The 41,143-nt window shown below is 65.4% G+C and carries 33 protein-coding genes and 2 pseudogenes; 16 read left to right on the top strand and 19 right to left on the bottom strand.

Annotated elements, in window-relative coordinates:
* The 5 genes from BI49514_RS14510 to BI49514_RS14490 all read right to left on the bottom strand — a co-directional run.
* Positions 1-367: IS110 family transposase (locus tag BI49514_RS14510; RefSeq protein WP_145996232.1), on the bottom strand; the 367-nt coding region annotated here is incomplete at its 3' end.
* A gap of 329 nt (positions 368-696) precedes the next feature.
* Positions 697-2,523: a dipeptide ABC transporter ATP-binding protein gene (locus BI49514_RS14505; protein WP_101547181.1), complete on the bottom strand. Its 1,827-nt coding sequence runs from the start codon at positions 2,521-2,523 to the stop codon at positions 697-699.
* Positions 2,520-3,581 carry an ABC transporter permease gene (locus BI49514_RS14500; RefSeq protein ID WP_244195243.1) on the bottom strand — a complete coding sequence of 354 codons (1,062 nt, stop codon included), beginning with the start codon at positions 3,579-3,581 and terminating at the stop codon, positions 2,520-2,522. The genes BI49514_RS14505 and BI49514_RS14500 overlap by 4 nt, the downstream gene beginning before the upstream one ends.
* Complete coding sequence (locus BI49514_RS14495) at positions 3,581-4,672, bottom strand: ABC transporter permease (RefSeq protein ID WP_101547180.1); 1,092 nt, start codon at positions 4,670-4,672, stop codon at positions 3,581-3,583. Before BI49514_RS14495 ends, BI49514_RS14500 begins: the two co-directional genes overlap by 1 nt.
* Before the next feature lie 141 nt (positions 4,673-4,813).
* Complete coding sequence (locus BI49514_RS14490) at positions 4,814-6,448, bottom strand: ABC transporter substrate-binding protein (protein ID WP_101547179.1); 1,635 nt, start codon at positions 6,446-6,448, stop codon at positions 4,814-4,816.
* A 475-nt stretch (positions 6,449-6,923) separates the two neighbouring features.
* Between BI49514_RS14490 and BI49514_RS14485 the strand changes: the two genes are divergently transcribed.
* Positions 6,924-8,462: an alanine/glycine:cation symporter family protein gene (locus BI49514_RS14485; RefSeq protein WP_101547178.1), complete on the top strand. Its 1,539-nt coding sequence runs from the start codon at positions 6,924-6,926 to the stop codon at positions 8,460-8,462.
* A 291-nt stretch (positions 8,463-8,753) separates the two neighbouring features.
* Here BI49514_RS14485 and fbaA read toward each other — a convergent pair whose 3' ends face one another.
* Complete coding sequence (gene fbaA / locus BI49514_RS14480) at positions 8,754-9,779, bottom strand: class II fructose-bisphosphate aldolase (protein ID WP_101547177.1); 1,026 nt, start codon at positions 9,777-9,779, stop codon at positions 8,754-8,756.
* A gap of 199 nt (positions 9,780-9,978) precedes the next feature.
* The gene (locus BI49514_RS14475; protein ID WP_101547176.1) at positions 9,979-11,943 is read right to left on the bottom strand and encodes a BCCT family transporter; all 1,965 of its coding nucleotides are present in this window, start codon (positions 11,941-11,943) and stop codon (positions 9,979-9,981) included.
* A 138-nt stretch (positions 11,944-12,081) separates the two neighbouring features.
* Between BI49514_RS14475 and BI49514_RS14470 the strand changes: the two genes are divergently transcribed.
* The 3 genes from BI49514_RS14470 to BI49514_RS14460 all read left to right on the top strand — a co-directional run bounded on the left by BI49514_RS14470 (position 12,082) and on the right by BI49514_RS14460 (position 16,099).
* Positions 12,082-13,401 carry an MFS transporter gene (locus tag BI49514_RS14470; RefSeq protein WP_101547175.1) on the top strand — a complete coding sequence of 440 codons (1,320 nt, stop codon included), beginning with the start codon at positions 12,082-12,084 and terminating at the stop codon, positions 13,399-13,401.
* Between the two features lie 320 nt (positions 13,402-13,721).
* On the top strand, positions 13,722-14,915 hold the full coding sequence (locus tag BI49514_RS14465) for an acyl-CoA dehydrogenase family protein (protein ID WP_101547174.1): 1,194 nt from the start codon (positions 13,722-13,724) through the stop codon (positions 14,913-14,915).
* Between the two features lie 38 nt (positions 14,916-14,953).
* The gene (locus BI49514_RS14460; protein WP_101547173.1) at positions 14,954-16,099 is read left to right on the top strand and encodes an acyl-CoA dehydrogenase family protein; all 1,146 of its coding nucleotides are present in this window, start codon (positions 14,954-14,956) and stop codon (positions 16,097-16,099) included.
* Positions 16,100-16,506: 407 nt separating this feature from the next.
* On the opposite strand, the gene BI49514_RS14455 is transcribed toward BI49514_RS14460, so the two are convergent.
* From BI49514_RS14455 to pyrE, 4 genes are all read right to left on the bottom strand, one after another.
* Complete coding sequence (locus BI49514_RS14455) at positions 16,507-17,136, bottom strand: TrmH family RNA methyltransferase (RefSeq protein WP_101547172.1); 630 nt, start codon at positions 17,134-17,136, stop codon at positions 16,507-16,509.
* On the bottom strand, positions 17,133-18,728 hold the full coding sequence (locus BI49514_RS14450; RefSeq protein WP_167443984.1) for an ABC transporter permease: 1,596 nt from the start codon (positions 18,726-18,728) through the stop codon (positions 17,133-17,135). Before BI49514_RS14450 ends, BI49514_RS14455 begins: the two co-directional genes overlap by 4 nt.
* Positions 18,728-19,609: an ABC transporter ATP-binding protein gene (locus BI49514_RS14445; protein ID WP_101547171.1), complete on the bottom strand. Its 882-nt coding sequence runs from the start codon at positions 19,607-19,609 to the stop codon at positions 18,728-18,730. Before BI49514_RS14445 ends, BI49514_RS14450 begins: the two co-directional genes overlap by 1 nt.
* A gap of 208 nt (positions 19,610-19,817) precedes the next feature.
* Complete coding sequence (pyrE, locus tag BI49514_RS14440; RefSeq protein ID WP_062862586.1) at positions 19,818-20,384, bottom strand: orotate phosphoribosyltransferase; 567 nt, start codon at positions 20,382-20,384, stop codon at positions 19,818-19,820.
* A gap of 240 nt (positions 20,385-20,624) precedes the next feature.
* On the opposite strand from pyrE, the gene BI49514_RS14435 reads away from it, so the two are divergent.
* Positions 20,625-20,897 (top strand): GlsB/YeaQ/YmgE family stress response membrane protein, encoded by a 273-nt coding sequence (locus BI49514_RS14435; RefSeq protein WP_101547170.1) that lies wholly within the window; start codon positions 20,625-20,627, stop codon positions 20,895-20,897.
* Positions 20,898-21,172: 275 nt separating this feature from the next.
* Entirely contained in the window at positions 21,173-21,703 is a 531-nt protein-coding gene (locus BI49514_RS16600) for a hypothetical protein (protein WP_167443985.1), read from the top strand.
* A 302-nt stretch (positions 21,704-22,005) separates the two neighbouring features.
* Here BI49514_RS16600 and BI49514_RS14420 read toward each other — a convergent pair whose 3' ends face one another.
* Together BI49514_RS14420 and BI49514_RS14415 are read right to left on the bottom strand one after the other, a co-directional pair.
* The gene (locus tag BI49514_RS14420) at positions 22,006-22,782 is read right to left on the bottom strand and encodes an SDR family NAD(P)-dependent oxidoreductase (protein WP_101547167.1); all 777 of its coding nucleotides are present in this window, start codon (positions 22,780-22,782) and stop codon (positions 22,006-22,008) included.
* Positions 22,779-23,603: a thioesterase family protein gene (locus tag BI49514_RS14415; protein ID WP_101547166.1), complete on the bottom strand. Its 825-nt coding sequence runs from the start codon at positions 23,601-23,603 to the stop codon at positions 22,779-22,781. The genes BI49514_RS14420 and BI49514_RS14415 overlap by 4 nt, the downstream gene beginning before the upstream one ends.
* Before the next feature lie 154 nt (positions 23,604-23,757).
* Between BI49514_RS14415 and BI49514_RS14410 the strand changes: the two genes are divergently transcribed.
* The 8 genes and pseudogenes from BI49514_RS14410 (at position 23,758) to BI49514_RS14380 (ending at position 31,284) form a co-directional block, all read left to right on the top strand.
* A complete protein-coding gene (locus BI49514_RS14410; protein WP_101547165.1) occupies positions 23,758-24,552 on the top strand; it encodes an exodeoxyribonuclease III in 795 nt (264 codons plus the stop codon).
* A gap of 131 nt (positions 24,553-24,683) precedes the next feature.
* Entirely contained in the window at positions 24,684-25,598 is a 915-nt protein-coding gene (locus BI49514_RS14405) for a GTP pyrophosphokinase (protein ID WP_101547164.1), read from the top strand.
* Between the two features lie 124 nt (positions 25,599-25,722).
* Positions 25,723-26,601, top strand: a complete 879-nt coding sequence (locus tag BI49514_RS14400) for a DUF5926 family protein (protein ID WP_101547163.1) — start codon at positions 25,723-25,725, stop codon at positions 26,599-26,601.
* 78 nt (positions 26,602-26,679) lie between these two features.
* A complete protein-coding gene (locus BI49514_RS14395) occupies positions 26,680-27,525 on the top strand; it encodes a glycosyltransferase family 2 protein (RefSeq protein WP_101547162.1) in 846 nt (281 codons plus the stop codon).
* Entirely contained in the window at positions 27,522-28,460 is a 939-nt protein-coding gene (pheA, locus tag BI49514_RS14390) for a prephenate dehydratase (RefSeq protein WP_101547161.1), read from the top strand. Before BI49514_RS14395 ends, pheA begins: the two co-directional genes overlap by 4 nt.
* Before the next feature lie 249 nt (positions 28,461-28,709).
* The gene (locus tag BI49514_RS14385; RefSeq protein WP_101547183.1) at positions 28,710-30,449 is read left to right on the top strand and encodes an FAD-binding dehydrogenase; all 1,740 of its coding nucleotides are present in this window, start codon (positions 28,710-28,712) and stop codon (positions 30,447-30,449) included.
* Positions 30,446-30,529: pseudogene (locus BI49514_RS17340) on the top strand (hypothetical protein); the annotation flags it as partial. The gene BI49514_RS14385 and the pseudogene BI49514_RS17340, both read left to right, overlap by 4 nt.
* An 11-nt stretch (positions 30,530-30,540) precedes the next feature.
* Positions 30,541-31,284 (top strand): SDR family NAD(P)-dependent oxidoreductase, encoded by a 744-nt coding sequence (locus tag BI49514_RS14380; protein ID WP_420836301.1) that lies wholly within the window; start codon positions 30,541-30,543, stop codon positions 31,282-31,284.
* A gap of 83 nt (positions 31,285-31,367) precedes the next feature.
* Here BI49514_RS14380 and BI49514_RS14375 read toward each other — a convergent pair whose 3' ends face one another.
* The gene (locus BI49514_RS14375; protein WP_101547160.1) at positions 31,368-32,300 is read right to left on the bottom strand and encodes an NAD-dependent epimerase/dehydratase family protein; all 933 of its coding nucleotides are present in this window, start codon (positions 32,298-32,300) and stop codon (positions 31,368-31,370) included.
* Between the two features lie 33 nt (positions 32,301-32,333).
* Positions 32,334-33,113 carry an enoyl-CoA hydratase gene (locus BI49514_RS14370; RefSeq protein ID WP_101547159.1) on the bottom strand — a complete coding sequence of 260 codons (780 nt, stop codon included), beginning with the start codon at positions 33,111-33,113 and terminating at the stop codon, positions 32,334-32,336.
* Between the two features lie 106 nt (positions 33,114-33,219).
* On the opposite strand from BI49514_RS14370, the gene BI49514_RS14365 reads away from it, so the two are divergent.
* Both BI49514_RS14365 and clpB read left to right on the top strand, forming a co-directional pair.
* Positions 33,220-34,797 carry a Na+/H+ antiporter gene (locus BI49514_RS14365; RefSeq protein WP_167443987.1) on the top strand — a complete coding sequence of 526 codons (1,578 nt, stop codon included), beginning with the start codon at positions 33,220-33,222 and terminating at the stop codon, positions 34,795-34,797.
* Between the two features lie 189 nt (positions 34,798-34,986).
* Positions 34,987-37,593 carry an ATP-dependent chaperone ClpB gene (clpB, locus tag BI49514_RS14360; RefSeq protein ID WP_101547157.1) on the top strand — a complete coding sequence of 869 codons (2,607 nt, stop codon included), beginning with the start codon at positions 34,987-34,989 and terminating at the stop codon, positions 37,591-37,593.
* A gap of 226 nt (positions 37,594-37,819) precedes the next feature.
* Here clpB and BI49514_RS14355 read toward each other — a convergent pair whose 3' ends face one another.
* From BI49514_RS14355 to BI49514_RS14340, 4 genes and pseudogenes are all read right to left on the bottom strand, one after another.
* Positions 37,820-39,148, bottom strand: coding sequence for an HTTM domain-containing protein (locus tag BI49514_RS14355; protein ID WP_244195244.1), 1,329 nt, complete (start codon positions 39,146-39,148; stop codon positions 37,820-37,822).
* A complete protein-coding gene (locus tag BI49514_RS14350; protein ID WP_244195245.1) occupies positions 39,138-39,881 on the bottom strand; it encodes a DUF5819 family protein in 744 nt (247 codons plus the stop codon). The genes BI49514_RS14355 and BI49514_RS14350 overlap by 11 nt, the downstream gene beginning before the upstream one ends.
* Positions 39,882-40,141: 260 nt before the next feature.
* A pseudogene (locus BI49514_RS14345) lies at positions 40,142-40,930 on the bottom strand (CaiB/BaiF CoA transferase family protein); the annotation flags it as partial.
* A gap of 12 nt (positions 40,931-40,942) precedes the next feature.
* On the bottom strand, positions 40,943-41,143 hold a 201-nt coding region (locus tag BI49514_RS14340; protein ID WP_145996179.1), incomplete at its 5' end, for a transposase.

Here is a 41,143-nt window from a genome sequence, read left to right as displayed (position 1 = left end):
GGTCGGTGTGTAGCGCCAGCACGGACTTCGCGATCCGGTAGGAGTCGAGCTCATCGCTCTTACCCACGCCGTACCGGGCTTTGGCATCCATGCGTCCAGCTTCGACCACGGGGTATTCGGTCGTGGCGATATGACCGGTCAGCACCGCACCATAGGAGGCTGTTCCTTCCACGACCCACAGAGTGTCGAGGTCACCTTTCGTCCACCGGCCGGCCCAGGTCAGGGCCCGTTTGATGCCGGCCCGAGATGTCGGGAAGCTGCCGGTAGCCACGAGGATGCCGGTGTTGGTAATGATCGTGTAGACGTGTTTTCTGGCGTGTGTATCGACGCCGATGAAGAAGTTGTATAAGTGCGCGACAATGGACATGGCGGTTCGAAGCTCCCTGTTTGACCGATAGGTTGTGCGGCCGCTTGCGGCCGGTACCGGTCCGGGATGAGGTCACTTCGGAACAACACTGTGATGAGTCATGCCCCCGGCAAAGGGGCAGACAGCCTTCTGATCAAGTTACCGAGGTGGGCCGAGTCGGTGCCGGCCGCACCACCCATGTGATCGGACAAATCGGCCCGAAGACACCACCAAAAGGGGGTGGGTCACCGCCAGGTTGAGTCACGATCACGGGATGGAGAGGCCAACACCTACTCTGCCAGCCGGTCCCAGACCAGCCACTACCAAGACTCACAGCCGTCAGGTAGCAATTAGGGAGTGGTGCGGAGGGTTCTTGCCAGCTCGCGGCGTTCCGCCTGCTCGGCCGGGTCCGGGACCGGCAGGGAGGCGATGAGGCGCTTCGTGTAGTCGTTGTCCGGTGACCCGAGCACCTGCTCGCCCGTGCCCTCTTCGACCAGCTCGCCGTGGAAGAGCACCCCGATGCGGTCGGAGAGCATGTCGACAACGGCGAGGTCGTGGCTGATGAACAGCGCCGCGAAGTCGAAGCGGTTCTGCAGCTCGACGAAGAGCTCGAGCACCTTCGCCTGCACGGACACGTCGAGCGCGGAGGTCGGCTCATCGGCGATGAGCAGCTCCGGATCGAGCGCCAGACCGCGCGCCAGCGACGCCCTCTGCCGCTGGCCGCCGGAGAGCTCATGCGGATATCGTGCCGCATAAGCCTTCGGCAGCTGCACGGAGTCGAGGAGTTCGAGCACTCGCTGCGACCGGTCGGACGGACTCATCTCCCGCCGGTGGATCGCGAACGGTTCGGCGATGCACTCCCCGATCGACAGATGGGGGTTGAATGAGGCCGCCGGGTCCTGGAACACGAATCCGATCCGTCGCCGGATCTTCGAGAACTCACGCTCCTTGAACCCGACCATCTCGTGCCCGAGCACTTCGAGACTGCCGCCGCTGGCCCTGGTCAGGCCCGCGATCGCGCGTCCGATCGTGGTCTTGCCCGATCCCGATTCACCGACGAGTCCGTAGACCTCGCCGGCCTTGATGTCGAAGCTGACCTTCTTCACGGCGTGGAAACCCGACTTGCCGAACCCTCCCGGGTAGACGATGTCGAGCCCGCGCGCGGTCACGATCGATTCGCGCGCGTCCCTTTTCTTCGCCGAGGCGGTCCCCGCCGAGGTCTCCCTCGCTGAGTCGGTGCGTGGCGAGTCAGTGCCGGCCGCCTCGGGGTCCGTCGTCGACGGATCCCCCGTGGCCGCACCGGTCTGTGCTCCCGCCTCGGCGGCGGCCGCCTTGCGGCTGCCGGCCACGGTCGACCCGATCCGCGGCACAGCGGCGAGCAGTTCGCGTGTGTACTGTTCCTGCGGATCATTGAAGAGCTGCTCGACGGACGAGACCTCGACGAGGTCGCCGCGCAGCATCACGGCCACTCGATCGGCGAGGTCGGCGACGACGCCCATGTTGTGGGTGATGAGCACGATGGCCGTGCCTGTATCGTCGCGCAGTTCGCGCAGCAGGTCGAGGATCTCGGCCTGCACGGTGACGTCGAGGGCGGTGGTCGGCTCGTCGGCGACGATGAGCCTCGCCCCGAGAGCCAGGGCCATGGCGATGACGATGCGCTGCTTCTGCCCGCCCGAGAACTGGTGCGGGTAGTAGTCGAAACGGCTTTCGGCATCGAGGATCCCGACCTGCCGCATGGCCTTGACGACGCGCGCCTTGAGGTCGGCCTTGCTCGCCTTCCTATCGTGCGCGCGCAGACCTTCGGCGATCTGCCACCCGACCGTGAAGACGGGGTTGAGTGCCGTCGACGGCTCCTGGAAGACCATCGCCACATCCCGGCCGCGCATGGCTCGCAGCTCATCGGCGGAGACGTTGAGTACGTTCTGCCCGGAGATGACGATGGCCCCGGTTCGCTGCGCCGTCTCGGGCAGCAGACCGAGGATGGATCGGGCTGTCACGGTCTTGCCGGACCCTGACTCGCCCACGATCGCCAGCACCTCACCGGGCGAGACGCTCAGCGACACGTCCTTGACGGCGTGGACGTCCCCGCCGTCGGTGGAGAAGGTGACGTCGAGACTGTCGACATCGAGGATGCTGCCCGTCGCCGAGGCGGTCCGCTCGAGTTTCTGCTTGCTCATGCCGTGACCTCCGCGGGCTTGACGTTCTTGACCTTGGCTTTGCGTCGCACGCGCAGACGCGGGTCGTTGAGGTCGTTCATCGACTCACCGACCAGGGTGATTCCCAAGACCGTGAGCACGATGGCCACGCCCGGGAACACCGCCGTCCACCACACGCCGGAGGTGACGTCCGGCAGCGCCTTGTTGAGGTCGTATCCCCATTCCGACGCCGAGGTGGGTTCGATGCCGAAGCCCAGGAACCCGAGTCCGGCCAAGGTCAGGATCGCCTCGGAGGAGTTGAGCGTGAAGATCAGCGGCAGGGTCCGCGTGGCATTGCGGAAGATGTGCTTGGAGATGATCCGCGTCTTCGAGGCGCCGAGGACGATCGCCGATTCGACGAACGGTTCGGCCTTCAGCCGCAGCGTCTCGGCACGGACGACGCGGAAGTACTGCGGAATGAAGACGACCGTGATCGAGAATGCGGCCGCGGCGATGCCGCCCCACGCGCTCGACTGACCGCCGGAGATCGCAATCGACATGACCAGCGCCAGCAGCAGGGTCGGGAAGGCGTAGACGGCATCGGCGATGACGACGAGGATGCGGTCGAGCCATCCGCCGATGTAGCCGGAGACGAGTCCGAGGATGACACCGGCGAAGATCGACATGACCACGGCCACGACGATGACGGCGACTGCGGTCTGGGCGCCCCAGACGACACGGGAGAAGACATCGTAGCCGCCGACGGTCGTGCCCCAGATGTGGGTGCCGCCAGGTGGCAGCTTCGACCCGAAGTTGCCCTCGGAGGTGCCCAGCTGGTTGAAGCCGTACGGGGCGATGAGCGGTGCGAAGATCGCGCAGATGAGCACGATTCCGCACAGCACGAGGCCGGTGATGAGCATTCCGCGCTGCAGCCCCACGGACTGGCGCAGATGCGAGATGATCGGCAGGCGGGAGAACCAGGACTTCTTGGCACGGTCGTCGAACGCCACTGCCGGTACTCCGGAGCCGGGAGCCTCCTCGGCGAAGGTCTGGGCCTCTTCAGCCGGGCCCTGGTTCTGCGGGTTGTCTGGAGTGGACATCAGTACCTCACTCTCGGGTCGATGAACGCGGCGATGACGTCGACGAGGAAGTTCGTGACCGCGACGATGACGGCGAGGAACACGACGATTCCCTGCACTGCCACGAAGTCACGGGCGGTCAGGTACTCGGCGAGTTTGAAGCCGAGCCCCTTCCACTCGAACGTCGTCTCGGTGAGCACGGCGCCGGCGAGCATGAGCGCGATCTGCATACCCATGACCGTGATGATCGGGATCAGCGCTGGACGGTACGCATGCTTGGTGACCAGTCGGTATTCGGAGATTCCGCGGGATCGACCGGAGTCGACGTACTGCTGCTCGAGCGTGCCGATGAGGTTCGTGCGCACGAGCCGGAGGAAGACTCCCGCAGTGAGCACGCCGAGCGCGATCGCCGGCAGCACCGCATGGGCGAGCACATCGCCGAGGACCGAGAAGTTGCCGATGCGCAGGGCGTCGATGAGGTAGAACCTCGTCGGGCCGACGACACCGGACATGATGTATTCGGTCTCTGTGGTGCCGCGTCCGGCGACGGGCAGGATCGGCAGGAAGACGCCGAAGACGAGCTTGAGGATCATGCCTGCGAAGAACACCGGGGTCGCATAGCCGAGGATCGCGAGCACCCGCAGCGCGGCGTCCGGGGCCTTGTCACGATGGTAGGCGGCAAGCATTCCCAACGGGATGCCGATGATGAACGCGACGATGAGCGCGTAGAAGACGAGTTCGACGGTCGCCGCTCCGTAGTTGAGCAGGATCGACGAGACCGGCTGCCCGTCTGAGACCGCGGTGCCGAAGTCGCCCTTGAGCAGATTGCCCAAGTATTCGAAGTACTGGACGAGGATGGGGCGGTCGTAGCCGGCGGCATGGACGCGTTCGGCCAGCTGGGCCTTCGTCAGGCGTCCGCCCAGCGCTGCGGTGATCGGGTCACCAGTGATGCGCATGAGGAAGAACACCAGAGTGGTGAGAATGAAGATGGTGGGAATGATGAGCAGGAAGCGGATGAGGACATAGCGTCCCAGACCGCCTCCCGAGGGCTTCTTGACCGCGACCGAGGTCTCGGCGGCCTCAGCCCCTGGTTCGCTGATGGCAGCAGACATGCGTTCCTTATGGGATGTGTTTCGATGCGCACGCGGCAAGGGACACCTCGGCGAGGGTCACTGCAGGTGTACGGAGCTGACCGCGGACGCGCCACGAGGTGCAGGCGGCCTGATCGGCTCACCTGCACCTCGTGTGGGTGATCACTTGCTCAGCAGTGCCAGACGGAACTGGAACGCGGGGTCAAGGGTGTCGTCGACGCCCTTGACGTCCTTGCCTGACACGGCGATCTGGTTGCCCTGCAGCAGCGGCAGGGTCGGCAGTTCGTCGGCCAGCTCGCCCTGGATCTTCTTCAGGGCATCTTCGCGCTTGCCCTTATCAGCGATCGAGGACTGAGCGTTGAGCTCCTTGTTCATCGCCTCGTCACGGTAGTGGTTGGCGAGGAACGACGGAGTCTCATCCGTGTCGTAGAAGAACGGCATGAGGTAGTTGTCGGCGTCCGAGTAGTCCGGGAACCAGCCCAGCTGGTACATCGGGTAGACGTCGTCAGTGCGGTCCTTCGAGTACTGCACCCACTCGGTCGACTGCAGCTTGACCTTGAACAGCCCGGTCTTGTCCAGCTGGTCCTTGACCAGGGCGTATTCATCACCCGAGGAGGGACCGTAGTGGTCAGGGTTGTACTGGAGCTTCAGCTCCACCGGGGTCTTGACTCCGGCGTCCTTGAGCGCCTTCTTCGCCTTCGCGACATCGGCGCCGCCCTTGCCGTCGCCGTATTCGGACTTCAGCGGTTCGTCGGAGCCGGGAAGCCCGTCGGGCACGTGCGAATACAGCGGTGTGAAGGTGTCCTTGTAGACCTGGCTGGCGATCGCCTGACGGTCCACGGAGTCGGCCATGGCCTGGCGAACAGCGAGCGCCTTCTTCTCGTCGGCGTCGTCGGTCTTCGCACCGAAGGGCATCGTGTCGTAGTTGAACACGATGTAGCGGATCTCGCCGCCGGGCCCCTTGTGGAGCTTGAGGTCCTCGTTCTTGCCGAGGTCCTCGACGTCGGTGGCCGAGAGCGAACGCCATGCCACGTCGATGGTGTTCTCCTGGACGTCGAGCTTCATGTTGTTCGCGTCCGAGTAGTACTTCATCTGCACGGTCTCGGTCTTCGCCGGATCGACGAAGCCCTTGTAGTCCGGGTTGGCCTTGTAGGTGATCAGCTCGTTGAACTTGAAGCCGTCGATCGTGTACGGGCCCGCGAAGGCCTTGCCGTCGACGATCTCCTGGTCCTTCGTGACCTTGTCGGCCGAGAACACGTCTTCATCGACGATCGGTCCGGCGGCACTGGCCAGGACTCCCGGCCACGTCTGGTCGTTCTTGCGCTTGAGGTTGAAGACGACGGTCTTCTCATCCGGGGTCTCCACGGACTTCAGGCCGCCCAGCAGCGAGGACGGCCCGTTGGGGTCCTGGATCTTCAGCTGACGGTCGAAGGAGAACTTCACGTCCGAGGAGCTCAGCTCGTTGCCGTTGGCGTACTTGAGGCCGTCCTTGAGCTTGACCTCGTACTTCGTCGGCTCGGTGAAGTCGGCCGATTCCGCGATCGAGGGGTTGAGCTCGGCCGTGCCCGGCTTGTAGGCGAGGATGTACGGGTAGATCTGCTGTTCGACGAGCGAGCTTCCATTGTCGTACGCAGCAGCTGGGTCGAGAGCCACGACCTTGTCCGTGGTCCCGACCGTGAGCATTCCGCCTTTGTCGTCCCCGCCGCCGCCTCCGGTCGTCGAGGTCGAGCAGGCAGAGAGGAGCAGAGCTCCGGCCGCGGCGATGGCCACAGCCTTTGCACCGGTTCGTCGTTTCATGGTGTTCCTGTCTTTCACAAGTGCTCTTCGTGTCTTCTTTGCTCGAAGAGATCCTCACCACATCTTACGGTTCCCGTCCCAAATAGTAAACTGACGCACATGAAGTGATCCAGTTCGCAACGACTTCGCAACAATTCGCCGAGACGACTCAACCGACACAACGGAAATTCCCTTTCCGCATTGGCCGAGACCCCTTCCGGCGTCGCCCCGCATTGCGCCTGCGCCTGCCGCGAAACGCCCCCCGGCCCCGTGAAATCACACGACCGCGTCGACGGCAGCGCCACGGGGAGCCGCCTCGGCGAATGCGATTTGCGTCACCGGTGACAATCGGCTTGACTTATGAGGTGCATCACAGAGAACGCTAGGGAAACTCTCGTGAATCTGGCCGCTCCCCCGCTGGCCGATGCTCTGGCACAGATGCTAGATAAGCAACACCGTGTCGGCGATCCCGGCGCGGAAGAACGAATGGAGAAGCGTGTCCGCTTTCATCGACTGGCTCAACGGGGTTGTGTGGTCATCCGCCCTCGTCTACCTGTGCCTCGGCGCAGGTGTCTATTTCACGATCCGCTCCCGCGCGGTTCAGATCCGTCAGATCCCCGCCATCTTCAGGCAGATGTTCAAGGGCAAGAGCTCCAATGAGGGCGTCTCGTCCTTCCAGGCGCTGGCGATCTCTCTGGCCGGACGCGTCGGCGTCGGCAATATCGCCGGTGTCGCCACCGCCATCGGCTTCGGCGGCCCCGGCGCCGTCGTCTGGATGTGGATCTCGGCCCTCCTCGGCGCCTCGACGTCCTACGTCGAATCCACCCTGGGACAGATCTTCAAGGAACAGGATCCCCGCACCGGTGAGTACCGCGGCGGCCCGGCCTTCTACCTCGAGAAGGCCTACCGCCACACCAAGGCCCGCGGCCTGTTCAAGGTCTACGGCATGGTCTTCGCGGCCGTGACCGTCATCGCCATGTCCTTCATGCTGCCGGGCATCCAGTCCAATGCGATCTCCGGCGCCGTCGAGAACGCCTGGAGCGTTCCCACCTGGGGCACCGCAATCGCGCTCGTCATCATCATGGGCTTCATCGTCGTCGGCGGAATCAAGCGCATCGCTCACTTCGCTTCGCTGGCAGTGCCGTTCATGGCCGTCATCTACATCATCGCGGCCATCGCCGTGACCATCATCAACGCCGACCAGATCGTTCCGGTCTTCGAGCTGATGTTCACCTCGGCCTTCGGCATCGACGCAGGACCGGAAGCGGCCTTCGGCGGGATAATCGGCATGGCCGTGCAGTGGGGCGTCCAGCGCGGCATCTACTCGAACGAGGCTGGACAGGGCACCGGACCGCACGCCGCATCGGCCGCCGAGGTCTCGCACCCCTCGAAGCAGGGACTCGTGCAGGCCGGCTCGGTCTACATCGACACCCTGTTCGTGTGCTCCGCGACCGCCTTCATGATCCTCTCGACCGGTATGTACAAGGTCTTCGACGCAGACGAGACGACGATCATCGGCACCGGTCGCGGTCAGATGGCCGAGGAGATCGCTGCGACTCCGGGCGAGAAGTGGCCGCAGGCGGGACTCGACTCGATGATCCACGGCTTCGGCGCCAGCTTCATCGCGATCTCGATCTTCCTCTTCGCCCTGACCACGATCGTCGCGTACTACTACATGGCCGAGACGAACCTCGTGTACCTGCTGGGCAAGGTTAAGAACACCCTGGTGCTCGCCGTCGGCAAGCGCGTGCTGCAGCTGCTCATCCTCATCGCCGTCGCCGTGGGTGCGATGTCGACAGCAGGCAACGCCTGGGCGCTCGGCGATATCGGCGTGGGCCTCATGGCCTGGCTGAACATCATCGGCATCCTCATCCTGCAGCAGCCGGCGTTCAAGCTCCTGCGTGACTTCGAACGCCAGACCAAGCACGGCCTGGACCCGGTGTTCGAGCCCGAGAAGATCGGTGTGCGCAACGCCGACTTCTGGGATCAGCGCGTGGCGCGGCTCAAGGCCGGCGAAGCGGTGCCGGAAGGCTGATGCCCCGCGCGGTCGGCTGCCTGCCACCCGGCAGGCGGCCGACCGGCAGGCAGGCCATTCGGCAGACTACTCGTCCGCCGACGCGAGGGACAGACTGCGAGGCCCGGGACAATGGCGTCCCGGGCCTCGTGCCATTCACAGCGACGCACAGAGCAGCGGCCGCCGCCCGGAATCTGGCGACGGCCGCTGTCGGTTCGCGGGGCAGACTCTGCTGCCCTCCGGCTCACCATCCGAGCCCGCTGAGCTGGCCGAGCCGGCTGAGCTGGCAGTCCCAACTGAGCCGGCTGAACCTCACTTCTTCAGGCTGGTGCCTGCCGAGCCGAGATTCTGGCAGGCTTCGACGATGCGTTCGGCCATGCCTTTCTCCGCGGCCTTGCCGTAGGAGCGCGGGTCGTAGAGCTTCTTGTCGCCGACCTCCCCGTCGATCTTGAGCACTCCGTCGTAGTTGCGGAACATGTGCTCGACGACGGGACGCGTGAAGGCGTACTGGGTGTCCGTGTCGATGTTCATCTTCACGACTCCGTGGCGGACCGCCTCGGCGATCTCTTCTGCGCTCGAGCCCGAGCCGCCGTGGAAGACGAGATCGAAGGGAGTCTTCTTGCCGAACTCGGCACCGACCTTCTCCTGAATCTCGCCGAGGAGTTCGGGGCGCAGCCTCACATTGCCGGGCTTGTACACGCCGTGGACGTTTCCGAAGGTCAGAGCCGTGAGGTAGCGGCCCTTCTCGCCGGTGCCCAGCGCGCGGGCGGTCGCCAGCCCGTCCTCGACGGTGGTGTAGAGCTTCTCGTTGATCTCGTTCTCGACGCCGTCCTCTTCGCCGCCGACGACGCCGACCTCGATCTCGAGGATCGAGTGAGCTACCGCCGAGAGCTCGAGCAGCTCCTCGGCGAGGGTGAGGTTCTCGTCGAGGGGAACGGCCGAGCCGTCCCACATATGCGACTGGAAGTAGGGCTCGCCGCCGTTCTTGACCCGCTCGGTCGACTCGGCCAACAGCGGCTTGACCCACGCTTCGACGGCGTCCTTCGGAGCGTGGTCGGTGTGCAGTGCGATGTTGACGTCATAGCTCTTGGCCACCTCGGCGGCGAAGACGGAGAACGCGATCGCACCGCGCACGCGGTCCTTGACCGTCGGGCCGGACATGTATTCGGCACCGCCCGTGGAGATCTGCACGATGCCGTCGGATCCGGCCTCGGCGAAGCCGCGGATGGCGGCGTTGATCGTCTGCGAGGAGGTGCAGTTGATCGCGGGGTAGGCGAAGCCCTGGGTCTTCGCGCGGTCGATCATCTCGGCATACACTTCGGGGCTGGCGATGGGCATGTGCGCTCCTAGGTCGATGGGTCGGTGTACTCGTTCGCCACCAGCCTACTCGTTCCGACTTGCGCCGCAGAAGCCGCCGACAGCGGGGTCCGGGATCTGCGATGAGATCTGGTACGACAAGGGCCCGTGTGACCGACTCGCAGTCGGTCACACGGGCCCTCGATCCGTCGGCGGCGCAATGTCCGTCGACGGTGCCGTGTCAGTCCGCGGGGGTCGACGTCCCCTTGTCGCGGCCGGACTTGCGCAACTCCCGGGTTCCTCCGGAGCGCGACTTCATCCGATCGCCGATGCCGCGAGTGCGCGTGATTCGGTAGTCGATGCGCTCATCGACCTTGTCACCAAGGTACTCGTCGAAATCATCGGCCAGGTACTCACCGACCTGACGGAACCGCGCGGCACGCTCAATCGCCGCCGTCCGCTGCGCCTCCTTGCCGAAGGCCTTGAGCGTGGACACGCAGACGAGGACGAGGATGATGCTGAACGGCAGCGCCGTGAGCAGCGACCCGGCCTGCAGCGCTCCGAGTCCGCCGGCGATGAGCAGACCGATCGCCAGTGCACCCTCCATCAGCGCCCAGAGGACACGCGACCACAGAGGCGGGTTCGGGTGGCCGCCCGAGGCGAGCATGTCGACGACGAGCGAACCCGAATCCGACGAAGTGATGAAGAAGATCGCCACGACGATGATGGCGATGACCGACATCACTGCGCCCAGCGGCAGGTCTCCGAGCACGTCGAAGAGGACGCGCTCGGCCACGACGCCTTCGTCCGGGTCGACGAGGTCGCCGGTGCCGAAGATCTGACGGTGGATGCCGGTGCCGCCCATCACGGAGAACCAGAAGAAGCCGACGATCGACGGCACGAGGAGCACACCGGCGATGAATTCGCGCACGGTGCGGCCACGCGAGATGCGGGCGATGAAGACGCCGACGAAGGGCGCCCACGAGATCCACCAGCCCCAGTAGAACAGGGTCCAGGAGGAGTTCCACTCCGCGCCTTCGTCACCGGTGTAGGCACCGATGTCGAACGTCATATCGAAGACATTGGCCAGATACACGCCGATCGACTCGACGAAGTTCTGGAACAGGAACAGAGTCGGCCCGAGCACGAGAACCGTGACGAGGAGGATACCGGCCATCGTGAGGTTGATGTTCGACAGCCACTTGATGCCGGCGCCCACACCCGAGACCACCGAAGCGGTGGCGAGGAAGGTGATGATGACGATGAGGATGACGAGGAACATGTTGTCGTACTCACCGACGACGCCGATGTGTTTGAGTCCGGCTGAGATCTGCTGCACGCCGAGCCCGAGAGAGGTGGCGATGCCGAAGACCGTTCCGCAGATCGCGATGACATCGATGACGTCACCGGCCCACCCCTTGACGAAACGTCCCAGGAGCGGTTCGAGGGCCCAGCGGATCGACAGGGGGCGACCACGGCGGTGGATCGCATAGGCCAGTGCCATGCCGAGTACGGCGTAGAGCGCCCACGGATGCAGACCCCAGTGGACGAAGGTCTGGGCCATGCCCAGCTTCGCGTCGTCGATCTCGTTGTCGGGCCATCCCGGCTTCGCCCCGGTCGTGGCGTAGGTCAGCGGTTCGGCGACGCCGTAGAAGACGAGGCCGATGCCCATACCCGCGGCGAAGAGCATCGCGAACCACGAGAAGACGTTGAATTCCGGTCGGTCGCCATCCTTGCCCAGCCGGATTCTGCCGTACTTGGAGAATCCGACGACGATGGCGAAGACGACGAACAGCCCGACGACCAGCATGTAGTACCAGCCGAGGTCGGCGACAACCCAGCCCTGCATCGCAGAGATCACGTCGCCGGTCGACGTCGGGAGCGCGATCGCCAAAGCCGCGACGGCGACGATGATGATCAGCGCTGGCCAGAAGACGGCCGGGGCGATCATGCCCTTGCCGATGCGCACACCTTGGCGGCGCAGCTTCTCGGTGATCTCCGCATCGGAGTCGCCTTCGCCGATGTGCAGCTTCTCCGGAAGATGAAGCGCTACGGGGTCGGGTTCGCCGATGAGATAATGTTCGGTTTCGGACGGTGTGGAGGCGGTCGTATCGTCGGCACCGGTGGTTGGTGCCGAGCCCGCCTCAGCGGTCGCGCCGGCCTGCTGGCCGGTCGCGGAGCCGTCGTCCGCGTTGGGGTCGCTCATAATGCCCTTCGCTTCGAGTCCAGATCCGTCTATCTACTTTGCCGCAATTCACGGACTGCTTCAACGTCGCATTCAGCTTTCCCCTGCTATTTTCGCAGTTTTCATCCCGTTCGGGCAGCGATTCAGTACAGTGACACCATGCCTGCATCCCCGCCGTCACCGGCAGCAAGCCGCCTGCGCATCGTCAATTGGGCACTGTGGGACTGGGGTTCGGCATCGTTCAATGCCGTGATCATCACTTTCGTGTTCGCTCCGTATCTGACGAAGTCCGTGGCCGCCACCGAGGAGGCCGGTTCCTCGGCATTGGGCTGGTCGATGGCCGCGGCCGGATTCGTCATCGCCGTCATCGCTCCGGCAGCCGGTACTCGGGCCGACGCCGGGGGTCGGCATCGCCTGTGGCTGGGCGTGCACACCGGAATCGTCGTGCTCACGATGTTCGGCCTGTTCTTCGTCCGCGACTCCCCCGACTATCTCTGGCTGGGTCTTCTGCTCCTGGCCGTCGGCAGCGTTTTCTTCGAGTTCGCCGAGGTGTCGTACAACGGCATCATGGTCCGCATCACCACCCCCGACAACGTCGGCAAGGTCTCCGGATTCGGCTGGGGAATGGGCTACGTCGGAGGTCTGGTCCTCCTCGTCATCCTCCTCGTCCTCGTCATCCAACCCGAGGTGGGCATCCTCGGTGCCAGCGACGTCGACGGACTGAGGTTCCGCATCGTCGCTGTCCTCGCGGCGGTCTGGTTTGCGATCTTCGCGATCCCGGTCCTGTTCTCGGCTCCCGGCGCGAAGGTCAAAGGCACCTCGGGCGGCCACCCGATCCGCGCTTTCGTCTCCGACTATGCGGGCCTTGTGCGTCGTCTGGTCCGGATGTGGTCGACCGAGCATCAGACGCTGCGGTTCTTCATCGCCTCGGCGGTCTTCCGGGACGGTCTGGCCGCGATCTTCTCCTTCGCAGGAGTGCTGGCGGCTGGCAGCTATGGGTTCTCCGCCTCGGAGATCATCATCCTCGGCGTGGCAGCGAACGTCGCCGCCGGTGCCGGGGCGATGATCGCCGGGTGGTTCGACGATCGGCTCGGGCCGAAACCCGTCATCATCGCAGGTCTCATCGTCATCATCGCCGGTGGCCTGCCGATCCTCTTCAGCGCCGAGGCGGCCGTGTTCTGGGCCTGTGCCCTGATCTTGAGCTTCTGCGTCGGTCCGGTCCAGGCGTCGAGCCGGTCGTTCCTGGCCCGCATCACTACGCCGGAGTCGGCAGGGGAGAACTTCGGTCTCTACGCCACGACCGGACGGGCCGTGAGCTTCCTGGGGCCCGCGATGTTCGCTTTGGCGATCACGATCTTCGGCTTCCAGCGGGCAGGAACGCTGGGCATCCTCATCGTTCTGGCAGTTGGTCTGGCGCTCATCATCCCCGTCCGCCCGGACGCCCCGGCCCACTCCATGCAGGCCCGCACAGAGGCTTAGCCCAACCCCGATGCGGAACCCGCGCGCCATTCTGCGGGGGAGGAATGTTGATTTCAGCGGCGAGAATCAACATTCCTCCCCCGCGGAATCGCCCTATGCGAGTTCGCTCGGGTGCGAGTTCGCACGGTTCGCGGCCCAGTCGCGAGCTCGCGATAGGTGTAGTAATGCATTTCTGAAATAAAGTTAGGCGATTGTGACACCAATGTCCGTCCCCGCCGGGGGCCGCCTCGGCGAGGATATCCCTCATCGCCCACTTGTGAGCCTGAACACCGGACCGTACCATTGAAGGAAAGTTACTGAACGATCTATAAGGAGTTCGCATGGACACCCTACTGAATGCAGAAGAGCGCGATTTCGCGCAGCAGATGCGTCAGTTCTACCGCACGGAGATCCCCGAGGAACTCCGCTTCAAGGTTGCCACCGGCCAGGAGCTGAGCAAGGACGACATGGTCACCTCGCAGCGGATCCTCAACGAGCACGGCTACGCCGTGCCGAACTGGCCGGTCGAATGGGGCGGCCAGGACTGGACCCCCGTGCAGCGTCATATCTGGCTCGAAGAGATGCAGCTGGCCTGCGTTCCACAGCCGCTGCCGTTCAACGTCTCCATGGTCGGGCCTGTCATCGCCACCTTCGGCTCGCAGGAGATCAAGGAACGCTTCCTGCCCGCCACCGCGAACATCGACATCTGGTGGTCGCAGGGATTCTCCGAGCCCAACGCTGGTTCGGACCTGGCCTCGCTCAAGACCACCGCGGTGCGCCAGGGTGACAAGTACATCGTCAACGGTCAGAAAACCTGGACGACCCTGGGCCAGTACGGCGACTGGATCTTCAACCTCGTGCGCACCGATCCGGACGTGAAGAAGCAGGCCGGCATCTCCTTCCTGCTCATCGACATGAAGACCCCCGGCGTCACCGTCCGTCCGATCCAGCTCATCGACGGCGGCCATGAGGTCAACGAAGTCTTCTTCGACAATGTCGAGGTGCCCGTCGAGAACCTCGTCGGCGAAGAGAACAAGGGCTGGACCTACGCGAAGTTCCTCCTCGGCAACGAGCGCACCGGGATCGCCCGCATCGGCGGCTCGAAGGTCAATCTGGCCCGTGCCAAGGCCTATGCCGCGGTGACGAAGACCGCTCGCGGTACTCTGCTGGATGACCCCCTGTTCTCCGCTCGTCTGACGAAGATCGAAGCCGAACTCACCGCGCTCGAGATGACTCAGCTGCGGATCCTCTCGACCCAGGCCGCCGGGTCCGACAAGCCGGATCCGCGCTCCTCGGTGCTCAAGCTCAAGGGCTCCCAGCTGCAGGAGGACATCTCCGAGCTCCTCGTCGACGTGCTCGGCCCGCAGGGTCTCGACTTCGTCTCCGACCGCGTGCAGGGCCAGGGTCTGTCCGACCTGCCCAACGGCGCTGTCGACGCTCTGCCCGGCTACTTCAACACCCGCAAGGTCACCATCTACGGCGGTTCGTCCGAGGTGCAGCGCGGAATCATCTCGAAGGCACTGCTCGGTCTCTGAGATACCGACGCTCACTCGATCTCCCAAGAAGGACAACAATGGATCTTGAACTCAACGACATTCAGCAAGAACTCGCCAGTACACTGAACAAGTACCTGCGCAGCGAGTACGACATCGCCAAACGCGAAGAGATCCTTCGCAGCGACGAGGGCATCTCTCGCGAGAAGTGGCAGGCATTCGCCGAGATGGGGCTGCTCGGGCTTGCGATCCCCGAGTCCTACGGCGGCGCGGACATGACTTTCAACGAGGTGGCCGTGGTCGCCGAGGCGTTCGGTCGCTCCCTCGTCCTCGAACCGTTCCTGGCTACCGCCGTCCTCGGTGCCAATGCCGTTCTGCTCGGCGGCAGCGAGGAGCAGAAGCAGGCCATCCTGCCGGGTGTGGCCGAAGGCCAGACTTTCCTCGCTCTCGCAGCGCTCGAACCCGGACTGCGTTACGCGGTCGACGCTCCGCAGACCCAGGTTTCCGGTGCCGACGGCAGCTTCACCCTCACCGGTGAGAAGAACAACGTGCTCGGCGGAGACGTCGCCGACCACTTCGTCGTCACCGCCACGCAGAACGGCGAACTCGGCCTCTACCTCGTCGCCGCCGATGCCGAAGGTCTGACTCGTGTGGCTCAGCGCCAGGCCGATGGCCTGGGCAGCGCGAACCTCAAGCTCGAGGGTGTCGCCGCCCAGCGCCTCGACGCCGCCGATGCCAACGCCGTGCTGTCCGAAGTCCTCGACCTGGGCAACGCCGCAATCATGGCTGAGGCCGTCGGTGCGCTCGAGGCCTCGCTGACGATGACTGCCGAGTACCTGAAGACCCGTGAGCAGTTCGGTGCACCGATCGGTGCGAACCAGGCTCTGCAGCACCGCGCCGCCGACCTCTACGCCGAACTCGAGTACGCGCGCAGCATGGCTCTGTACTCTCGCCTGGCCGTGACCTCCGAGGTTCCCGGTGCCGAGAAAGACCGCCACCGCGACGTCATCGCCGCGAAGATCATCGTCGACCGGGCTGCCCGCAACATCAGCCAGGAGTCGATCCAGATGCACGGCGGCATCGGCATGACCATGGAATACCCCATCGGTCACTACGCCAAGCGCCTGACGGTCATGACCCGCACCTTCGACGACTCGGATTCGCTGACCGCGGAGCTCGCCGAACTCGGCGGACTCATCGAACCCCACGCCGCCGACCTCAGCTGAGGCAGCGGCACTTCAGCGTCGCACGTTCGACCCCGAGCGTGCGGCGCTGCGTCGTCGGGGCCTATCAACGCCCACCAAGGCGGCCGGAGCCCGGCAGCACAGAAGCGCCGAGGCGGCACGATCATCGTCGTGCCGCCTCGGCGCTTCTTCGTCTCAGTATGCCGCTCGGCAACCTCCGTGGCGGCGACTCGGTCCACCGCGCTCCGGCAGAGTTGGATTGTTGGGGCGATCCGCGGTGATCTGAGCGCGGATAACACCGTGGATCGACCCAACAATGCCGTCAACCGCACCTGCGCAAGGAGGACAGGGCATCCTCGGCGTGAACGCGTCCTCCGGCGCAAGGAGGACGGGACTTCCTCAGGGAGACCAAGTCCTCCGCTGCGAGGCCTCCGCTGCCGGCGGCGAACTCAGTTCACGGGCTGGTCGTAGACGTGGCGGCGGATCCAGGAGTGCATGGTGATCGCGGCGGCGGCTGCGGCGTTCATCGACCGCGTCGACCCGTACTGCGCGATCGAGAGCACGTCCCGGCTCGCCTGATGCGCTTCCTCGCTCAGTCCCGGCCCTTCCTGCCCGAACAGCAGCAGGCAGCGCCGAGGCAGGTCGTAGGTCTCCAGCGGCACGGAGTCCGGGAAGTTGTCGATACCCAGCAGCGGCACGTCGTTCTCGGCGCACCAGCTGAGCAGGTCGTCCACACTCGGATGGTGGATGATATGCTGGTACTTGTCGGTGACCATCGCTCCGCGCCGGTTCCAGCGGCGTTTGCCGACGATGTGCACGGCGGCGGCGTTGAAGGCGTTGGCGGTGCGCACGACCGAACCGATGTTGAGATCGTGCTGCCAGTTCTCGACTCCGACGTGGAAGTCGTGCCGCGAATCATCGAGATCGGCCACGATCGCATCGTGCTTCCAATACCGATACTTGTCGACGACATTGCGCCGATCGCCCTCAGCCAGCAGCTCCGGATCGAAGTGCTCGCCCACAGGCCAGGGGCCGGTCCACGGACCGACCCCCACCTGCGGTTCAGCGCTTTCGGTCACTTGTCGTCGCGGGAATCATCCGCCGACTTCGCGTCGTCCGCCGACTTCGCGTCCTTGTCCTCGTCCGCTTCGTCCGTATCGTCCGAATCGGCATCATCGGCGCTCGAGTCCGACTTCGCAGATCCCTTCGCCGAGGTGGCGGCACCGACCTTCTGCGCGCGCTTGCTCATCTTCACGGTCTTGCCGCCGCGTCCGCCTCCGGACAGCACCGAGCGCACGTACGCGCCCGAGGCCAGAGCATGGAGGATGACGGCGAGGACCAGAGCGATGCCGGCGGCGACGAGGCCCTCCCACCACTCGGCCTGACCGGCGAAGGAGCGGCCGGCGATGCCCAGCGGCGAGGTGAACGGCGTCCACGACAGCACCTTCGCGACGGTGCCCGAGGGTCCGATGAGGACCGGAGCGAAGAAGCCCGCCACGGTGATGACGCCGATGATCGTGAGGAAGGTGGCGCGAGCCTTGGAGCCGACGACGGTCGAAGCCCAGACGAGCAGCGCGAACACGGACCAGGCGGTGAGCAGCAGGGCCAGCGCGAACCAGCCGAGGCCCGGCAGCATGGCGAACGCCAGAGACGTCTTGCCCGACAGCGAGAGTCCGAGCTCGGTGATGACGGCTGCTGCGACGAGGTGGACGATGACCAGGGTCAGCATGCCCGTGATCCGACCCGAGGCCGAGGCGCGAGGCGGGATCGTGGCTGCGATGATCTCGGTGATCCGGTTGCGCTTCTCCAAGCGCAGGTTCTGATACAGCGCAGTCCCCAGAGTGGCGACGACGAGCAGCGACAGCGCGACCATCCCCCACAGCAGCGGGGTGGCCACGGCACCGTCGACGGCCGGGGTCTCGAGCAGCGTCGCCTCGGTCTTCGGCGCAAGCTTCTCGAGCAGGGCATCGGGCTGCTTGTCGAGGGCGATGATCGTCGGCTGTCCCTGACCGCTCGGGTCCTGGATGAATGCGGCGTCGACTTTGCCCTCACGCACGAGCTTCTCGGCGGCGGGGGCGTCCTTGGCGTCGGTGATCTTCACACCCAACTGCTGTTCGTACATCGCCGCCTGCTCGCCGACTCCGACCATCGCCATGGTCGGGGTGCCCGAGTCCTTCTGCACGTCGGCGACGATTCCGGAGATGATCGCGGCCAGCACGCCGAGGATGATCACGGCGGCCGTGACCAGGAAGTAGGGGCTGCGCATGGCCGTGGTGGACTCACGGTTCGAGACGAGCCATGCGGCCTGACGGTTGCCGACATCGACGAATTCGGAGACCAGCCCGGTCTCCGGCAGCTCATCGGGGTCGGGGGTGTCCTCGGCGAGTTCGAAGGGAACATCGTCGAGTCCGGCGGTGGCGCCGGACTCGGCCGTTTCCTTCGCGGCTGGAGCCTTCGCGTCGGTGTCCTTCTTCGCCGAGGCGGCCGACTCCTTGGTCGCACCGGCGGCGGTCGCCTCGTCGTCCGAGTCGACCTCCTCGGCGGTGGTCTCGTCTTCGATCACATCGTCGTCGACGGGCACACCGAGGTCGTCGATGCCTTCGCCGGCCGTGCCCTTGAACACGAGCGGTTCCGGGGACTCGTCATTCGCACCATTGTCTTTGCGCGCCATTACAGAGCCTCCTTGTACTGCTCGGCCAGTGTCGGGCGGACACTTTCGAAGTTCTTCACATTCTTCAGCTCGGCCACGGCAGCCGCGGCTGACTTCGCATCATTCGCGCGGAAGCTCACCGCAGAGCCCTCGCGTCCGGCGGTCTTCACATCGCTGATTCCCGTTCGGGATTTCAGCGCCGAGGCGGCCGCCTCGGTGTCCGTAGACTCGACGCGGTAGTGCGGGTCACCGAGCAGCTTCTCGACGCTGCCCGAGGCGGTCACCTTCCCCTGGTTCAGGATGACAACGTCATCGGCGAACGTCTGTGCGGCCTCCCAGTCGTCGGTGGCCAGGATGACAGGCACTCCCGAGGATGCATGGGCCCGGAGCAGGGACATGACGAGGCGCAGCGAGGCGGCGTCGAGGCCCGCGAAGGCATCGTCGATGACGACGACGTCCGGGTCCGCGGCGAGCGTCGCGGCGATGTCGACGCGGGCGATCTCGGCGCCGGAGAGGTTCTTCAACGGTGCGTAGCCGCGGTCGGCGAGCTCGAGATGGCCGAGCAGGGTCAGCGCATTCCGTTCGGCCGCACCCAGGGTGATCCCGTGCAGGCGGGCGAGGTAGACGATCTGGTCGAGCACGCGCATGTTCGGGTATCCGCCGCGCTCGGCGGGCAGGTATCCGAAGTTCTGCCGATCACCGAAGTCGAGTTCGAAGTCCTCGAGTTCGACGCTGCCCTCGTCGGCGGAGATCAGGCCCATGATGACGCGCACGAGTTCGGTGCGGCCCGCCGACCGGGTTCCCACGATCGCGGTGATCCGGCCCGCCTCGGCGGTGAAACTCACCTCGTCCAGATATGTCCGCTTCCCTTTGCGGAGGGAAACCTCTTTCAGTGTGAGCACGCGTCATCCTTACTGTTGCATCAGGCAATACTGTGGGAGTGTCTCATCTATCGTGTTGAAATCAGAGACGTGTTTCAAACCGGGCCTGTGATTTCGACCGAATTGCCAGTCGAGTCCCAGGTCGTGTTCGGTGGGTTTGTTCTCGCCGAGGCCGGTCGGGGCTAAGCATCAACCCGCCGAGGCGGTGCCCCGTCAGTCGAGTTCGAGGTCAGTCGAGGCCGAGATCCGCGGTCGTCAGCGCGGTCAGGTACGGAATTCCCGTGGCTTCGACCCGTTCCTTGGCGCCGGTGTCGCGGTCCATGACCACGGCCACGGCGACCACCTCGGCGCCGGCTTCCTTGAGCGCTTCGACGGCGGTGAGCACGGAACCTCCCGTGGTCGACGTATCCTCGACGGCGACGACGCGCTTGCCGGCGACGTCGGGGCCTTCGACGCGACGGGACATTCCGTGCTTCTTCGCCTCTTTGCGCACGACGAAGGAGTCGAGCGGGGTGCCGCGCACCACAGACCGGTGCATGACGGCGGTGCCGACCGGGTCGGCGCCCATCGTCAGGCCGCCGACGGCATCGACCTTGTCGAGCAGATCATGAGCCTCGAGGAGGTCGAGGACGACATCGCCGACGAGCGGTGCCGAGCGGTGATCGAGAGTGACCCGACGCAGGTCGAGGTAGTAGTCGGCCTCCTTGCCGGAGGAGAGGGTCACCCTGCCGCGCACCACGGCGAGTTCGTCGATGAGGTCGAGCAGTTGTCGGCGAGTGTCAGCGCTGTCGGTCATGGTCTCCAGTCTAATGCGCGGGTTTCGGGCGACCGTTCAGCGCCGTCTCAGCGACGGCGGCGGATGCGGACGTGACAGACGGCACAGATCTGGAGCGTGAGGATTTCGTCGCGCCTGCGCCTGTACCGACGCTATAAAGAATCAACACACCTTTGGACTCTCGACTACAGTGAGTTGTAGAGTGTCAACAACACCGCGCAACCCAGCCGGTCAAGTGCTTTCAGGAAGGACGTGAGCAACATGGGTTTCATCGCATATCTCATCCTCGGACTCATCGCCGGAGCCATCGCCAAGGCGATCCTGCCCGGTAAACAGGGCGGCGGCTTCTTCGCCACACTGATCCTCGGCGTGATCGGAGCCATGCTGGGCGGTTGGCTCGGCGGCATGATTTTCGGCGCCCAGATGGATAAGTTCTTCTCGCTGTCGTCGTGGCTCTGCGCGATCGGCGGTTCGCTGATCGTGCTCATCATCTGGGGCCTCATCACCGGACGCTCGAAGAGCAAGGCCGACTGAGCTCCTGCAGCACAGAAAGAGGTGGACAGCCCAAGTTTGAAACTGGGCTGTCCACCTCTTTCTGTGCCCGCAGCAAGTGAACTCGCTTCAGTCACGGCCGAAGCGAGTATGTGGAACACCCTTCTCTGAAATGCCCAGTTTCCTCATTGGGCAATTGAGAGCAAGGTGTATCGAAAGCGGAATCCGCTGGGATTCGGGGCCTTCCGCAGGACCACGACCGACCCGCACAAGACCGCTGCCGCACCGCCACTGACCGAGCAACCACAGACGGTGCCGTGGATGTCGATCTCCCCGCTGGGGCCGTCGACCGCAGCCTGCAGGTCGACGGCGATGACGACGAAGAGCTCATCGACGATCTCGGACACGCGCTGACTGTCGTCGAGATGCGCATCGATCCGGACGTTGAGGCCCTCACGGGTTCGTCAGACCTCGACGGCGCTGCCCTCCGGCTCGCCCGCAGGGGTCAGATTCACGCTGCGGGCGCGGACCCCGGACACTGCGTCGACGGCCTCGCGGATGGTTCCGCAACCGCCATCGTCGAGGGCGTGGAAGCATGGGTATATGCTCGAGCGCCGGCGTGCCTCGACGGACCGTTCGACCGGGGCGGCATCGTCGACGCGATGGCCCAGATCCTCCGGCACTATCGGGTGCGGCCGCCGCGAAACACTGCTGTGAATGACAAGAACCCCGGGGCGCGTAATCGCGACATCCCGGGGTCCTCGCAGCACTCCCCTCGAGTACCCGGACGCATCCCCATACGTCCGTTATGTCCACCCGATCCCCACCGGGCGAACACATTAATTTGACCACACTTTCGTATCGCTTGTAAAGAATCTCACGCGCCGTCTTGAATCCTGACGGGCCCTATAGCATAGAAGCGATCAGAATAAAACCCCTGGTCACAGGCTCAACTGCAGGTAGTTCAATCCTCAACTCAGTTGTGCCGCCCCCGCTGAAAATTGCATATAGGTCACATCCCACGTCGCGCACACGACCCCGGTTCTATGACCGCCGGCGCATCTTGCGAGACCCGACTCAGCGATCACCGGTGCAAAGCGATCACCGCTGGCGCACGTCATGCCGACGAGGCCACGTGACGAATCCCGACTCAGCGATCGCGGGTGCGGGCGAAGGAGAATCCCGTCGATCCCCAGCGCATGAGCGGACGCGGCACCAGGGGAGCCACGAGCACAGCAACCCGATACCCCCACCCCGGCACAGAGACGACCGTCCCCGCCCGCGCATCACGCAGCGACTTCCGCACCACCTGATCGACGCTGAGCCAGATCAGGCCGGGTCCCGGACGCTCCACGCCGAGGCGGCTGTGGAATTCCGTCCGGATGAAGCCGGGCAGAACGGCGGTGACCGTCACCGGGCTGTCTCTGAGCTCCCCGGCGAGCGCCTCGGTGAACACCAGAGTCGAGGCCTTCGACGCGGCATACTGTCCCATCGTCGTCACCGCTGCCAGCGATGAGACGTTGATGATCCCTCCGCGACCGCGGGCCTGCATGCGCCGGGCCGCCGCCAGCGACAGCTCCCTAACCGCCCCGGCGAGCACCCGATCGAGCGCATCGAGCTCAGCAGCATCGGTATCCAGCAGCGTCCCGCGCAGCCCGAAGCCGGCATTGTTGATGAGCACATCGATCGGCTGCGTCGCGATGATCTCGTTGACCGCGTCGATACCGTCACGGGTAGACAGATCGGCCACGGCCACCTCGGTGTGGATATTCTGCGAGGTTCGCAGCTGCTCGGCCAGCTCACTCAGCCGGGCCTCATCCCGGGCGACCAGGACGAGGTCGTAGCCCTCGGCGGCCAGGGTGCGGGCATAGCCGCGCCCCAGCCCGGAGCTCGCCCCGGTGATGAGGGCACGCGGCCGCGGATTCATACCGCGCCTTGGCCTCGACGAACGGTCAGGGACTGCACTGCTGTGCCGATGGGACCGTCGACATCGCTGAGCACGCTCGTCGTCTGCCCCAGCCCGGTCGGCCCGAAGGCCACCTTGGTGTCGAAGCCGACCCAGCCGAGCTCGGGCACGCGAGTGAGGTGGATGGAGAGGTCGACGTTCGGGAAGAACGTCGTCTTCGGATCCTCACGGACTGCCAGGCCATTGGCGGTGTCGACGAACTTCACAAAAGCCGCGGTCGGCGGATCGATCTCACCGTCGACGAGAGGGTAGGGACTGCGCACCCAGGACCGTGCATAGCCGGGATGGGCGTCCGCATCCTGGCGCCCCTCAAGAGACGCGATGTAGCCGCCGCCCCAACGGTTGGTGAAAGGGATCTCGGGCACTTCGGACACGGACGGCATCGCCGGCCATTCATCGCCGGCGACCGCCTCGGTGTCGGAGGCCTGCAGTCTCCACACCCGAGCGGTCACGCTGGTGCGATCGCCATGGCGCATCCGGGCCTCGACGAGTTCGATGGTCCGTCCCGGACGGACGACGTCGACATCGATAGTGAACTCGCCGGAGTGGATGACGCCGAGGACGTCGAAGGTCACCCGGGAGATGAGCTTGTCGCTGGGCAGTCGACGTTCGATCTCGGCGAGCACTATCCCCGAGGCGGGCGCGAGATGCTGCTCCCCGGGCTGCCATGCGCCCTGGCTGTGCAGAGTCGAGACGAGGCGGTCCTCAGACAGCCGCACATAGTAGGAATTCGGGTAGGCGGCACCGTCGTGGCCGAGGTGTTCATTGGGAGCTTCAGGCATGGTCCCGATCCTATCGAGCCGTCGACACCGTGATCGGCCCAGGGGCGGTGCGCGCCCCCTCACGTGCGGCTCCGGCAGATCCTCGCCGAGGCGACCCACCCGAGCAGTCAACACCCCGCTTTCACCTCCGGCGCGGACGGCTTAGGGTGGGAAGGTGAGAATCGCTACGTGGAATGTGAACTCGATCCGTGCCCGCCACGACCGCATCGGGGCCTGGCTGGATCGTTCGGATGTCGATGTCCTGGCCATCCAGGAACTCAAGTGCAAGGACTCGCAGTTCCCCGAGGAGCTGTTCACCGAGCGCGGCTACGAGGTCAGCTATCACGGCCTCAACCAGTGGAACGGTGTCGCCATCGCCTCGCGCGTCGGACTGGCCGACACCGAGATCGGGTTCAAGGACATCCCTGCCTTCGGTTCGGAAGAACCCGTCGTCGAAGCCCGGTCGCTGTCGGTGACCTGCAACGATGTACGCGTCTATTCGCTCTATGTGCCCAACGGCCGCGAACTCGACCACCCGCACTACGGCTACAAGTTGGAGTGGTACAAGGCGCTGACGGCCGATATCGCCGCCCAGCTGAGCGCCGAACCGGAGAAGAAGCTCGTCCTCTGCGGTGACTTCAACGTCGCTCCGCTCGACGAGGACGTCTGGGACATGGCCGAGTTCGACGGCGCCACCCACGTCTCCGATGCCGAGCGTGCCGCTTTCGATGATCTTCTTGGCGCGGGCCTGAGCGAAGTCACCCGCCAGTTCACGCCCGGACCCGGCGTCTACACCTTCTGGGACTACCAGAAGCTGCGCTTCCCGAAGAAGCAGGGCATGCGCATCGACTTCCAGCTCGCCTCGCAGGCGCTGGCGAAGACAGCGACCGCAGGCGAGATCGACCGTGAGGAGCGCAAGGGCAAAGGCGCGTCCGATCACGCTCCCGTCATCGTCGACTACGACGTCTGAGGCTTCCCGCCTCGGTGATTTCGGACTGTCGTCTCACCTTTCGGCGCCCCGGCGCAACTTCAGCGTCGAAGCCATAGACATCCTCGGCGTCTTCTGGTGAAGTTGAATCAGGAGCTAGGAAGGTGACGAGGATGTCAGCAACTGTCCGCGAATTGGTCGACGAAGCCTACGACCGGCGTGAATCCACCTGGAGAGCCGCCCTCGAGACGGTCAATGACTGGGTCGAGTCCGTCCGCGCTCCATCCGCACTGCTCTCCGGGGATCGAGTGCGCGTCGTCGACGGTCGGATCAAGGATCGGCTGCGCACCGGCGAGAAGCTGCGCCGCAAGCTCGCCGATGCCAACGACGAGATCCACGAATCCGTCGAGGTCGAGAACCAGGTCATCGATGTCGTCGGCGCCCGAGTCATCTGCCGCACCGAACGCGAACAGTCGGCCCTGTGGGACCTGCTCACCGAGGTGAGCGACGATACGAACCTCTCTATCGCCGAGGTGCGTGACTATTCCGCGACCCCGAAACCCTCTGGGTACCGCGGCCGCCACCTCCTCGTCGAGGTTCCCTTCGATTCCGAGCCTTCCGTCCTCGTCGAACTCCAGCTGCGCACGATCATGCAGGATGCGTGGTGCGTGCTCGCCGAGGAGCACCTGTTCAAACCCGGGCAGGCCCTGAAATCCGATGCCCAGCAGGAACGGCTGTCGGTCATCCTCGCCGGACTCATCGCGCAGGCCGATTCCGTGGCCGGCTACATCGCCGATGACGTCGGCGCGTATCTGGGCATGGGCAATTCCGCCCCGCCCCGAGCCTTCGCAGAGGCGGACGAACCGACCGATCCGGCCATCGAGGTCACGATCCGCGAACTCAACCACTCCTATGTCCTCGCCGCCGACGAGGTGGGCCGCCACGGCATCATCCGCTTGGAGACGCTCGGACTGACCCCCGACAACCCGGAGCGCTCGGCGTTCCCCCATCCGGGCGACAAGCTGCAGGTGCGCATGGACGAGTCGAACAACACGCGCTACTTCATTCCCGTCGGCCACGACCGCTGAACGGCGGCGCATCAGCCCGGACAGGCTTCGCCCAGTCGCGTTCGACGCATCTGACCCCGACGCCACAGACCCGCCTGCGGACCCGTCAGCCCAGCATCCGCTGCACCGACTAGACTTGCGTCCCATGGGAAAGAAGTCGAAGCGCTCCAAGGAAGAACTCATCGCCAAACGCCTCGCCAGGGCGCAGGCCACGGCATTCGTCGCACGTCCGTTCGCGGACCTGCCGTTCGAGGCCGACCTCATCTGCCTGCGTGAGCTCGTACCCGCGGCCACCGCAACCGCGAAGCTCACCGAGGAATTCGGCGGCCACGAGGTGACCATCACGTCCCTGCTGCCCGCCGCATGGCAGGCCTGGCGTCGCGACGACGGTGAGATCCTGGCCGGAATGCAGGTGCCCGTATCCTCGACCGATGCCTCCCGCGACGTCGCCCGAGGTCTGCTGGCCGCCGTCGACGCCGAGCCCGGCACCTCCATCGAGGCGACCACCGAACCCGGCGAGGGCCCGCGTCTGCAGGACATCCTCGACACCTCGCACCCGTTCGACGTCCGCGTGCTCGAGAACTTCGACTACTGGGCCCTGCCCGAAGCCGAGTCCGATGCCGACGTCGCCGCCGCCCTTCAGCAGGCCAACGACTCCGTGGCCCCGACCGAGAAGCTCACATCCGTCGACTCCGCCTACTGGACCGAGATGTCCGGCCGCACCTACGTCCGCTGGGCCCGCCCCGAAGGTGAGGACCGCGTCGTCGATGCGATGGCCCGCCTGCAGGCCGAGAACGCCAACGACCTCGGCGGAATCGGCTCCTTCCTCGGCTACTTCCGCGCCCACGGCATCATCGTCCCCGTCTGGGAACTCGAGTTCGGCACCCAGGTCGACGACGTCGAAGAGCCCATCGCCGCATTCGGCAAGCACCTCGACGAAGCGCTGAACACGACCGAGCCGATGAGCACCGAGGCCCGCCGCGTCCGCTCGGGCATCGTGTCCCGCCAGCTGACCATCCACTGATATCCGTCGCCCCATCACCGAGGCGGGACCCGGGAACGGTGCCCCGCCTCGGTGCCGGTGACGGACAGGAGAACCGACATGAGCGCACAGCCGCACCCCGCCCCCGAGGCGGTCGCCGCCATCATCCCCGCGATGAACGAATCCCAGCGGATCGGTGCCACCGTCGCTGCGGCCAAGCAGATCCCCGGGGTCGACATGGTCCTGGTCGTCGACGACGGATCGGTCGATGACACGGGAACCCTGGCCCGCCGGGCCGGCGCCGAGGTCATCACCCACCCGAAGAATAAGGGCAAGGCTGCGGCCATGATGACCGGAGCCTTCGCTTTGCGCAATCGGGAGATCTCCGACGCCGATCCGGGCGTCGACCCGCACCACCGGGCGCTGCTGTTCATCGACGGCGACCTCGAGGGCTCAGCGATGAACACCGCTCCCCTGGCCGAGCCTGTACTCGCTGGTCGGGCCGACATGACGATCGCAATCCTGCCCGCGCAGAAGCGCAAGGGCGGAGGCTTCGGCTTCGTCGTCGGTCTGGCGAAGAAGGGCATCGCCGAGCTCTCCGGATTCGAAGCCACCCAGCCCCTGTCGGGCATGCGCTGCCTGTCGAGAGAGGCCTTCGACGCGGCCCTGCCGTTCGCCGCAGGCTGGGGCGTCGAGGCGGCCATGACCATCGACGTCGTCAATGCCGGCCTGCGCGTGGAAGAGGTCGAATGCGACCTCCACCACCGCGTCACCGGTCGTGATCTGAAAGCGCAGCTGCACCGCGCTGCACAGTATCGCGACGTCGCCCGCGCCATCCTCGTCCGCCGCCTCCGCGCGAAGCGGAATGGCGGGACGCCAGGCGGCGCCTCCTCCGCCCCCGCCGATTCCGGGTCTTCCGCATCCACGCAGAATTCCTCCGATCCACACAAGGAGACCGGCAAGTGAGCCTCAACCGTTTCGCGTACCTCGGCCCTGAGGCCACTTTCACCGAGGCGGCCCTGCTCAGCTTCCTCGACTCCCGGAACCTGCGCGCCGAGGCCACGACGCACCCGATGCGCAATGCCCCCTCGGCGCTCGACGCGGTGCTCGAGGGCGACTGCGATGCCGCGGTCGTGCCGATCGAGAACTCCCTGGAAGGCGGTGTGCCCGCCACGATCGATGCGCTGACCGAGAACGGGCGTCTGCAGATCATCGCCGAGGTGGTCGTGCCCGTCCGCTTCGTCCTCGCCGTCAAACCCGGCACCACCAGGGAGGAGATCTCCTCCTTCGGTTCGCACCCGCACGGCGAGGCACAGGTGCGGGCGTTCATGAACGAGAACTTCCCCGAAGCCGTCTACCTGCCGACGTCCTCGACTGCCGCGGCCGCCAGGGATCTGGCCAATGACGCCGGTGACCACATGGCTGCCGCCTGCCCGGCCCTGGCCGCTCAGCGCTACGGACTCGAGATCGTCGCCGAGGACATCGGCGACCGCAAAGACGCCGTCACCCGATTCGTCGTGGTCACCCGCCCGGGTCCTCTGCCCGCTCCGACAGGGGCCGACAAGACGACCATCGTCGCGGCCCTGCGTTCGGACCGGGCGGGTTCGCTGCTCGAACTGCTCGAACAGTTCTCCAGCCGCGGGATCAACATGTCTCGCATCGAATCCCGGCCGACCGGTGACGGGTTGGGCCTCTACCAGTTTTCCATCGATCTGCTCGGACACATCCATGAGGCACGGATGGCCGAGGCCCTGCAGGGTGTCCACCGGGCGGCCCTCAAGCTGCACTTCCTCGGCAGCTACCCGAGCTCCGACGGAGCAGTGGTGCCGATCGACCCGACGACGACGGACGAGTCCTTCGCCGCAGCCGCCGACTGGCTGGAACGCACCCTCGAAGGCTGATCGACACCGACCGAAATTGCGCCTGACTTCGGACCAGCTGCCCCTCGTCTCACCGGGAACGTCTGCAATACTGAGGTCTACTGGTAAGTAAGTGTGCGCAGATTGTCAGAATCCAGCCCTTTCCGGACAATCTGCGCACACTTAACGTCGGTTCAACGGCCGGCAGATGCGACAGAGGAGTCGACAATGAGTTCTTTCGACAGCACGGACCCGTCCCGCTCACCTGGTGATGGCGGCAACAGCTCCGCGATGGGAGATCCTTTCGCCCAGGGCCGATCCCCAGATGCGATCATCGTCGGGGCCGGTCTCGCCGGACTCGTCGCCGCCCACGAACTCACCCAGGCCGGCAAGCGGGTACTCATCCTCGATCAGGAGAACCGCGCCAACCTCGGCGGACAGGCGTTCTGGTCCCTCGGCGGGCTCTTCCTCATCGACTCCCCCGAACAGCGGCGACTGCGCATCCACGATTCACTCGAGCTCGCCAAGGACGACTGGGCCACCTCGGCGGGCTTCGACCGCGACGAGGATCATTGGCCCCGGAAATGGGCGGAGGCCTACCTCGAGTTCGCGGCCGGGGAGAAGCGCCGGTACCTGCGTGACCTCGGCTTACGCCTGACACCGATCGTCGGTTGGGCCGAGCGCGGCGGTTCCGGAGCGGGCGAGCACGGCAATTCCGTGCCCCGTTTCCACCTCACCTGGGGCACCGGCCCCGAGGTAGTCCGGGTCTTTCGTGAACCCGTCGAGACCGCGGAGGCCGCCGGACTCGTCGAGTTCGCCTTCCGTCACCGCGTCGACGAGCTCATCACCGCGGGCGGAGCCGTCGTCGGGGTCCGCGGGCGGACACTCGCACCCAGCCACACCGCCCGCGGAGTCGAATCGAACCGCGACGAACTCGCCGACTTCGAACTCCGGGCACCCGCCGTCATCGTCACCACCGGCGGCATCGGACACAATTTCGAACTGATGAAGAAGTACTGGCCGGTCGACCGGCTCGGCGAGTTCCCGGATACGATGCTCGCCGGAGTGCCCGCTCATGTGGACGGGCGGATGCTGCAGATCGCCGAGGATGCGGGAGCCAGCCTCATCAACCGGGACCGGATCTGGGCGTATACGGAGGGCATCGAGAACTGGAACCCGATCTGGCCGGGGCACGGGATCCGCATCATTCCGGGGCCGTCGTCCATGTGGTTCGATGCCGAGGGCAATCGTTTCCCTGCGCCGAACTATCCCGGCTTCGATACGAATCGGACGATGCGCACGATCCTTGAGACCGGGCACGACTATTCGTGGTTCGTGCTCAACGAGTCGATCATCCGCAAGGAATTCGCGCTCTCCGGTTCGGAGCAGAACCCGGACCTCACGGAGAAGGACATTCGGATCACGCTCGATCGGGTGCGCTCCTCCGATGCGCCGGGACCGATCGAGGCCTTCAAGAAGTACGGCTCCGACTTCGTCGTGGCCGAGACCACCGAGGAACTGGTGGCGGGAATGAACGAACGCTCCCGCGGGCCGGTCATCGATCACGACCACCTCGTTGAGCAGATCCGGCAGCGGGACCGGCAGACCGAGCACGCTTTTTCGAAGGACGCGCAGGTCCAGGCCATCCACAATGCGCGGTCCTATCTGGGCGACAAAATCGTGCGTGCGGTCAAACCGCACAAGATCCTCGACTCGACGCACGGTCCGCTCATTGCTGTGCGTCTGAGCCTGCTGTCACGCAAGACCCTGGGTGGGTTGGAGACGAACCTCGACGGGCAGGTGCTGGCGGGATCCGGCGAGACGATTCCGGGCCTCTACGCGGCCGGCGAGGTCACCGGTTTCGGGGGCGGCGGAATGCACGGGTACAACGCACTCGAGGGAACGTTCCTCGGTGGGTGCATCTTCTCCGGCCTCCGGGCCGGACGCGCTGCCGCAGAGCAGGCGGGCCGTGCGGTGACATCTGGGCGACCGGAAAGCGGGTCTGCACAAGGCGAAGGAGCGCACTCGTGACCAGCAGGACGCAGTCAGATCTCACCGTCTTAGTCACGGGCGGCACCTCGGGAATCGGTCGAGCCGTCGCCGAGGCGCTGGCGGCGAAAGGCTGCACGGTGCTGGCAACCGGCCGAAACCCCGACCGCATCTCCCCGCCGATCGGATCCCCGGTGTCCGCTATCTTCCGCTGGATCTCGCCGACCCCGACGGCCCCGACCGACTGGCCGCGGAACTCGAGGATCTCGGCCTGTTCGACGACATCGATGTGCTCATCAACAACGCTGGTGAGAGCCAGTCGGGTCCGTTCGAAGAGCTGCCGGCCGAGGCCATTGAGCGACTCTTCCGCACCAACGTGTTCGGACCCGTTCGGCTGAGCCAGCTCGTTCTGCCCGGTATGCGTGCGCGCCGCCGGGGGCGCATCATCATGGTCGGGTCGATGCTCGGCAGCTTTCCCTTGGCCCACCGCAGTTCGTATTCAGCGGCGAAGGCGGCTCTGCGCACTTTCGCCACGGCGGCACGGCAGGAGCTTTCACCCTTCGGTGTGTGGGTGAGCACCGTCGAACCGGGTTCGATCGCCACGGGAATCGGGCTGCGGCGGACGAAGTACCTCGAAGAGGGCTCACCCTATACGCAGGACGTGACGACGATGCTCGAGCACCTCGACGCCAACGAGCGCGGCGGCATTCCGGCGGCCAAGGTTGCGGCCACGATCGTCGATGCGATCATCGCGCCGAGGCCGCGGGAGTTCTACGCCGTCGGCAGCAGAGCACCGTTGCCGTTCCTGCTGGGGCGTGCGCTTCCACGCGAGCTCATGTCGAAGATCGTCGCCGCCCAGCACGGCCTCAAGCGGTGAGCGTCTCAGTCGCCGGGTCCGGCGGATTGCTGTACCGCTGATGTCAGGCTGAAGCGCTGAAGCTGGCCGCCCGCCCTGGCGTCCTACTGCAGGCGAGACGGGATGAGGTGCTGGGTGGTCGAGATGCCGAGCACCCGCTGCTGCCGGGACAGGTTGTACGTCCGATCCGACTGCAGGTATCTGACGAGGAAGAGCTTCGCTCGGTCCCCGCGCTTGAACACGCCTTTGATCTTGAGTCCGAGCTTCGCCGACACCAGCGCCTTGTCCTTCGCGACACCCTCGATGACGACCTGGTCATAGCCCATCCGAGCGAAGTGAGTGACCACAGCCTCTTTGAGTCGGTACGGAATCGGGTCGCCGATATTGAAGGGACCCGCCGCCGAAGGCACGTCGAGGCAGGCGAGCGCGGCCCGCACCACATTGTCGACGTGGGTCAGGGTGATCTTCTGCCTGCCGCCGCCGGGCAGCCGCAGCACACCCTTCTTCGACATCCGCGACAGGAACGGCATGAGCATCGTCTCCCCGGGACCGTAGACAGCCGCGGGACGCAGGATCGCAGCATCGGGACGGAGCCTCATGACGAGCTGCTCGGCGAGAGCATGGGTGCGAGAATATGCGTCGGCGAAGTCGTTGGGGTCCTTCGGACCGGCTTCCTCCCACAGCTCGGCGTGGGGTTCGGACTCGGAGTACACCGTCGTCGAGGAGACGTGCACGATGCGGGCCTTCGGAAACGCATCGAGGACATGACGTGTGCCCGTCACCTTCACGTTGTAGAGAGCGTCGTCATCGGCGCTGACGGAGGCGATTCCGGCACAGTGGAAGACCGCGGTCACATTCTTGGCCAGGGAGGTCACCGACGCGGAGGCCGGTTCGGTGATGTCCCAGTGCTGGAAGTTCACCCCGGGAATCTCGGGATCTCGCCGGCACAGCGCGTAGACCGTTTCGTCCCTTTCGACGAGCGCCCGTGCAATGGCACCACCGATGAAGCCGCTGGCTCCGGTTACTATCACCGCCACGACGTTCCCTCTCTCATCTTCACATCCACCGCCTCAGCGGCGGTGCTGCCACTGCGGCTCCCTCTTCGTCAGGAAGGCGTCGATCCCTTCCTGCGCATCGGCCGCGACGGCATTCTCCGCCATCACCTGCGACATCCGCGCATAGGCGTCGACCACAGGCAGCTCCCGCTGTTCGTAGAACGCGGCCTTTCCTAGGGCAACTGTAGCCGACGAGGCGGACGCGACTTTGCTAGCCAATTCCAAGGTAGCCGCCTCGAGGTCCGCGTCAGGTACGACGTCGGAGACGAGACCGATATTCAGCGCATCTGAGGCAGCCACGAAATCACCGGTGAGCAGCATCCGCATCGCCTGTTTCGCCGGCACCGCACGGGAGACCGCCACCATCGGCGTCGAACAGAACAGACCGATCTTCACCCCGGGAGTGGCGAACCGAGCCGACTCGGCAGCGACCGCCAGATCGCAGCTCGCCACCAGCTGGCAGCCGGCCGCCGTGGCCACACCCTGCACCTGCGCGATGACCGGCTGCGGGATGGATTGGATGAGCTGCATCAGTCGGGCACAGGCATCGAACGTGACCTGCTGCGTCTCATGGTCGGCCCCGCGGATCTCGGTGAGGTCATGACCGGAGCTGAACACATGACCGGCGGTGATGAGGATGACAGCGCGCACATCGGTGCGGCCGGCCACCTCGGTGAGGGTGGCGATGAGGTCTTCCATGACCGTCAGCGACAGCGCGTTGCGCGTGGACGGCCGATTGATCGTCACGGAGGCGACCCCGCCGTCGAGCTGCGCGAATACAATTGATTCCGACATAGCCTCATTCTGCCAAAGGTCACCGGGCCCGGCGCGGAATCTGCGCCACGATTTCCGCCGCCTCCGGATGTGTCCGTCCCGGTGGGAGCGGGTCGGAAGGACTGCCATGACCACACTACTGATGATCATCGGATTCGGAGCCGCCACCTCGGTGGTGGTCGGATTGGGACAGAAGCTCAAGCTGCCCTGGCCGGCGCTCATGGTCCTCATCGGCATCGCCGGAGCGTTCATCCCCACCTTCGCCGAGGTGGCCATCGACCCCGAGCTCGTCCTCCCGCTGTTCCTGCCGCCCCTGCTCTTCGCTGCCGCGCAGAAGACGTCGTGGGCGCTGTTCGCGATCCGGTGGCGCACGATCCTCGGCATGTCCGTGGCGCTGGTCGGGGTGACTGTGGCAGTCGTCGCCGGGTCCGCGGTCTTCCTCGTCCCCGGAATCACGATCACCGCGGCCATCGCGCTCGGCGCCATGCTCGCCCCACCCGACCCGGTCGCTGTCGAGGCGGTCGCGAGCACCGTCTCGATCCCCCGTCGCATCATGTCGACCCTGCAGAGCGAGGGCCTGTTCAACGATGCCGCCTCCCTCGTCATCTTCCAGACCGCGATGGCTGCGGTGTTGGCCGGCACCGAGGTGGACTACGCAGATCTGGCCGTGTCCTTCGTCGTCTCCGCCGTGGTCGCGATCGGCGTCGGTCTGGTGCTGTCGTTCGCCGCGTGGTGGGTGATGGAGAAGATCGACCATACGGTCGCGCGGTCTTCGCTCATGCTCGTCCTGCCGTTCGGTGTCTACCTCGTCGCCGAACACCTCCACGCCAGCGGGGTCATCGCCGTGGTCGTCGCAGCTTTGGAGATCCGCCGCCGCGACACCGCAGGCAATTCCGCCGAGCGGGTGACGCTGAATTCGACGTGGCAGGTCCTCGAAATGCTCATCACCGGCATCGCCTTCGGCCTCATCGGCCTCGACCTGCGGCTCATCATCGAATCCGAGCATGCTGACCTGGGGCGGGCACTGCTGGTCGGTCTGATCATCGCCGCGGTCGTCGTGGCTGTCCGTTTCGTGTGGCTGCTGCTCGGCACGTTCATCGAACGCAAGCGCGGCGAGGAGGATCCGGATGCCGCGCCGTTGAATGTCCGTGACGCCACGCTCATGACCTGGGGCGGGATGCGCGGACTGGCGACAGTGGCGCTGGCGCTGTCGATTCCTGCGACTACGAGTTCCGGTGCCCCATTCCCCGGCCGGTCCTATGTCGTGGTGTCCGCGGCCGTCGTCCTGCTGGTCACTCTTGTTGTCGCGGGGCTGACCTTCCCCACCGTGGTCGCGATGCTCGGCATCGACGATGAGGCAGAGAAGGAGGAACAGGCGACGAAGGAGATCGCGCTACGTGCCTATAAGGCCGCGATCCGGGAGATCATGGACGACGACAGCCTGCCCGATGAGGTCATCGAACCGCTGCGGGCGAGGTTCAAGATGCTCCACGACCAGCTCACCGGCACCACCGATGATCAGGCGAGTTCGGAACAGGCCCTGGTCTTCAAGGAACACCGGGAGAAGATCATGGCGGTGCAGAAGAAGGCCATGCAGTCTGCGCGTGCCGCGGTGCTCAAGGCCCGGCGCGAACGCGGCACCGATCCCGAGATCGCCGACCGCGTGCTCCACCGCTTCGACCTCCAGTCAGTCATCACGCGGTAGGGGCGGGTCGGTCCCGACCGGACGGGATTCCGGGCCGGTCCCGGTGGGGCAGGGGCACACATCCGGGCGGGATACTTCGACGAAGATTCCTCTGGAAATTCAAAGTTGAGCGGAATAGACTCAACTTTGTCGATGTTGTTCTTGGTGAGAGTTCAAATCAGCCCAGAATCTTAAGAAGGAGATGCGCAGATGGACGCACAGATGACAACCAAATCCCGGGAGGCGCTGCAGACTGCGGTCAACGACGTCGTCGCCCGGCACAACAACCAGATCGAACCGGCCCACCTCGTGGCCGCGCTGCTCAAGCAGCCCGACTCCCTGGCCTCGGCCCTGCTGACGAAGGTCGGCGCCGACCCGCAGTCGGTGCTCACCGCGATTGAAGCAGTGATCGGCGGGTTCCCCACGGTCAGCGGAGCCTCGGTCAGCCAGCCGGGCCTGTCCCGCGCCGGACTCGAGATGATGAACCTCGCGCAGGAGGAGATGACCTCCCTGGGCGATCAGTTCGTTTCGACCGAGCACCTGCTGCTCGCAGCGGCGGCCGGAGATGACGGCGCCGGAGAGACGCTGCGCGCGAATGGGGCGAACCGGGACGCACTGCTTGCGGCCCTGCCCGAACTGCGCGGAGGCAAGAAGGTCACTTCGGAGAACCCCGAGGAGACCATGCAGTCGCTGGAGAAGTTCGGCGTCGACCTCACCGCCACCGCCCGCGAAGGCAAGCTCGACCCGGTGATCGGCCGCGACAAGGAAGTGCGCCGCGTCGTCCAGGTGCTCTCGCGCAGGACGAAGAACAACCCCGTCCTCATCGGTGAGCCCGGCGTCGGCAAGACCGCCGTCGTCGAGGGCCTGGCCCAGCGGATCGTGGCCGGAGACGTGCCCGAATCGCTGCGGGACAAGACGCTGATCAGCCTCGACCTGTCCGCCATGGTCGCCGGTGCGAAGTACCGCGGCGAGTTCGAGGAGCGGCTCAAGGCCGTGCTCGAGGAGATCAAGAACTCCGACGGGCAGATCATCACCTTCATCGACGAGCTCCACACGATCGTCGGAGCCGGCGCCGGCGGGGACTCCTCGATGGACGCGGGCAATATGCTCAAGCCGATGCTCGCCCGCGGCGAGCTGCGGATGATCGGCGCCACGACCCTGGACGAGTACCGCGAGAACATCGAAAAGGACCCCGCCCTTGAGCGCAGGTTCCAGCAGGTGTTCGTCGGAGAGCCCAGCGTCGAGGACACGATCGCGATCCTCCGCGGGCTCAAGGAACGCTACGAAGCCCACCACAAGGTCTCGATCAATGACGGCGCGCTGGTGGCCGCGGCGACAATGTCGGACCGGTACATCACCGGCAGGCAGCTGCCGGACAAGGCCATCGACCTCGTCGACGAGGCGGCCTCCCGCCTGCGGATGGAGATCGACTCGGCTCCGGTCGAGATCGATGAGCTCCGCCGCGCCGTGGACCGCCTGAAGATGGAGGAAATGGCCCTGTCGAAGGAGACCGATTCCGCATCGGCCGAGCGCCTGACCGCCCTGCGCGCCGACCTCGCCGACAAAGAGGAGGAGTTGCGTTCGCTCGAAGCGACGTGGGAGTCCCAGCGTGCCGGCCTCAACCGGGTCGGTGAGCTGAAGACGAAGCTCGACGAACTGCGCTCGCAGGCCGAGAAGGCTCAGCGCGACACGGACCTCGAGACCGCATCCCGCCTGCTCTACGGGGAGATCCCCGCCGTGCAGAAGGAGATCGCCGAAGCCGAAGCAGCAGAGGCTCAGGCCGACGCCGGTCAGACCTCGGATCCGATGGTCTCGGACAAGGTCTCGAGCAACGACATCGCCGAGGTGGTCTCCTCGTGGACGGGCATCCCCGCAGGACGCCTCGTCCAAGGTGAGGTCGAGAAGCTGCTCGAAGCCGAGAACATCCTCGGTGAGCGCCTCATCGGTCAGAAGAACGCCGTCGCCGCGGTCTCCGACGCCATCCGCCGTTCGCGTGCGGGTGTCGCCGACCCCGACCGTCCGACCGGTTCGTTCCTGTTCCTCGGGCCCACCGGTGTCGGTAAGACGGAGCTCGCGAAGTCTCTCGCGGACTTCCTCTTCGACGATGAGAAGGCCCTGATCAGGATCGATATGAGCGAATACGGTGAGAAGCACACCGTGTCCCGCCTCGTCGGTGCCCCTCCGGGCTATGTCGGATACGACGAGGGCGGCCAACTCACCGAGGCGGTCCGCCGTCGCCCGTACTCCGTCGTCCTGCTCGACGAAGTGGAGAAGGCACACCCGTCGGTCTTCGACATCCTGCTGCAGGTCCTCGACGACGGTCGGCTCACCGACGGTCAGGGTCGCACGGTCGATTTCAGGAACACCATCCTGATCCTGACCTCGAACCTCGGTTCGCAGTTCCTCGTCGATCAGAACCTCTCTGCCGAGGAGCAGCGGTCCAAGGTGCTCGACGTCGTGCATGCGACGTTCAAGCCCGAGTTCCTCAACCGCCTCGACGACATCGTGCTCTTCGATGCGCTCAGCCAGGCAGAGCTCGCCTCGATCGTCGATCTGCAGATCGCGCACATGTCGAAGCGACTGTCTGACCGTCGTGTCTCGCTCGAGGTCACGCAGGGCGCCGAGGACTGGTTGGCGCTCGAAGGCTACGATCCGGCGTTCGGTGCCCGACCACTGCGCAGGCTGGTCCAGCGCGAGATCGGCGACAAACTGGCCCGCGCTCTGCTGGCCGGAGACATCGTCGACGGGGACACCGTGGTCGTCGACCTGCCCGAGGACCCCGAGGCCACCGGCCTGGAGCTGCGACCCAAGCGGTAAGCCTCACCGCCGGGGCGTGCTGCGCGGATTCAGCCCAGTTTGAATTGAATAGCACCTGTTTGAACATGGGCTATTCAACTCAAACTGGGCCGTTTCGCTGACCGCAGCGCGGCACAGCACAGAAATGGGACACCCTGCTCTGGATCGCTCACTTTCTTCGGTGAGCATTTCAGAGCAGGGTGTCCCATTTCAGCATCTGCCGGTTGCTGAGCGCTATGCGCGACGGTTACTTGCCGCGAGAGCCTGCGGACGACCGCGTACGAGTCTTCGCAGACCCGCCCTTGGCAGCACCCGAGCCGCCACCAGCGGAACCGCCCGAAGCCCCACCAGCACCCCGCGGGGCTGATGACGTCCACCAATGCCGCAGGTAGGCGCTGACCTTCGCGAATGAGCGGTCGCGGATGAAGATCGCATCGACGGCGATCATCGTCAGCGAGAACCACGGCAGACCCATGAGCAGGGCGATGCCCAAGTGGAAGGACAGGATGCCCAGCAGCGCGATGATGCGGGTGTAGCGGTTGAAGAGCATGAACGGGAAGGCGCACTGGAAGAGGATCGATCCCCACGAGATCGCCACGACCATCGGCCCCCACGCCGTCACCAGGTCCGACAGCACCGGCCACGTGCCGAACTGCTGAGTGTGCAACGGGTTGTACACGGCGAATCCGTGCTGCCAAGCCTCGCCTCCGGCCTTGTACAGACCGCCGGACATATAGATCGCGCATACCTGGAACGCCAGCACGACGATGGCGAGATTATTGGCCATGATGAGCGCCCAGCGCCACTGTCCGCCGTCGTTGTCCGGGAATTCCGGGTTCCGCGCGCGCCGCCTGGCATCGAGGGACCATCTGCGGGTCGTATCGGCGAAGAGCATGGCGATCATGAACATCCGGTAGGCGTTGTCGCCCTGATCCCCTGCCCCGTCGTTGAGCTCGATGAAGCTCACCCACAGCACGAGGTAGATCGGCAGGACGAGCCGCGTTCGCCACCCGAGGATGATGACGATCGCCAACAGCGCGAGCCCGATCATCATCGCCGTGAACAGCGGCGGCGTCGTCACCGCACGGTGGAAGAGGGAGAAGAGCCAGATGGTCGGGAAATCGCTCTTGGGTTCGGCGATCTCCCCGTTCCAGGCCGACCCCACACCGAAGGTGTAGTGCCTCGCGCTGAAGTTCGTGAGGATGAGGCCGAGACCGGTGAAACCGATGAGGATCCGCGTCACCGCCAGCCCGTATGTCGCGTGGTACCGACCGGTGAGCATCTCCTCGAGCCAGCTCCACCCCTGCGCGAGCTTCGTCCGCATGAGGGTCGTCACCGGGACCAACCCGAATTCAGGAGCCGAATCACTCGCCGAGGCGGCCCCGTCGTTACCGCCGCCCGCGGAGTCCGACCCGTGGTCGTTCTCCGGTTTCCGCGCAGAGGCGGTGCCGGGGTTCGCGTGGCCCGCGGAGTCCTTCGCCCGGCCCTGCGCCGAGGCGGCCGTGCCGGTCCGCTGGTCAGTGACCTCTGCATCGTGGTCGTCCCCGCCTGTGCGGGTCGCGTCGTCACTGTTCACCGACGCACCTCACTTCGTCCGAGGCACAGAAGTACTTCGTGAATTCCTCTTGGGACTGATGGTCTTCGACGACGAGTGCGCGCCATCCCACGGGGACGGGTTGGAAGTTCGGACGCTTCGCGTCTTTGTCGTTGCGTTCGGCGAAAGGCACGACGTTCTGACGGGCGGCCTGGTATTGGACGCGCTGGACGTCGTCGCCCCAGATGGCCTTCGCCACCTGCGTCGCATAGGCGGTGGCCAGATGTTCGCTCTCCAGGTAGGCGGGAATCGCGTTCTCCGGGTCGTCGTATTCCCCCAGCTTCGTCTCCAGCCGGTCGACGGAATCATCGCCCTTGAAGTAGTCGAGTTTGACGATCGCCTTCTGATCGTCGGGCAGCTCTTCCCATGAGCCCTTGATGTCCGAGGCCACTCCGATGCCCAGCCCCGCCGACCGCGGCGGGAACAGCTTGTATGTCGAGTGGTCGAGCTCGACATCGGTGGCCCGCACCCATTGAGTGACCTCTTCGCCGCTGTCGGTCTTGATCACCGCGCGCACATCGAAGTAGTAGTCGCCGTTGATCGGCTCGGGGGCGAACACGCTCCACGACTGTCCCCACAGCGGGATCATGTATTTGGAGAGCAGGTCACCGGGAATCACCTCCCTCGCCGTCGAGGCAGGGGCGATCCACAGGAAGCTGGCGAAGATATGGAATCCTGTGATCGCCATCGCGATGACCATCAGGGTCCGTTTCACCGCCGAACGTCTCCGAGGTGTGACCTCGGTCGACTCATTGGCCATCTCGGTTCCGGAATTCTCTTGGGAATACGACTGCCGTCACCGCAGGTCCCGCGCCTCATCGGTCGCTTGGCAGATCTCTCGGTGACAACGCACAGTCAATAGGGTACGTCAGCCGTGGCACTGCCCGCCCGGGCAGCGGCAGAATCATTCGCGGTCATCAGGCGCAGGATGACTTCCTCACGATGACTGGCCGATTCGCGGCGCACGCCCGAGGTCTATTCGGCCGCCCTCAGCCACGCCTTGACCGCTTCGGTGGCATCGCCGAGCGTCGGCGGTGCCAGTTCGTAGCTGGGCGGGGTTTCGGACAACCGGATCGGGTTGCGGACGGTGGGGATGACGCGATCGCCCTGACCCGCCTCGGCGACGGGCTCGAGTCCCAGCGACGATGCCAGGTCCACACCCTGGGCGATCGAGTTGATCGGCGCGCAGGGCAGCCCCGCCTCGGTGAGGATGTCGAACCATTCCTGGTTCGTCTTCTCACTCAGCGCGGCGATGAGCTCGGGTTCGAGGTCATCGCGGTTGACGTTGCGGTCGGCGAAGTTCGCGAACCGCTCGTCGGTCGCCCATTCGGGGTGGCCGAGCACCTCGGCGAGCCGGGCGAACTGCTTGTCGTTCCCGCACGCGATGATGATCTGGCCCTCCGCAGTGGGCATCGGCTGGTACGGGTAGAGGCTCGGGTGCTTGTTGCCCATCGCCTGCGGAGTGACGCCGCCGGCCACGTACGCGGAGGTCTGGTTCGCCAGCCCGGACAGCGCCGAGGACAGCAGGTTCGTCTCGACCAGCTGACCGATCCCGGTGTCCTTGCGGTGGTTGAGCGCGCCGAGGATGCCGACCGCCGTATGCAGTCCCGTGATCACGTCGACGACGGCGACACCCGCCTTCACCGGGCCCGACTCCTCGGAGCCGGTGACCGACATGAATCCGGACAGACCCTGGATGAGCAGATCGTAGCCCGGCTGCGGATTGCCGCGGCCGAAACCCGTCACCGAGGCGTAGACGATGCCCGGATTGACGGCTCATCGTAATTGAGAGTGTAGAACCGGTCTGAAGCCACCGGACTCGAGCAGACACCTCGCGATGTAATGCGTGAGGTTGCGGAATCCCAGCGCGGACCCGCGTAGATGCTCGAGTCTGCCGTTGATCGCTTCAGTGGGACCGTTCGACGTTCCCGGTCGGGTGAAGAACGCGAGCACATCAGCAGCTCGACGCTTCAACGT

It is taken from the genome of Brevibacterium iodinum ATCC 49514, from assembly GCF_900169265.1.
GTDB classification, from domain to species: Bacteria; Actinomycetota; Actinomycetes; order Actinomycetales; family Brevibacteriaceae; genus Brevibacterium; species Brevibacterium iodinum.
Note: the sequence above shows the minus strand (reverse complement) of the source record. Positions and strands in the feature narration are given on the sequence as shown.

What these genes read in the sequence shown, in the direction of transcription:
- BI49514_RS14495 (WP_101547180.1), bottom strand. Translation starts at nt 4,672, where the DNA reads ATGTCTGCTGCCATCAGCGAACCAGGGGCTGAGGCCGCCGAGACCTCG.
- BI49514_RS14385 (WP_101547183.1), top strand. Translation starts at nt 28,710, where the DNA reads ATGGGAGATCCTTTCGCCCAGGGCCGATCCCCAGATGCGATCATCGTC.
- BI49514_RS14500 (WP_244195243.1), bottom strand. Translation starts at nt 3,581, where the DNA reads ATGTCCACTCCAGACAACCCGCAGAACCAGGGCCCGGCTGAAGAGGCC.
- BI49514_RS14420 (WP_101547167.1), bottom strand. Translation starts at nt 22,782, where the DNA reads ATGAATCCGCGGCCGCGTGCCCTCATCACCGGGGCGAGCTCCGGGCTG.
- BI49514_RS14470 (WP_101547175.1), top strand. Translation starts at nt 12,082, where the DNA reads ATGCCTGCATCCCCGCCGTCACCGGCAGCAAGCCGCCTGCGCATCGTC.
- BI49514_RS14450 (WP_167443984.1), bottom strand. Translation starts at nt 18,728, where the DNA reads ATGGCGCGCAAAGACAATGGTGCGAATGACGAGTCCCCGGAACCGCTC.
- BI49514_RS14505 (WP_101547181.1), bottom strand. Translation starts at nt 2,523, where the DNA reads ATGAGCAAGCAGAAACTCGAGCGGACCGCCTCGGCGACGGGCAGCATC.
- BI49514_RS14415 (WP_101547166.1), bottom strand. Translation starts at nt 23,603, where the DNA reads ATGCCTGAAGCTCCCAATGAACACCTCGGCCACGACGGTGCCGCCTAC.
- BI49514_RS14435 (WP_101547170.1), top strand. Translation starts at nt 20,625, where the DNA reads ATGGGTTTCATCGCATATCTCATCCTCGGACTCATCGCCGGAGCCATC.
- BI49514_RS14490 (WP_101547179.1), bottom strand. Translation starts at nt 6,448, where the DNA reads ATGAAACGACGAACCGGTGCAAAGGCTGTGGCCATCGCCGCGGCCGGA.
- BI49514_RS14365 (WP_167443987.1), top strand. Translation starts at nt 33,220, where the DNA reads ATGACCACACTACTGATGATCATCGGATTCGGAGCCGCCACCTCGGTG.
- BI49514_RS14400 (WP_101547163.1), top strand. Translation starts at nt 25,723, where the DNA reads ATGGGAAAGAAGTCGAAGCGCTCCAAGGAAGAACTCATCGCCAAACGC.
- BI49514_RS14370 (WP_101547159.1), bottom strand. Translation starts at nt 33,113, where the DNA reads ATGTCGGAATCAATTGTATTCGCGCAGCTCGACGGCGGGGTCGCCTCC.
- fbaA (WP_101547177.1), bottom strand. Translation starts at nt 9,779, where the DNA reads ATGCCCATCGCCAGCCCCGAAGTGTATGCCGAGATGATCGACCGCGCG.
- BI49514_RS14460 (WP_101547173.1), top strand. Translation starts at nt 14,954, where the DNA reads ATGGATCTTGAACTCAACGACATTCAGCAAGAACTCGCCAGTACACTG.
- BI49514_RS14405 (WP_101547164.1), top strand. Translation starts at nt 24,684, where the DNA reads ATGTCAGCAACTGTCCGCGAATTGGTCGACGAAGCCTACGACCGGCGT.
- clpB (WP_101547157.1), top strand. Translation starts at nt 34,987, where the DNA reads ATGGACGCACAGATGACAACCAAATCCCGGGAGGCGCTGCAGACTGCG.
- BI49514_RS14395 (WP_101547162.1), top strand. Translation starts at nt 26,680, where the DNA reads ATGAGCGCACAGCCGCACCCCGCCCCCGAGGCGGTCGCCGCCATCATC.
- BI49514_RS14475 (WP_101547176.1), bottom strand. Translation starts at nt 11,943, where the DNA reads ATGAGCGACCCCAACGCGGACGACGGCTCCGCGACCGGCCAGCAGGCC.
- BI49514_RS14465 (WP_101547174.1), top strand. Translation starts at nt 13,722, where the DNA reads ATGGACACCCTACTGAATGCAGAAGAGCGCGATTTCGCGCAGCAGATG.
- pyrE (WP_062862586.1), bottom strand. Translation starts at nt 20,384, where the DNA reads ATGACCGACAGCGCTGACACTCGCCGACAACTGCTCGACCTCATCGAC.